The organism is Flavobacterium sp. Sr18 (assembly GCF_011064265.1).
Classification (GTDB): Bacteria; Bacteroidota; Bacteroidia; order Flavobacteriales; family Flavobacteriaceae; genus Flavobacterium; species Flavobacterium petrolei.
The window spans coordinates 1,153,428-1,211,098 of record NZ_CP049329.1 but is presented as its reverse complement, the minus strand read 5'-3'; the positions used below and the strand labels follow the sequence as shown (position 1 = coordinate 1,211,098).

Annotated in this window: 49 protein-coding genes (2 of these 49 cut by a window edge); 19 read left to right on the top strand and 30 right to left on the bottom strand. The window is 33.8% G+C overall.

Translation table 11 applies throughout. The features are described 5' to 3' along the window. The 7 genes from G7A72_RS05390 to G7A72_RS05360 form a co-directional block, all read right to left on the bottom strand. Nucleotides 1–1,527, bottom strand: the 5' portion of a protein-coding gene (locus G7A72_RS05390; protein WP_165151729.1) for a PepSY domain-containing protein. 672 nt of this gene lie to the left of the window's left edge; only the first 1,527 of its 2,199 coding nucleotides appear in the window; the start codon lies at nucleotides 1,525–1,527; its stop codon lies off the left edge, out of view. A 91-nt stretch (nucleotides 1,528–1,618) separates the two neighbouring features. Then, on the bottom strand, nucleotides 1,619–2,101 hold the full coding sequence (locus G7A72_RS05385; protein ID WP_165151728.1) for a DUF2271 domain-containing protein: 483 nt from the start codon (nucleotides 2,099–2,101) through the stop codon (nucleotides 1,619–1,621). Nucleotides 2,102–2,188: 87 nt separating this feature from the next. Next, nucleotides 2,189–3,685, bottom strand: a complete 1,497-nt coding sequence (locus G7A72_RS05380) for an ankyrin repeat domain-containing protein (RefSeq protein WP_165151727.1) — start codon at nucleotides 3,683–3,685, stop codon at nucleotides 2,189–2,191. A gap of 265 nt (nucleotides 3,686–3,950) precedes the next feature. After that, entirely contained in the window at nucleotides 3,951–5,093 is a 1,143-nt protein-coding gene (locus tag G7A72_RS05375) for a PepSY domain-containing protein (RefSeq protein ID WP_165151726.1), read from the bottom strand. Nucleotides 5,094–5,152: 59 nt separating this feature from the next. Then, nucleotides 5,153–7,525, bottom strand: a complete 2,373-nt coding sequence (locus tag G7A72_RS05370) for a TonB-dependent receptor (RefSeq protein ID WP_165151725.1) — start codon at nucleotides 7,523–7,525, stop codon at nucleotides 5,153–5,155. 197 nt (nucleotides 7,526–7,722) lie between these two features. Beyond that, on the bottom strand, nucleotides 7,723–8,202 hold the full coding sequence (locus tag G7A72_RS05365; RefSeq protein WP_165151724.1) for a DUF6265 family protein: 480 nt from the start codon (nucleotides 8,200–8,202) through the stop codon (nucleotides 7,723–7,725). A 327-nt stretch (nucleotides 8,203–8,529) separates the two neighbouring features. Beyond that, nucleotides 8,530–10,821, bottom strand: a complete 2,292-nt coding sequence (locus tag G7A72_RS05360) for a DNA topoisomerase 3 (RefSeq protein ID WP_165151723.1) — start codon at nucleotides 10,819–10,821, stop codon at nucleotides 8,530–8,532. Nucleotides 10,822–11,416: 595 nt separating this feature from the next. On the opposite strand from G7A72_RS05360, the gene G7A72_RS05355 reads away from it, so the two are divergent. After that, a complete protein-coding gene (locus G7A72_RS05355) occupies nucleotides 11,417–12,853 on the top strand; it encodes a glycosyltransferase family 2 protein (protein WP_165151722.1) in 1,437 nt (478 codons plus the stop codon). A gap of 418 nt (nucleotides 12,854–13,271) precedes the next feature. On the opposite strand, the gene G7A72_RS05350 is transcribed toward G7A72_RS05355, so the two are convergent. From G7A72_RS05350 to G7A72_RS05335, 4 genes are all read right to left on the bottom strand, one after another. Beyond that, nucleotides 13,272–13,724 carry a carboxypeptidase-like regulatory domain-containing protein gene (locus G7A72_RS05350; RefSeq protein WP_165151721.1) on the bottom strand — a complete coding sequence of 151 codons (453 nt, stop codon included), beginning with the start codon at nucleotides 13,722–13,724 and terminating at the stop codon, nucleotides 13,272–13,274. A 277-nt stretch (nucleotides 13,725–14,001) separates the two neighbouring features. Then, nucleotides 14,002–15,084: an L-dopachrome tautomerase-related protein gene (locus tag G7A72_RS05345; RefSeq protein ID WP_165151720.1), complete on the bottom strand. Its 1,083-nt coding sequence runs from the start codon at nucleotides 15,082–15,084 to the stop codon at nucleotides 14,002–14,004. Nucleotides 15,085–15,537: 453 nt separating this feature from the next. Further along, nucleotides 15,538–16,095, bottom strand: a complete 558-nt coding sequence (locus tag G7A72_RS05340; protein ID WP_241258580.1) for a hypothetical protein — start codon at nucleotides 16,093–16,095, stop codon at nucleotides 15,538–15,540. A gap of 128 nt (nucleotides 16,096–16,223) precedes the next feature. Then, a complete protein-coding gene (locus G7A72_RS05335; protein ID WP_165151719.1) occupies nucleotides 16,224–16,547 on the bottom strand; it encodes a hypothetical protein in 324 nt (107 codons plus the stop codon). 258 nt (nucleotides 16,548–16,805) lie between these two features. On the opposite strand from G7A72_RS05335, the gene G7A72_RS16675 reads away from it, so the two are divergent. Beyond that, nucleotides 16,806–16,934, top strand: a complete 129-nt coding sequence (locus G7A72_RS16675; protein ID WP_256371165.1) for a hypothetical protein — start codon at nucleotides 16,806–16,808, stop codon at nucleotides 16,932–16,934. A gap of 566 nt (nucleotides 16,935–17,500) precedes the next feature. Here the strand turns inward: G7A72_RS16675 and G7A72_RS05330 are convergent. From G7A72_RS05330 to G7A72_RS05320, 3 genes are all read right to left on the bottom strand, one after another. Next, a complete protein-coding gene (locus G7A72_RS05330; protein WP_165151718.1) occupies nucleotides 17,501–18,040 on the bottom strand; it encodes a hypothetical protein in 540 nt (179 codons plus the stop codon). Nucleotides 18,041–18,119: 79 nt separating this feature from the next. Then, nucleotides 18,120–18,884 (bottom strand): hypothetical protein, encoded by a 765-nt coding sequence (locus G7A72_RS05325; protein WP_165151717.1) that lies wholly within the window; start codon nucleotides 18,882–18,884, stop codon nucleotides 18,120–18,122. A gap of 447 nt (nucleotides 18,885–19,331) precedes the next feature. Further along, nucleotides 19,332–19,673, bottom strand: coding sequence for a hypothetical protein (locus tag G7A72_RS05320; protein ID WP_121364682.1), 342 nt, complete (start codon nucleotides 19,671–19,673; stop codon nucleotides 19,332–19,334). Between the two features lie 578 nt (nucleotides 19,674–20,251). Between G7A72_RS05320 and prfA the strand changes: the two genes are divergently transcribed. Then, complete coding sequence (gene prfA, locus G7A72_RS05315) at nucleotides 20,252–21,328, top strand: peptide chain release factor 1 (protein ID WP_113665376.1); 1,077 nt, start codon at nucleotides 20,252–20,254, stop codon at nucleotides 21,326–21,328. A gap of 79 nt (nucleotides 21,329–21,407) precedes the next feature. On the opposite strand, the gene G7A72_RS05310 is transcribed toward prfA, so the two are convergent. The 8 genes from G7A72_RS05310 to G7A72_RS05275 form a co-directional block, all read right to left on the bottom strand. Next, nucleotides 21,408–21,752, bottom strand: a complete 345-nt coding sequence (locus G7A72_RS05310) for a hypothetical protein (RefSeq protein WP_165151716.1) — start codon at nucleotides 21,750–21,752, stop codon at nucleotides 21,408–21,410. 13 nt (nucleotides 21,753–21,765) lie between these two features. Next, on the bottom strand, nucleotides 21,766–22,302 hold the full coding sequence (locus G7A72_RS05305) for a hypothetical protein (RefSeq protein ID WP_113665378.1): 537 nt from the start codon (nucleotides 22,300–22,302) through the stop codon (nucleotides 21,766–21,768). Nucleotides 22,303–22,386: 84 nt separating this feature from the next. Continuing rightward, nucleotides 22,387–22,683: a YtxH domain-containing protein gene (locus G7A72_RS05300; protein WP_165151715.1), complete on the bottom strand. Its 297-nt coding sequence runs from the start codon at nucleotides 22,681–22,683 to the stop codon at nucleotides 22,387–22,389. 28 nt (nucleotides 22,684–22,711) lie between these two features. After that, a complete protein-coding gene (locus G7A72_RS05295) occupies nucleotides 22,712–22,855 on the bottom strand; it encodes a lmo0937 family membrane protein (RefSeq protein WP_113665380.1) in 144 nt (47 codons plus the stop codon). A 25-nt stretch (nucleotides 22,856–22,880) separates the two neighbouring features. Further along, entirely contained in the window at nucleotides 22,881–23,519 is a 639-nt protein-coding gene (locus G7A72_RS05290) for a porin family protein (RefSeq protein ID WP_165151714.1), read from the bottom strand. A gap of 349 nt (nucleotides 23,520–23,868) precedes the next feature. Beyond that, nucleotides 23,869–25,659, bottom strand: a complete 1,791-nt coding sequence (locus tag G7A72_RS05285) for a CHASE3 domain-containing protein (protein ID WP_165151713.1) — start codon at nucleotides 25,657–25,659, stop codon at nucleotides 23,869–23,871. A gap of 1 nt (nucleotide 25,660) precedes the next feature. Next, nucleotides 25,661–26,107, bottom strand: coding sequence for a response regulator (locus tag G7A72_RS05280; protein WP_165151712.1), 447 nt, complete (start codon nucleotides 26,105–26,107; stop codon nucleotides 25,661–25,663). Between the two features lie 11 nt (nucleotides 26,108–26,118). After that, a complete protein-coding gene (locus G7A72_RS05275) occupies nucleotides 26,119–26,682 on the bottom strand; it encodes an AraC family transcriptional regulator (RefSeq protein WP_113665384.1) in 564 nt (187 codons plus the stop codon). A 476-nt stretch (nucleotides 26,683–27,158) separates the two neighbouring features. Between G7A72_RS05275 and pyrF the strand changes: the two genes are divergently transcribed. Continuing rightward, a complete protein-coding gene (pyrF, locus tag G7A72_RS05270; protein WP_165151711.1) occupies nucleotides 27,159–27,998 on the top strand; it encodes an orotidine-5'-phosphate decarboxylase in 840 nt (279 codons plus the stop codon). Between the two features lie 918 nt (nucleotides 27,999–28,916). After that, nucleotides 28,917–29,717 (top strand): ABC transporter substrate-binding protein, encoded by an 801-nt coding sequence (locus G7A72_RS05265; RefSeq protein ID WP_165151710.1) that lies wholly within the window; start codon nucleotides 28,917–28,919, stop codon nucleotides 29,715–29,717. Here G7A72_RS05265 and G7A72_RS05260 read toward each other — a convergent pair. Beyond that, complete coding sequence (locus G7A72_RS05260) at nucleotides 29,712–29,861, bottom strand: hypothetical protein (RefSeq protein WP_165151709.1); 150 nt, start codon at nucleotides 29,859–29,861, stop codon at nucleotides 29,712–29,714. The two genes, G7A72_RS05265 and G7A72_RS05260, sit on opposite strands and share 6 nt — an antisense overlap. 107 nt (nucleotides 29,862–29,968) lie before the next feature. Between G7A72_RS05260 and G7A72_RS05255 the strand changes: the two genes are divergently transcribed. Further along, nucleotides 29,969–30,754, top strand: coding sequence for an alpha/beta fold hydrolase (locus tag G7A72_RS05255; protein ID WP_121364975.1), 786 nt, complete (start codon nucleotides 29,969–29,971; stop codon nucleotides 30,752–30,754). A gap of 256 nt (nucleotides 30,755–31,010) precedes the next feature. On the opposite strand, the gene purU is transcribed toward G7A72_RS05255, so the two are convergent. Together purU and G7A72_RS05245 are read right to left on the bottom strand one after the other, a co-directional pair. Beyond that, nucleotides 31,011–31,865 (bottom strand): formyltetrahydrofolate deformylase, encoded by an 855-nt coding sequence (purU, locus tag G7A72_RS05250; RefSeq protein WP_165151708.1) that lies wholly within the window; start codon nucleotides 31,863–31,865, stop codon nucleotides 31,011–31,013. 125 nt (nucleotides 31,866–31,990) lie between these two features. Then, nucleotides 31,991–32,698, bottom strand: a complete 708-nt coding sequence (locus G7A72_RS05245) for a DUF4197 domain-containing protein (protein WP_165151707.1) — start codon at nucleotides 32,696–32,698, stop codon at nucleotides 31,991–31,993. Nucleotides 32,699–33,009: 311 nt separating this feature from the next. Between G7A72_RS05245 and G7A72_RS05240 the strand changes: the two genes are divergently transcribed. Both G7A72_RS05240 and G7A72_RS05235 read left to right on the top strand, forming a co-directional pair. Further along, nucleotides 33,010–36,462: a methylmalonyl-CoA mutase family protein gene (locus G7A72_RS05240; protein ID WP_165151706.1), complete on the top strand. Its 3,453-nt coding sequence runs from the start codon at nucleotides 33,010–33,012 to the stop codon at nucleotides 36,460–36,462. A 192-nt stretch (nucleotides 36,463–36,654) separates the two neighbouring features. Further along, entirely contained in the window at nucleotides 36,655–37,521 is an 867-nt protein-coding gene (locus G7A72_RS05235; RefSeq protein WP_165151705.1) for an alpha/beta hydrolase family protein, read from the top strand. Nucleotides 37,522–37,585: 64 nt separating this feature from the next. Here the strand turns inward: G7A72_RS05235 and G7A72_RS05230 are convergent, their stop codons facing one another. After that, entirely contained in the window at nucleotides 37,586–38,158 is a 573-nt protein-coding gene (locus G7A72_RS05230) for a DUF1543 domain-containing protein (protein WP_165151704.1), read from the bottom strand. Between the two features lie 86 nt (nucleotides 38,159–38,244). Between G7A72_RS05230 and G7A72_RS05225 the strand changes: the two genes are divergently transcribed. Next, entirely contained in the window at nucleotides 38,245–38,736 is a 492-nt protein-coding gene (locus G7A72_RS05225) for a hypothetical protein (RefSeq protein ID WP_113665391.1), read from the top strand. Between the two features lie 70 nt (nucleotides 38,737–38,806). Here the strand turns inward: G7A72_RS05225 and G7A72_RS05220 are convergent, their stop codons facing one another. Beyond that, complete coding sequence (locus G7A72_RS05220) at nucleotides 38,807–39,754, bottom strand: TerC family protein (protein WP_113665392.1); 948 nt, start codon at nucleotides 39,752–39,754, stop codon at nucleotides 38,807–38,809. A gap of 292 nt (nucleotides 39,755–40,046) precedes the next feature. Here G7A72_RS05220 and G7A72_RS05215 point away from each other — a divergent pair, with 292 nt between their 5' ends. The 9 genes from G7A72_RS05215 to G7A72_RS05175 all read left to right on the top strand — a co-directional run bounded on the left by G7A72_RS05215 (nucleotide 40,047) and on the right by G7A72_RS05175 (nucleotide 50,383). Then, nucleotides 40,047–42,236, top strand: coding sequence for a glutamine synthetase III (locus G7A72_RS05215; RefSeq protein WP_113633507.1), 2,190 nt, complete (start codon nucleotides 40,047–40,049; stop codon nucleotides 42,234–42,236). A gap of 648 nt (nucleotides 42,237–42,884) precedes the next feature. Then, the gene (locus G7A72_RS05210) at nucleotides 42,885–43,541 is read left to right on the top strand and encodes a hypothetical protein (protein ID WP_165151703.1); all 657 of its coding nucleotides are present in this window, start codon (nucleotides 42,885–42,887) and stop codon (nucleotides 43,539–43,541) included. Between the two features lie 183 nt (nucleotides 43,542–43,724). After that, entirely contained in the window at nucleotides 43,725–44,243 is a 519-nt protein-coding gene (locus tag G7A72_RS05205; protein WP_165151702.1) for a hypothetical protein, read from the top strand. A 3-nt stretch (nucleotides 44,244–44,246) separates the two neighbouring features. Next, nucleotides 44,247–44,978, top strand: coding sequence for a curli production assembly/transport protein CsgE (locus G7A72_RS16585; RefSeq protein WP_241258579.1), 732 nt, complete (start codon nucleotides 44,247–44,249; stop codon nucleotides 44,976–44,978). A gap of 111 nt (nucleotides 44,979–45,089) precedes the next feature. Next, complete coding sequence (locus tag G7A72_RS05195; protein WP_165151701.1) at nucleotides 45,090–45,500, top strand: curli production assembly/transport component CsgF; 411 nt, start codon at nucleotides 45,090–45,092, stop codon at nucleotides 45,498–45,500. A gap of 125 nt (nucleotides 45,501–45,625) precedes the next feature. Further along, the gene (locus G7A72_RS05190; protein WP_165151700.1) at nucleotides 45,626–47,002 is read left to right on the top strand and encodes a CsgG/HfaB family protein; all 1,377 of its coding nucleotides are present in this window, start codon (nucleotides 45,626–45,628) and stop codon (nucleotides 47,000–47,002) included. Between the two features lie 69 nt (nucleotides 47,003–47,071). Continuing rightward, a complete protein-coding gene (locus G7A72_RS05185) occupies nucleotides 47,072–48,553 on the top strand; it encodes a carboxypeptidase regulatory-like domain-containing protein (RefSeq protein WP_165151699.1) in 1,482 nt (493 codons plus the stop codon). A gap of 230 nt (nucleotides 48,554–48,783) precedes the next feature. Continuing rightward, nucleotides 48,784–49,962, top strand: coding sequence for an AIR synthase related protein (locus G7A72_RS05180; protein WP_165151698.1), 1,179 nt, complete (start codon nucleotides 48,784–48,786; stop codon nucleotides 49,960–49,962). 61 nt (nucleotides 49,963–50,023) lie between these two features. Then, nucleotides 50,024–50,383, top strand: coding sequence for a hypothetical protein (locus G7A72_RS05175; RefSeq protein ID WP_165151697.1), 360 nt, complete (start codon nucleotides 50,024–50,026; stop codon nucleotides 50,381–50,383). A 191-nt stretch (nucleotides 50,384–50,574) separates the two neighbouring features. Here G7A72_RS05175 and G7A72_RS05170 read toward each other — a convergent pair whose 3' ends face one another. Next, complete coding sequence (locus G7A72_RS05170) at nucleotides 50,575–53,403, bottom strand: pitrilysin family protein (protein ID WP_165151696.1); 2,829 nt, start codon at nucleotides 53,401–53,403, stop codon at nucleotides 50,575–50,577. A 245-nt stretch (nucleotides 53,404–53,648) separates the two neighbouring features. On the opposite strand from G7A72_RS05170, the gene G7A72_RS05165 reads away from it, so the two are divergent. Next, nucleotides 53,649–54,245 (top strand): GNAT family N-acetyltransferase, encoded by a 597-nt coding sequence (locus G7A72_RS05165; RefSeq protein ID WP_206531536.1) that lies wholly within the window; start codon nucleotides 53,649–53,651, stop codon nucleotides 54,243–54,245. Nucleotides 54,246–54,279: 34 nt separating this feature from the next. On the opposite strand, the gene G7A72_RS05160 is transcribed toward G7A72_RS05165, so the two are convergent. Together G7A72_RS05160 and G7A72_RS05155 are read right to left on the bottom strand one after the other, a co-directional pair. Further along, entirely contained in the window at nucleotides 54,280–56,433 is a 2,154-nt protein-coding gene (locus G7A72_RS05160) for a PAS domain S-box protein (protein WP_165151694.1), read from the bottom strand. A 958-nt stretch (nucleotides 56,434–57,391) separates the two neighbouring features. Further along, nucleotides 57,392–57,671, bottom strand: the 3' portion of a protein-coding gene (locus tag G7A72_RS05155; protein ID WP_241258578.1) for a hypothetical protein. Its footprint extends 119 nt past the window's final position; only the last 280 of its 399 coding nucleotides appear in the window; its start codon lies beyond the right edge, outside the window; it ends in the stop codon at nucleotides 57,392–57,394.

The window sequence follows — 57,671 nt, the reverse complement described above, 5'->3', positions numbered from 1 at the left end:
AGAAATAAGTGTTTTATTAAGCACTGTCATTTTTTCCAAATCTTTCGGAACTTCATTATAAAGTGATGGAGTGGCTGAAAGTGAAATTCCAGTTTTGGCACTCCATAATTTCACCCAACCTACAAATTCTTCGGCTGATTTGTCGTTTACGGTTTGTAATTCTAAAAAGTGTTCCGCCCAATTTTGTTTTGCCAATACTGCATCAATCTCACGGGCATAAGCGCAAAAATCGGGATACGCTTGAGAACCAAATCCTACCACCGAAATATTTATTTTTTGCTTTTGTTCCGTTTTGTTGATAAGCGAAATAAATTTGCTTGCATTAGATGGCGAATCGCCTAATCCGTGGGTTGAAGTAAATACGATAAGATGTTTTGCTTTTGGATAAACCGAATAATTATTCATTTCAGCAAGGAAAACTTTTTCTCCGTGGGCAAGTAATTGTTTTTGAATCGCATTGGCAAATAGTAGCGTGCTTCCATTTTCGGAACCCACCAGTAAAATGAATGTGCTTTCTTGAGATTTGTACTTATTTTTAATGCGACTCGCTCTTCGTTTTAACGTCATGGCAAAACCCGAGTAGATAAAAAACAGAATATTCAAACTCGCGATTCCTAAAATTATCGCCCATAAAATACTTGCTCTCCCGGTATGCAAATCAAGACTCAAATTCGATGCTAAAGTCTGCAGCGGAAAAGGAGTTTCACTTACAATCGTTCCGGAAATTTGGTTGACTTCGATTTCTCGGTCTTTTAATGTAATGATATAATATTCCTCAGGATCATCTGAAAATGGGAATTCAATTTTTTGAACATCAGCCAGAAGCGTGTTTTTAAAAACAGAAATAGTAGTCTCGTTTTTTGAAACAGGTGCAGTTGCAACCATTTCGGTTTTTTCTTCGGAATCTGTTTTTTCAACGAAAAAATTAAACTTTTCCAAGGTCAAATACGTTCCCGAAAGTGCAATAATCAGAATCGGAATCAGCGATAATCTTCCTAAAAAAATATGATAATATTGAGCGAAATTTTCTTTTACAATTTTAGAAAACAAACTGCGAAGACTTCTTTGGCGGTTGAGTATCAAAGCAAAACCCGAAATGGAAATCAATACCAACAAAAAGGAAATAAAGCCCACAATAAAACGCCCGGTTTCTTTAAGGAATAAAGAACGATGGAGTGCAGTGGTCCATTGGATAAACTCACTTTTTTTGATGGGTGTTCCTAGTATTTTTCCAGTTCTTGCGTCAATATAGGCATTGATATCTTTGTCTTCCTGGTCGATACCTTGCAGCGTTACAAATTGATTGTGGTTTACACTCAATTCTGTTATTTCAGGATATGTTTTTTTTAATACAGGTAAGGTTTCGCTAAGGGTTATTTTTTCAAAATTTTCTACTTTGTAGGGCTGTGTCTTCTCTTGTATTGCATCGACTGCAAGGATGACACCAGTTACGGATGCCAATACTAAAAATGCTGCAGAAAACAGTGCCAAAGCCAAGTGAGAGTAACGCCAAAAAGAAAGAGTCATTTGTAATAAATTTTAACATATCAGCCATATAAGTTTTACGTTTTTGTAAAAGCTTATATGACTTATATGGTTTAATGTAAAAGCCGTTTTTTTAGATTTTGTTCAATCTTACGTAGCGAATATAGTTTTTACCTTCTGTTTTTGCCGCTATTCCTTCAGTTGTGAGTGGAATTTCTAAATCAGTGGTGTAATATTTATGATCTTCTACTGCAGTTTCAAAGCGCAATTTAAATCCTTTGTTGATTTTAGCATCTTCAATTTCTATTGTGGTGATGCTGCGATCGCCACCAGTAACGGAAGCTCCCGTTTTGGCACTGATATTTTCCGGTTTTTTAGAATAGAATTTATGCCATTCTTTAAGTGTTTTGTACCATTTTTTATCGTCACCCATTACATACAGTGTTTTTACATATTCGCCTTTAACGTTTACAAGTGAAACTACGATATAAGCGCCTTCCCCCATGTAATTTGACATTTGGAGCATGCATTTGTATTTACTGGTTTGTGCTGTCGCTTGAAAGGACAAAAGGAATAGGAACGCAACTGTTAGGCTTATTTTTAGGATTGATTTCATATGAGATAATATTTTGTTTTTTAAGAAATATGGTAGCGCCATTGTTTATTATTGTTTGTGATTTTGTATCACGGCGATTTCATACTGTTATTTTAAAAATTCTAGAGCTATTTTATTAGTTGTCAACGACTCGTTTTCTTTAGCTAAAGCATACGCGCTTTCATCAAAATCAGTGGTAATTTCTTTTTTGGCACCCATAGAAATAAGGTATTTCAAGATACCATCGTCTTTTGAAATCATAGCTGCTTTGTGCAAAGCGGTTAAGCCATCTTTGTTTTTGGCATTGATATCGATTTGTAAAGCGGCGATTTTTTTCAATAAAGCCAAATCGTTTTTAATTACAGCAAAATGATACAATGTATTTCCGTCTTTTTGAGGAGTAGCCAAGTTTAGACCTTTATCCTGAAGTAATTTTATTTTGGTTTCGAAAGGATCTTGAGCCGTTGCCTCCTGTCCGCGACCTGATGGTCTGTAGGATTGAATCAAGTAATATCCTAAATTGTTTCCGTCTTTGTCCAATACTTTTACATCAGCTCCTGTGTTTAAAAGTACTGTTAGAGCCTCAGGAGTTCCTGTTTTTACAGCCATTGTCAATGCCGATTCTCCTTTTAGATTTTGAACATTGTTGTTTTTTACTATTGGTAATAATAGTTCCAATGCCGCAATATCTCTAGCTGAGGCTGCAGCCATTAATGCCGTATTTCCCTCGTTATTGGCTTTATTAGCATCTACGCCTTTGGACAAAAAGTAAGTAATGATTTCAGATTGGTTGGCTTTGCTTGCTAATGAATGAAGCACCGTTTCACCTGATTTGCTTGTAGCAGTTGGTTTGATTTTTAAATCTTCAACTAAATATTTGTAGGTTTCAAGAGAAGTAACATCTCTACGGGAACCTTGTGCTGCAAAAAGCAATGCATTGTCAGTATATTTTACTCCTTTTTCTAATATGGATTTCAATAATGACAAGTTTCCTGATTTCGCAGCATAATCAAAAGCAGTATTTCCATCACTATCAGTATCCTTAATTGACATTCCTTTGGAGGTGAAATAGGTAGTAAGCGCCAGGTTTTTGTCGGATGCAATTGCCATTAATAATAGGTTAACACCATCTTTATACTTTTTCTTTGGATCAGTTCCAGCTTTAAAAAAAGCCTCATACAAAGCGGTATTGCTTTGACCTCCAACTGCCGCAAAAGTTAGCGGAGTTTCTCCTTTGCTGTCTTCTAGATTAAGGTCTGAGCCTTTGCTGATAAGGTATTCTACAATTGCTACATTTCCTTTATTGGCGGCCCAGTGTAAATAGATACGATTGTCGTGTGTCAATTTGCCGACTTCATTCCCTGGTTGTTCCAGTAAGAATTGTATGGTTGCTGCTGGCGCATCATTATTAATCGCCATAACAATGACATCAAAAGCATTTGAAGTGGAGGCTGACGGACTGTTTCCCTGCGCTATTTCAGCTTTTACCGCATTTACATCTGGACTTGTTTTCCAAAAAGATTGCTCCAAAAGCGTGTTTTTTTGCTGCGCATTCACAAATAAAGTGGCGACTAAGGCAAAAGAGATGAAAAGATTCTTTTTCATAATGTTTTTATAAGGGTTCTTAGTTATTGTAAAGAAAATTATTTTAAGTTATTTAGAATAAATAAAAATAACACAAATGTAAAAATAAATAGTATAATTCCAATTATTAAAGACTCAATTATCAGGAAATATTTAATGTATTATGTTGTTTATATTTCAATCTTTCTTTCGATAATTTGAAAAAAGGTATCTTTTAGTTCCCACTACTTTAGATATCAAATTTATGAAAAGGTTTAAAGAAGGAACTTGAAATTATTTAATTGGATTAATTCAAAACCCCTGTTTTCTTTTTTCTGTTTCGTCCCCACCAAATGTAGCATCCGGATATTGGCAGACTTGCAATGAGTAAACTACAAAGAAAGGCGAATATTTTTCCGGGTAATCCCAATATCGCTCCGGTATGAATATCATAATTCATTTTCATCAGGTTATCAGCAATTTTATCGGTTTTTTTTCTTCCCCAAATATGAGAAACAGACATCTCTTTCAAGCTGTATTGATCAAAATACCGATAGTCAATTTTCCAATACGTTCCTTTATCGCTATTTGCATTTGCCGCTATTGTGGACATATTTGTTTCTGGCGGGTGAATTTCAATGGATTTGGCCAATGGATATTCTCTTTGCATTTGAAGCCAAACCGCATCCAATGGTTTTACCATCGTGGTGGAAACTTTTTGATTTATTTTCGAAAGCGGTTCTTCATAGAGCAATGATTTTTCACCACCGGACATGGTATAGTAGGAATACGCAAACCATTGAAATCCCCAAACTAATCCCGTTATGGCAAAAATAATCCCGATAATGAGCACATAAAAACCAGTGATGTTATGTAAATCGTAATTTTTTCTTTTCCATTTGGTGCCTTTTTTCCATTTGAACGAAAAGCGTTGTTTTGCTGCATTTTTATTTTTTGGATACCAAAGAATAAATCCGGACACTAACAATACCAGAAAAATTAAAGTAGCCACGGAAACTACGACTTGACCAATTTCATGAGGCAGCCATAAGTTGAAATGTCCGTCGAGTATAAAAGCAAAGAATCCTTCCTCGTGGTTTACTGTTTTTAAAACTTTTCCTGTATATGGATTTATAAAAACGGTATAATAATAGGAGGGTTCATATTGATAAAATTCAGCTTCTACAGCATTATTTTTTTCGTTGTATTTTATCGCGTGAAGCAGTTTATTTGGAAGTTCTTTTTTAGCAATTCCAACTAATTTTGATGGAGGCAAAAAGTTCAGATTCTGTTCTTTTACAAAACGGTATTCTTCAGTGATGTTTTGTATTTCTTCTTGAAAAGCATACAAACAACCCGTAATGGCGATTATAAAAACTATAATGCCCGATGATAAACCCAACCATAGGTGTATTTTTCCTATCAGTTTTTTGAAATTATTATTTTTCATAAAAAAGGATTAAACTCCTCAACAAAATGAGGAGTTTAGTGAAACAAAACTAACTAACTCTAAAATTTATATCCAACAGATAAGCGCATGTTGGTTCCGGCTTCTGTTTGCCAGTAATACATATCGCTATAGCTATAATATCCTCCAGAATACAAGTATTTATTCAAGATATTATTGACAACAAGATTAACTGATACTTTGTTTTTTTGGTAAGAAACACCTCCATCCAATCGGAAATAGTCAGGTAACATTCCTATATTATTAGGTGAAATAAACCAAGGCGCTCTCTTTACTTGATATTGGTATCCTAATGAAAACCCAACTCCGTTTAGCGTTCCTCTGTCTACTTTATAATTTAACCAAGCATTTTGAATGTGTTTGGTTGTGCCTGCAACTTGAGTTCCCACAAGAGATTCATCTGTATCTTTGGTTGTTTTTCCTTCTGTAAAAGCATAATTTACAATAAGATCAAGGTTTTTGAAAATTTCTCCTCTAAGGTCAACCTCAAATCCTTTTGTTTTTTGTTGCCCGCTTTCTCTACTGAATTGATATGTAGCATTAGAATGTTCGGGATCTAATGTTAGTACATTGTTTTTGGTGATTTGATAAACAGAAACAACTGAATTCCATTTTCCGTTCAACCAGTCTCTTTTCAAACCTAGTTCTATATTTCCGCCCGTTTGGGGATTAAAAGATTTGCCTTGCCAGTCCGTACCGTAGTTCTCATTGAAAGATTGGTCATTTACAAAATAAGCAGCTGTGTTTTTATCAATAGAATAACTCAATCCTACTCTTGGTGTAAATTTGTTATTTTTTGTAGCTCCCGAGTAATAGTCATAGGTTTTAAGCTGGGTATATCTTCCTGCTAATGTCACTCTCAGTTTGTTATCAAAGAAGCCTATTTCGTCTTGAATATATAGTGCTTTGTAACTGTTTTGGTATTTAACTCCTCTATCTTCCAGACTTTTGCTTCTGTCAAAAGTAGGAGAAGCAGCTAGCGTTCCGTGTACCGGATTGTATATGTCTAAATCGGGCATTGTAAAGGATTGTGACCAGTCATGAAAAAATGTTTTATCACTTAAATCCAATCCGGATAATATTTTGTGAGTTATGGATCCTGTTTTAGCTTCACCATTTACAAAAGCTTGTCCAACATATATTTTTCCTAAAATGTCCCAATTGCCACCAGCACGTTTCAGAATCGCATCATTAGTAGGGTCAAAGCCACTTGGCCATAAAGACATTCCTTCTTGTTGGTAATTAAGATAAGATGTTTGAGCTGTTAATTTCCAATTATCACTTATTTTATGATCTAAAATGGCAAGAATATTTCTTTCTGTCATTTTTGTAGGATCTAAATTTGATTCTGAAGTAGTAAAGTTTCTAGGCAAATCAGCGTATCCTCTTTTAGAATAGGCATAGTTACTCCCAATAGCATTTACTTTAGAAAATTGTTGTGTGTATTCCACTGTGATAGCGGTTTTATCAGTTACTAAATACTTTAAAACAGGTGCAAAAGTATAGCGGTCATTGAAGTCAAAATCACGGTAACTTTGTTTCTTTTCGCCCATTACATTGATACGATACAATAATTTCCCGTTTTTGCTCAACTTTCCGTCAAAATCTAATGTTCCTCTATACATATCAAAACTGCCCAGCGTTAGGCTCGCTTCTCCTTTAGTACGTCCGCTTGGTTTTTTGGTAACTACATTATAAAAACCGCTTGGGTTACCATTTGCGAGCATAAATCCTGCCGGACCTTTTACAAATTCGATACGTTCTACCATACTCATATCCTCCGTAAGTGGTCCCCAAGTTGAACTTACATTCATTCCGTTTCTAAAAGCGGCCACTTGACTGCCTCTCATAGTAATATTGGCATAATTATCCCAATGTTCCACTCTTGTCGCGCCACTCACATTACGAGTTACTCCTTCTAGCATGTCAAAAATTTGTTGGTCTTGAATAAGTTTTCCCGTTATGACCTGAATATTTTGAGGAATTTCAATAATTGGTGATTGTAATCGTAAAGTAGATGAAACACGATTAGTTTTGAAAGCACTTTTGTTACTTAAAACTACCACTTGGTTGAGTTCATTATTCGATAAAGTAAGTCGTAATGCTACAACAGTAATTTCTCCAGTGGTAACTTTCACTTCTTGTTCCAAGTCATTGTACCCAACTAAAGTAACTTTTAGGATATGAACTCCTTCGGGCATGTTTTTTAGTGTAAAAATTCCATTGTTATCCGCAATAGTGTTTTTGTTTGCTCCTTTTATAGAAACCGAAACACCTTCGGCAGGTTGATTATCGCTTGTCAAAATGGAACCTTTTATGCTACCGGAGTTTTGGGCAAATGCAGTGGTTACAGAAAGTAGCAATAAACAGGTAAGAAGAATAAATTGAGGGATTCGTTGTTTCAAATATTTCATGATTAAAAATTAAATTAGTTTAAATTTATTTAGAATGAATAAGAATAAAGCAAAAGTAAATTTTAATTTTTATTTAACAAGTATTATTTAGACTAATTAAAAATAATTTTTTAATCCGATGATTTACAATATTTTGAGCATAAAAAAACCTTGCTGTTTCGAGCAAGGTTGTGATTGGATTATAAAATGTTACATTTTTATTTGATTTTTTTCATCGAAAACTGTTCGGAACTTGGTTTCCCTTGTTGGATTCCCAAAATTTTTGCCACTAAACTGTCAGGAGTAATTTGGGTATAACTTATTTTTTGTGGATAATCGTGTTTTGGATTTTCAAAAACCATTTGCTTTTCTGTTGCAGTTGTCAATTTGAAAGCAACCGGTTTGTCATTATTTTGTCCTTTTACAGTTGCAGTATAGGTTAACATTTCCCCTTTTTGTTGCAAAGTGATGGATTCAAAATGCAATGTGTCTTTCTCCTTTACGAAATAAGATCGCGCTTGAAAAGTGCTGTCGTTTACTTTTTTCCAATATTCGGTTAGAGTACCATCAACGGCTTTGTTTTCCCAATCTCCCAAAAGCCAATTGGCAGCCTTGATTTTTTCTTTTTCATTAGCATCAGAATCTTTACAAGAAACCAAAGCAAGCAAAAGCAGTATAAAGGTCGTTTTTTGAAACATAAGCTTAGATTTATGGGTTATTTATATGGAGCTAAATTATGAAAAAATAGAATAGTGTTCTTTTTTTAGTTTTTAAATTTTCAAAAAAGACTAGAGTTTTGAATACTTTTCAAACAAATAATTAAAATGCAACCGTAAAAAAAACTTAACCATGTAAGCTATTTAAGGACTTATAAGCAATTGTTTTGCAGCTAACCTCAATAATCTTATATGACTTATATGTTTTAAATCTCAAAAATTTATTAGGTATTTCAGTTAAGAAAGGGGTATTAATCTTTCTTTTAAAAGCAAACTTAAATGTTCTTATATGACTTATATGGTGAAAAATTAAACACTGGCTTTCAAAATAGTATAAACCAATTCCTTCGTAGGCTTTTGATCTTTTAGTTTCAATCTTACCGTATCAAAAGTCACTTTAAAATCACAGCCTGATTTATACTGACTGCAACCATAAGCCGTTTTTCCTTTTATCACCGTTCCTTTCTGGCATTTCGGACAGGTTAATTCATCCGGAATAGCTTTCGCCAAAGTTTTCTTGGGTTCTAATTTGAGTTGGAAATTTTCGTCAAAGCGAAGTAAACCTTCCACAATTCCGGCATCCGATTTAAAATCTTTTAAGTTTACGGTAGATCCTTTTTGAAGCAATCGCAAGTATTGATTTTCGGATATTTTTTTCTCTGCAAAAGTGTAAGGCAATAAAAATGCGCAACCCGCTTTATAATCAGAACACCCAAACGAAGATTTTCCTTTGATAAGTGTTCCTTTTTTACATTTCGGACAGGCTTCCGCCAAAATTCCGGCTGCTTTCTTTTTCTCGACTTTTACCACTTCTTTTTGAACACTTCCTGCATGCGAAATATTGGCGCGTCTCGTTTCGCTTCGGACTTCGTACACCAAAGTTTCGACCATGTTTTTCATATTCTTGATGAAAGAACCCGCGGTAAACGTTCCTTTTTCAATATCTTTCAGTTGCTTTTCCCAAGAACCTGTCAGTTCAGCCGACTTCACCAAATCATTTTGAATGGTGTCAATCAGTTGAATTCCCGTTGGTGTTGGCAAAACCTGTTTTTTGTTTCTTATAATGTATTGGCGTCTAAAAAGCGTTTCTATAATATTGGCCCGCGTAGATGGACGACCAATACCGTTTTCTTTCATCAATTCCCGTAAATCTTCATCATCCACTTGTTTTCCGGCAGTTTCCATGGCACGTAATAAGGTAGCTTCGGTAAATTGATTAGGTGGTTTAGTTTCTTTTTCTAAAAACGAAGGTTGGTGAGGACCTTTTTCGCCCACAACAAAACTCGGTAAGATATCGGTTTCTTTTTCTTTGGCGTTTGGATCTTCAAAAACAACTCGAAATCCTTTTTTCAAGATTTCTTTTCCCGTGGTTTTAAATAAAACTTCGGCAGCTTTCCCGACTACGGTAGTGTTGGCAACCAAACAATCGTCATAAAACACGGCAATAAATCGCTTTGTAATAATATCATACACTTGCTGCTGATTGTATTGCAAATTACTTTGAATCCCTGTTGGAATAATCGCGTGGTGATCCGTTACTTTTTTATCGTTGAAAACTTTGGGTGATTTTTTTATCTTTTTTTCCAAAAGCGGTTGCGTCAACGCAGCATAATTAGTCAGGTTTTTCAGAATCCCCGGTACTTTTGGATACACATCATTTGGTAAAAACGTGGTGTCGACTCTCGGGTACGTAACTACTTTTTGTTCGTACAAAGTCTGTACAATTTTAAGTGTTTCGTCTGCCGTAAAGCCAAATTTCGTGTTGCAATATACCTGTAAACCTGTTAAATCGAATAGTTTTGGTGCAAACTCATTACCATTCTTTTTTTCGACAGAAACAATTTCGAACTCACTTTCTTTGACTTTATTAGCGAGAATTTCTCCATCTTCCTTTTTCAAAAAACGCCCTTCCTCATAGCTAAAAAGCGTTTCTCGATACAAGGTTTGCAATTCCCAATACGGTTGCGGTTTGAAATTCTCAATTTCTTTGAATCGTTCCACAACCATTGCCAAAGTTGGCGTTTGTACCCTTCCGATAGACAAAACTTGCTTGTATCCTCCATGTTTTACGGTGTACAAACGCGTGGCATTCATACCCAGTAACCAGTCGCCAATGGCTCTGGAAAATCCGGCATAATATAAATTATCGTAGTTGGCGGATGGTTTCAAGTTCTGGAAACCCTCTTTAATGGCCTCGGTCGTCAGGGATGAAATCCACAAGCGTTTTACCTCGCCTTTGTACTTTGCTTCGTTCATGACCCAGCGCTGAATGAGTTCTCCTTCTTGCCCGGCATCCCCGCAGTTGATGACCAAATCGGCTTTATCAAACAAACTTTTTATGATTCTGAATTGCTTTTGGATCCCCGAATTTTCCACCACCTTGGTTTCAAATTTCTCGGGAAGCATCGGTAAGTTGTTGAGGTCCCAACTTTTCCAGTGCGGTTTATAATCGTTCGGTTCTTTTAAGGTACATAAATGCCCAAAAGTATACGTTACTTGATAACCATTGCCTTCAAAATATCCGTCGTGCTTGGTATTGGCTCCTAAAACGGATGCGATTTCGCGCGCTACACTTGGTTTCTCGGCAATACAGACCTTCATTTTCTCCTTCTAGTTTAAGGGCGCAAATTAGGAATTTAGAAATTGGTATTAAAAAGAAATCGGTAGGAGTTATGAACGGCTTGGGGGTACTATTTTTTAGGAGCAGAACGAATAGTTTTTTCAATCACGTACCGTCCTGCTGTCCGCTGTATCCACGCGAAAAAGCGTGGGATGCCGCTTCCATCAGGGCTAAAAGATTTCGTTCTATTTTCATAATAACGAAAGAAAATATAAAATAGTGGAAACAGATTTTTATTCTACAGGCCGAAATCAGCGTTCCGCATCTGCTCATTTTTATGGATTTGTCTCCGTTTGTATTCAATAACGTGAAGCTTATGATAACGGGTTTCAAGTGGGTAAATGTTGTGTAGATACACCTCAATTGGGTAATAATTACCCAATTGTATTTTGACGTGTTTTTAGTAATGTATTGATTTTTATGATTTTATGATTTTGGAACAAGTATTGTAAAATCGAACTGTATAATTTCCACTGTCCATTTTATGTGAGTATTTATTTTGTATCCACAGTAAATAAACAAAAAAAATGAAAAGTGAGATTTAAATGAAACAACCTACAATTTTAATAGTCAATTATGAAAAATGAAACCAGTATTTTAAAACAAGTTTATTCTCCAAATCCTGATTTGAGTTCCATTTTTCGAATTAATTTCAGGTCATTCAAAATTAATTTTAAGAAAAACAGCAGTCCAACAGCGGTTTTAGTGCTGTTTGGAACATTTGTACTACTTATAACAGGAGCGTTATTGGTTTATAATTTGCAATCTGATTTTGAATCCTTACATAATGACAGAGTCAATTCGTTCTGGGGATTGTCATTTTTGATTCTGACCATTACGTTATTTGTATTTTATGCGAGTGTCTTTTTATTTAACCTGTATCTCTATTTAATTTATAAACCTATTGAATCCGTAGCAGATGAGTTATTACCCACTTGTACGGTAATTGTTCCTGCTTATAATGAAGGAAAATTGGTTTGGAATACGTTGATTAGCTTAGCAGAAAGCGATTACCCCAAACATAAATTGCAGTTATTGGCCATAGATGATGGTAGTAAAGATGATACTTGGTATTGGATGCAAGAGGCAAAATTGAGATTAGGGGATCGTTTGTCTATTTATCAGCAACCTAAAAACCAAGGGAAGCGTCATGCGTTGGATCGTGGCTTTAAGATGGGTACCGGAGAAATTTTTGTAACAGTAGATAGTGATTCGATTGTCAAAGTGGATACGTTGCGAAATCTGGTAACTCCGTTTATTACCAACGAAGATTGTGGTGCTGTAGCTGGAAATGTTCAGGTTTTGAACAATCAAAAAGCTATTTTACCTAAAATGTTAAATGTGAGTTTCGTAATGAGTTTTGAATTCATGCGTTCAGCAGAAAGTAGTTTAGGTTCTGTTTTATGTACTCCGGGAGCAGCAGCAGCGTATCGTAAATCGGCTGTCCTTGAGTGTCTTCCGGAATGGATTAACCAAACTTTTATGGGAAAACCTTCGGATATTGGCGAAGATCGTGCAATAACGAATATGATATTGAAACAAGGATTTAAGGTGCTATTCCAGAAGAATGCTTTGGTTTTAACTAACGTACCGGAAGAATATACCGGTTTGTATAAAATGTTCATCAGATGGGGTAGAAGCAACGTCCGCGAAAATATTATGATGGCAAAATATGTTTTCAAGAATTTTAGAAATGGAGCAAAATTTGGAACCAGGCTTTTGTTTTTAAACCAGTCGCTAAAGATAATTATGGCCATTCCTTTCCTGCTACTTATGGTGTTTCTGATCCTCACGCATCCTATTTTAGTGATTAGTTCTACGCTTTTAGGAATATTAATTTTTTCCAGCTTTCCGGTCTTATTTTATGCAAGGCGCTATTCAGTTCTAGAATCCTTTTGGGCGTATACGTACAGTATTTTTTATACTTTTAGTCTGTTTTGGATTTTGCCTTATGCTATTTTTACCGCTAATAAAAGCGGATGGTTGACACGAGGTTTGTCGCAGCAAGAATAATGGCTAATTTGTAATTGACACAAAAAAGACTTGAAATATTTTAAAATATATCAAGTCTTTTTTTTTTGGTTAATTTTTTTTCAGAATAAGGGATTAGGTTGTTTATTATGGTTTTGGGTGTGCTGTTTTTTAGGAGCAGAACGAACGGGTTTTCAATCACGAACCGTCCTGCTGTCCGCTGTATTCCCGATTAATAAAATCTACGGCTGAAAAAGCCTTGTTTTTCTATATCGGGAGATGCCGCTATCATCAGGGCTAAAAGATTTCGTTTTATTTTCATAATAACAAAAGAAAGAAACACTAGTGTTAGAGCAGGTCATTGCCAGGAACGAAGCAATCCCATCCAGTTTGTCTATTGTTCATGCTCATGGGCATAAAATGCTACGGCAACACTTTAAAAAATCTTATAATCAAGTACTTATTTGGATTTCATTTCTTTTGCGCCTCCCTCACAGTTAATCAGAGGTCTGTCGTCTTCTGTTAAATAAAAATCAATAGTAATTTCTTTTTTATTTTTTAGATCAATAAAATTAGTTTGAATTGTTTTGTAGCCAATTGAAATTACTTCAATAAAATAATTATTATAAGTTGAATTTTCAGTCTTTACAGCATATTCTCCTTTTGAGGAAACTTGAGTTTTAAGACAAGATGTTAGCAATGTTGTATTATTAAGCGGTTTGCCTGTCTTGACATCGTACACTTTACCCGAAATGATTAATTCATTAGAATTTGGTATCGACTTTTCCTTGCTGTTGATAATTCTATATCCTCCTGCATTATAAGTGGGAATCAGATCCTTTTTCAAGGAAGAACAACTAACCAAAACCAATAGACAGGTAAGTATTACTGATAGAGAGATGTGTTTTTTCATGGTTTTAAATCCTGTAATTATTTCTAACTTGAAATTAGTTGCAGTTGAAAGCTAAGTTACTATGCGTAATTACATTTTAAAAACATCCAACCTTTGCGCAACTGTAGCTGTGGATTTGCAAGTTGTGAAAGTAGTGAAACGTATTCGCTTAATAAAAAAATGGATCCGATTTTTCGGACCCATTTTTTTATCATTTATTGAAACTAAAAACGAATGTTTGATAGCAGTAAACTTTATATCCGTTGCAAATACTGGATTTGTCAAAGAATTTTTTTTACTACTCAGCTAATTTGATTTTGTTTAAAGTAAAAGTCAAATTTGAAATATCAGCAGTAACTTCATTTATTCTTGAGTTTGTAAAATACAAGTAGTTGTTATAAATACTAAATGTATCTGCCCATTTTATCTTGTCACCTTCTACCAAAGTTTGAATACTGCCATCTGGTTTTCGATACTGGATTTTATTATTTTCTAAATCGGCAAAATATAAATTACCGTTTTGGTCAAATAGCATTCCGTCTGGTGCGGCAGTTTTTGCCTCAAATCGAACGCTTTCTTCCCTGCTTTTTTCATCTTCAGAGTCAAGCATATTTGTTGCAATTGAATAGAGGCTGTATCCTGTAAGAGCATGAAAATATAGTCGGTCGTTTGCAGTGTCCAGGGCTATTCCATCTGAATGAATAGTATTTTTCCATTTTTTATCTCCAAATGTCAAAAAGCCTTGTTCGGCAGATGTTGATTTGTGGTTGTCTAAAACTCTTCTGGAACGACCGGATTTAATGTCTAGGATGACAATACCAGAGTTTCCTGAGTCAGTAAGATAGATTTTTTGAGTTTTTTTATCTACCCTAAGATCGTTGATATAAGAATTAGGGTGGTAGCTGTTTTTATCTAGAATATAGGTTTTAACTAATTTATCAGTAGCTAAATCAAAAACAAAAATACGAGGTGCATCCAGTACATTTTCAAATAATTGACTTCTGGTGTCTAAAACATACAATTGGTTTTCAAAGGCAACTACTGATTGTACTCCAATAAATTTATTGGCTACAACTGGCTGTCCAATCTCCCAAGAATTCCAGTTTTCATCGGGATAGCTTTTTTGAACGGTAGTATTTGTTATTTCCACGACGGAATCATCAACTCCTTTTCTCCATCTCGGAAAGTTTACAAAAATACGCCCGGCATCAGTAACTGTGACTCCGGTAACTTGTTGCCCTTTGAAGGCAGCAACTGCTATCACTTGATTCGCTGTGCTGTCAACTTGTTGGTTTTTAACTTCGGCCGCTTTCTTGCTAGTTGTTTCTTTGCACGAAACAAAGAATGTAACTATTGAAAATATAAAAAGGATCTTTTTCATTTTAATTGGTTTTATCTGTGGGCGAATGGATTAAGTCATTTCGAGGAACGACGCAATCCCATTCCTATTATTTGTTGCTCGTTGTGTACACAGTTTGCAAAACTACGGTAACTCTTGTGAATATCCGAGTGATCCGGTTTATTTCCTAGCGACTTGTTTGAGTAATTGCGAGGAACGAAGCAATCCCATCTAGTTTGTCTATTATTTATTCGCTTCTCGTTGTGGGCACATTTTGCTGTATGTCGTTCTAACTTTAGCAAATTTTATTTCCCTGTGTTTATTGATTATTGGATGGCTACGAAGTCAGAGACTTCGCAGAGCAATCCCGATTATATTTTGTTGATACGACTTATTCATACTTCGTAGAGCTGGTAAAGTTATCGCGTTGCAAACGCTATGATTGTGCTCAAAATTTAAATTCATCCTACTTAGAAGAATAGTTTGTCCCTTTTATTATTGCCATCTTTTTACCTCTTCTCGAAATAGAAGTAAAGCTAATCCGGAAGTAAATACCATACAGCTGATTAACATTAGAAAACCATTATTCCAAATGAAGTAGGAAAGTCCAACAAAAGGACCGCCTATTACTACCATAAGAGTGCTTATTGGATTTGTTTTGATGAAGTTTAGCGCATGAGCAGCCAAACCTATAAAAAGTAAAGACGGACCAACAATAATAAATGGGTATAAGATTAATGGTGTATTACTTATTTGTTCTCTTAATTTTTCGCTGCCAATAGCATCATTACCAAAACTCCACATAATAAAATCAATTGTGCAAAGTCCAATATGAGCAATAATTCCCAGAGTTGTAATTACAGAAGCTCCGGTGTTAATCTTGTTCTTGGGAAATACATTATTAAAAGAAAATAGTAACACAGCTCCAATTAAATTAAACCAATGTGCCAGATCAATATATTTTTGAGTGTTCAATGAAATAAGAGCAAAGAATACATAACTCGTAACGAAAAAAACGAGTCCTATTGCGCATAACGTTTTTGGTTTAATCATAATTTATTTAATGTGAATTATTGTTTTGCTTACTTAATTCTTACTACGAAGTCGGGAGACTTCGCAGAGCAATCCCGATTATATTTTGTTGATACGACTTATTCATACTTCGCAGAGCTGGCATGAGATTAATTATTACCAAACAATTTCTTTGCTTCTTTCCAACGTACCAAATCCTCGTTTTGTGTGCGACGAGATTCAATTTTGGAGGAGAATTTTCCGGACTGTTTCATCGCTGCCAGATGGGTGCCATTGTGATAAAAAGCGTCAATGTCATTTTCATTTTCCCATAACGTCATGGTGTACCAAACTCTCCCGTTCCAACTGCCGGCTACTTTGTGTTTTTTACAGTTGGCTTGTTGCAGCTCTGCTATGATTTGCCCATTGAACTTAAAAAAAGGAATCAGTTTCAGGTATGAATTTAACTCGATTTTAGTGATGGAAACTATCATTAGCTTTTATTTGTTAATGATAGGCTTATTTCATTGCGAGGAACGAAGCAATCCTATCCAGTTTGTCTATTATTTTATTTGCTTTTCGTTGTGGGAACAGTTTGCAAAACTGCGCTAACGATTATGGATATCCGAGCAATCGGGCTTTTAATTGTTATTCTTTATTTATTTGACGATGCAATTTGCACAAACTTTGATGCAATATATAATATTCCAGGTCGGACGAATATATATAGTATTGCACTCACTAATGTTAATATGGATCCGATACCAGTTGGAAGTACAGCACCAAATGTAAATGTCATGCCAATAACGAAACCTAGAAGACATTCTGCCCGAAAAATTGGAAAGTACAGGGCTAATGGCAATAGTCCCAATATCATGTAACCCGATAAATCAGAATGGCCAAAAGTAAAAAAGACAGATAGCAGCACCCCGAATAATAAAGAACCAGTGAATCTGTAAAGTGTATGTTTTTGATAATTTGACGTTTCAGACCTTCCATTGTTATGACGAACAATTCTCTTTTGGATTCGGTACAAAAGAAACCAAGTTAAAAAAGGAAGTAGCAGTCCACCCCACCAATTAGAGATTTCCGGTAAGTCTTTATCGTTCAAAATATGGTGACTTGGCACACCTCCATGATAATAATTCCAGGCTAAAAGTGTCCATATGGCAATTGTTACAATTCCTGTGAAATATATACGGATCTTAAAAAACATTTTCTCGACCATAAAAGCTGATTATGATTGTCTACTTATTTGATTCATATATTAGGATTTCTTAGCCTGACGTTCTCGCGACACAAGCAATTTGAGACTAAATTAAGTCCTATTTTCGGATTTGCCACCCGAGCTATAGCGAACAGGCGAAGCAAATCATCCCAAATATAAAACCATTTTTCCATTAAGCCAAATACCTAAATCCGTTGTAGTAATTTTTGGTAATTGGCTCTACAATTTAATTGTTATATAGTATTCTGTTATTCTTAGTAGTACAAAACAAATGAAAGCAATAACTAATTTGATTATAAATTTATTTTTTGGTTGTTGAGGTGTATTGAAATTCATTAATGCCTTTATGCTTTGAATAACTTTATCTTTATTTAACCATAAAATCATTAGAATTAATACTTGGTATAGAATAGCAGCTTTCAAAGCTCCAAGATGCACTTCGAAATATATGTCTTGTAAAATCACATTTACAAGTATAGTAGATGTAAACAAACAACCAATAATTCTAGTTCTTTTTATCAAAATTAATGTTCCTCCAATTATTTCAAAAAGTCCTAATGTTAATGCATATGATTTGGAGTAACCATAAAAAGCCCACATCAATTCCATTCCAGTCATTTCTGAAACAGTTTTGTGAATTTCAGAAGCTCCATCAAATTGTACTATTTTACCTCCACCATAAAAAAACATTGCAAATACTACAATCCAACTAATTGCATTTTCAAAAATTTCTATTTTATCTTTTCTGTCTAATTTCATTCTTCGTGTTTCTCTTTTAGCTTGTTACCCAAAGTCTAGCGCGAGCTTATTGTTCGTACTAATTACAAGGGTTAGTTATTTAATTAAACCGAAAGTCTTCAAAATGAATAATTGGCATAACATCACTCATTGTAGAAATACAAATTCCATCAATTTCTTGGTTTTTCATTTCAGCTTTATTTTTATAATTAAAATAAATAAAGTACGTGAAATATAAATACTTTATTGGTCTGAAATCTGCATAACGAGCAGTAATTGCTGTATACATCCAACTTGCATAATTTTGACTTTTAAAATTTTCTGAATTTTTAATTATATTTTCTGTAATCGTTGCTTCTCCAAAAATTTTGTCGTCTTCTTCAAATGAATAACGACATTTGACAGGATATTTTTTGTCAGGTTTACAAACTAAAGAAATAGATATAATATTCTCGTCTTCTAATTCTGTCGTAAAGAGAATTACTGCATTTGAAAATTTGTATTTATAAACCCAAAATTCAAATTTCTTGTTTTCATTCCACTCTTGTTCAATATCGTCCTTTATTTTCACTAATGGTTGACCTAAATCTTCAATTATTTTACCAATTGTTACTTCGCCAGGAATGTAGTTGTATAAAAAGTCTTGATGAATATTTTTCCGTTCCCCTAAACCAATAACGTTTCCTGATATCTTTTCTTTAATTTTTGAAAAATAAGTGACTAAGGAAGTTATTATAGCAACTACAGAAAGAATTACTGCAATTAATGGTTCAATTTCCTTTGTATTGGAATACCATATTGATGCTAAAATTAAAACAATGAATTCCGATGCTATTGTCAAGTAATTTTTTAAAAAATTTACCATTCTGAAGTTTTAGTTTTTTATAATTACATATTTCTGATAATAACAGAGTTATGACATCTAAATTGGGTCGCTTTATATAACAAAATTCAGTGTATATTTAATTTTCAAATATATAAATTTCTTCCGAAAATACTGATAAAAATTATTAAGTTTAAATGGCTACTCCAAACCAACATCTTTTTTTTAGTAATGTTAAGGAAATTTGCTATTATATTAGACGTTTAAATATTCAAAGACATTGTCGAAAATGTGGAGAAAATTACAATCAAGTTGATGATATTCTCGAACCTAAAAGAGTTTTCGACTACTTATAAACAGAATTACCTAACGCTTGTGTATATCCGAACAATTGGGGTGTTTTAAAATTAAAGTTTGAGTGTTGCAAACGCATCTAAATAGTTGCAGATTAAAATTGGCACTCGCTGCAAACAAGTGCCAGTAAGGACTTTAGTTTTTTGGATTATAATTATTGTAGGTTTTATTGTCTGGTGTAGTTTTTAAGTGTGGTGCAACATAAGTACCATTGCTCTTTTGGTAACCTTGCTGGATTTTGTATTTTCCACCATTATCATAGTTTCTCTCTGTTGTTTTTGGTGCAGAATAGCTTGAAGTTGAATAGTTTGAACTACTACTTGTCGGTGTTGAATAACTTGATGTCGAATACGAGTTACCATAAGTTTCTTTATTAGCTTTGTATCTCATATCTGGTGTGCCATCTTTTTTTGTTTGAGCGCTTACATTAACGACACAAACTAAGGCAAATGCCAATGTAAAAAGTACTTTTTTCATTTTTTTTAAATTTAATTTTTATTGCCTACTCTACACAGTTTTCGGCTTACCTGTTTAATTATTTTTATACTCGTCTGCGTTTGACATTACATCAACTGAGTAATTCTTTGCTTTTCAAGCTTAATCTTTTTTATCTTCGAGGCCGTCTAAAATATTTCCATGATTTTCATAATTATATCCATCGTTAGCAGAAGAAGTCCAATTATCCAGAATTACAACTCTGAAATTATTCAGTTTAGTTTTTATAACTTAATATAGAAAATTCTGACTAAATAGCTTTTGGTTTTATATTTTACTCAAAACTAACTCCTTTTGATTCAGTAATGTTACGGAAAACCGTAAACGCAATTATTTTAACACAAACGCCCTAGCCCTGATAGTAGCGGCATCCTTTTTCTGGTCTCCTCTCGTCTTTTGCGATGAGACGAAGCCAGAAAAAGATATAGCGAATAGCAGGAAATAGCTCCTGATTGTCACACAATTCTATCCTCATTGTTCGCAATGACAATCTCAATTGGGAACCTTGCAAACTGAATACTTTTTTCGTAATTTTGCAGTCTAAATAAAGGACTAAGAAAATGTTAGATAGACTTCAAATAGTAAAACAACGTTTCGATGAGATTTCGGATTTGATTATTCAGCCGGATGTGATCTCGGATCAGAAGCGTTATGTACAATTGAATCAAGAGTACAAAAGTTTAAAAGCTTTGGCTGAAAAGCGCGATGAATACGTTATTTTGATGGCAAACATCGATGAAGCAAATGAAATAATTGCTGATAACAGCGATGCAGATATGACCGAAATGGCCAAAATGCAACTCGACGAAGCCAAGGGAAGATTGCCGGAACTAGAGGATGAAATCAAGTTTATGTTGATTCCGAAAGACGAGGAAGATGCCAAGAACGTGATGGTCGAGATTCGCGCCGGAACCGGTGGAGATGAAGCCAGTATTTTTGCTGGAGATTTGTTCCGTATGTACACCAAATATTGTGAAAACAGAGGTTGGAGAACTTCTGTGGTAGATATGAATGAAGGTACTTCGGGTGGTTTCAAAGAGGTAATTTTTGAAGTTACGGGCGAAGATGTTTACGGAACTTTGAAGTTTGAAGCGGGAGTTCACCGTGTGCAACGTGTACCGCAAACGGAAACGCAAGGACGTGTTCACACATCGGCAGCGACAGTAATGGTGCTTCCGGAAGCGGAGGAATTTGATGTACAAATTGATATGAATGATGTGCGTGTGGATTTCTTTTGTTCGTCAGGACCTGGTGGACAATCTGTAAATACTACGAAATCGGCGGTTCGTTTGACCCACATTCCTACCGGATTGGTAGCACAATGTCAGGATCAGAAATCGCAACATAAAAATAAAGACAAAGCTTTTGGTGTTTTGCGTTCCCGTTTGTACGAACAAGAATTAGCTAAAAAGCAAGCCGAAGATGCAACAAAACGTACCTCACAAGTAAGTTCTGGTGACCGTTCAGCAAAAATCCGTACCTATAATTATGCTCAAGGTCGTGTTACTGATCATAGGGTTGGAATGGATGTTTTTGATATGGACGGTGTAATGAATGGTAAAATTCAAAAATTGATTGATGAGCTTCAATTGGTAAATAACATGGAAAAACTGAAAGAAGCCAGCGAAGCTTTCTAAGAAACCAGAATGCTACAAAACCAAAAACCAGCGAAAAGAAATTTTCCGCTGGTTTTTTTGCATTCATAACTAACCAATATTATTTTTCTGAAAGGTTTGCGCCTTTTAAAATTCCTTTTTGTTGCTGAATAGAATTCCTGAACGCTTCATATTTGGCGGTTGCCGAATCAATTTTGGCATCAAAGGCCGCTGTATCTTCTAAGTCGTCAATTGTGCTATTGAGTTCCGTGGATTGTTTCTCGAAATATTTTTCAATAGTATACCAATTGGCCGCTGCATCAGCAGTAGTTTTTTGGGTAACTGAATCAATAAAGCGAATGTATCTGTTTGTAACTAGTTCGGCTTTCTTTTCCTTTTCACTTTGACACGAGGTAAAAGTGATTGTCAGGAAAAAAAAACCGAATAGTACTAGTGCATTTTTCATTTTGGGTTTTTTCTTATAATTTGAAACCGTATGCTAATCGAAGCGATATTTGTCCTAAACCATCTTTAGCTACGTCGTTTTTAACAACTGGAAAGTCATTAAAGTGTTCGTATCGCAAACTGATGTCAATTTTATCCGTAGCATATCCAATGGATGGGCTCAATAACAAAGAGGTATCATTGTATCCGTTTGTAACTGCAAATGCAGCACCAACTTCTCCCATTAAATACAATTGGTCTTTAAGGACAAAAGCTTTGAAACCGGCTTTTGCAGGAATGTAACCCAAGTCATTGTTGTCACCTGACACAAACATATTGCTGAATCCTGTGGTTAGGGTCAACGAATATTTTTGGGATAAATCATACTGAAGTCTTGCATCGGCACCCAAACTGAAATCGTAAGGATTGTCAAGAGGAAGTCCTCCATTGATTCCAACTCCAAGACGAAATCCCTGATCGTAATTTTGTACTTCCTGCGCACTTGTCGTCGCTATTCCTAATACGATAGCTAACGTTGTGAAAACTGTTTTGATATTGAATGTGTTTTTCATAATAATTTACTTTAATGAATAAATTTTTGAGCTTAATTTTTGAATTATACCTTTTATACATTTCCGCTGAACGGAAGTTGTGTCTTAAAGCGTTGGCTTATTGATGTTTTTCAAGTTGTCTGCATTTGCAATTTCTGCCTTAATGACCTCTTTTGTATTTCCTAACAATTGTTCGGATTCGTTTTTGAGATCATTTATTGTTTGCGAAATCACATTGGATAATTTACCCGATGAATCTTTAAGCGACTCTGCTAAGTCCGTGCTTTTATCCACGATTTTTTTTCTGGTTTCACAACCTTTTGCCGGAGCAAATAGTATTCCTAATACCGCTCCTACTGCTAATCCTCCAAGTATTCCTAATGCTATATTGTTATTTTTCATGGCTTTATTTTTTTAAAATTTAAATTATTTATCCTCTTATTACTCGCAGTAAAATGGCTATTACTGCTATGATCAATAAAATATGAATCATGCTGCCCACGCTGTAAACGAAGAATCCTAACGCCCAAAGGATTACGAGCACCACTGCAACTGCGTATAATAGATTTGACATGATGTTATTAAATTACTGTTTAGTATTAAAATTTTATCGCTGCGTATATACTCAAAACGCTGTTTTTAGAATCTGGGAACGTATAGGTTTGTCCAAGAACTGTTCTTTCTTTTCCAACAGTGCTTAGTCCATAATTGTATCGAGCACCTATTCCAAAACTGTCAAAATCAAATCCAACTCCTGCAGCTACACCGAAATCAAATTTATTTAAGTCGTCTTCATTAACATTTTCTTCAAAGTTGTACGATCCATTTGTGGATTCGTTGGTGATTTTTGAGTCTACCAGAAATGCTGCGTAAGGTCCAAATTGAACATTGAAATTCTTTGTAAGATTTGCTTTCAACAACACAGGAACTTCAATGTAGTTCAGTCTGAATTTTCCTGTTCCATTCGCAAATGCGTTGTCGTATTGCAGTTCCGCTCCTTTTGTAGTGTAACTAACTTCTGGTTGCAATGATAGGCTTGAAGTTAAAGGAAGTTGTGCGAATAAACCAATATTGAAACCGGCTAAAACATTTTCGTCATCAACATCTTCTGTATATAAATTGGACATGTTCAAACCTCCTTTTATTCCCAATGATGCTCCACTTTCTTGTGCTTGAATTGCATTTGCAGCTCCTAATGTTACTAAAACAACGGCTAAGATTCTCTTTAAATTTTTCATCTTTGTATATTTTTAATTGTTTGTTTCTGTTTTACAAAGATGCGATGGCGATTGTAATTGCATGTTACATCAATTTCGAATATTGTTACAGAATTTAAATGTGGCTTTATAGAATTTGGTTTTTATCAAGCAATACCGGCAATAGCAATTAGTTTTAGATGGAGTTCAGTGGTGTTTAGAAGATGATGGATGATATTTTGAAAACAAATATCTAATGTGTTGATTATTTAGTTTTTATATAAAAAAAATACTTTTACAAAACCAAAATAGGTATGTAAAAGTATTTGATAATAGGTTTCCTTAAAAATTTAAGGAGAACGTAGTATTTTCAGAAGAAGGGAATGGTTTTTTATTCAGCAGGAATATAAATAGTAAATGTGGCTCCTTCATTAAGTTCAGCATTCGCTACGATAAATCCCTTGTGGTTTTCTACTATTTTTTTACAGATTGCTAAACCAATTCCTGTTCCTGCGTATTCATTTTTGTTGTGCAGTCGGTTAAAAAGAATAAAAATCTTTTTAGCATATTCTTGTTCAAAGCCTATACCGTTGTCCTCGATAGTAATTTTGTAATATTTAGCATTGTTATTGTTGTTAGGAAGAAAATTATCTTCCTGCGCACTGATTAGCGTAGAATTTATTTTAATAACTGGCGCGACATCTTGTTTGCTATATTTTAATGAGTTGCTGATAAGATTAATGAATAACTGTTGTATTTGGAAAGGAATTACACGCAGGGTAGGTAGGGTGTTGCTTTCTATGATTCCATTTTTCTCCTCAATGACTTGAGCTAATTCTTGTTTTGCATTATCTAATAAGGAATTCAAATTAGCCTCTTCAAAAACTTTTTCAGCTTTATTAGTTCGGGAGAATTGTAATAAATCTTCAATAAGAACGCGCATTCTTTTTGCTGAAGATTGAATGCTGGAAACGTATTGCTGACCGGATTTAGATAAATTATCATAATCTTTACTCACTAGTCTGGAAAGAAAAGTTTCTATTTTTCTTAGCGGTTCCTGTAAGTCATGACTGGCAATATAATTGAATGCGGTAAGTTCTTTATTGTTGCTTTCGAGTTCTCTATTACGTTCCTCAATAAAATTTTGAGCATACATCTCTTCGGTTACATCGCTGGTAGTTCCGATGTGTGTTTTCTCACCAGAAGCAACGGTTACAACCCTACCCAAAGCTCTAAAATATCTGACTTCACCATCTTTTCGTATAATTCTATAGGTAAAAGGCGGCAATATAGAGTCGGTAGGAATAATATTTGCATTATCAATTACGTGTTGTAGATCATCAGGATGCACAAATTTATAAAACTCTTCCACACTTGCTGTGAAGGACTGCGGCTCGCATCCTAATAATCGGTATTCGTTATCAGAGAAAGTGTATTCATGAGTCTCAAGATTGTATTGCCAACTTCCAAAACCTCCTACAATTTCTGCCAGTTTACTGGCTTCAATCGCAACAGAAAGAGTATTTATAGTGCTTTTTAGGATGATTAAATCCCGGTTCATTTTGATAAAAGCAATTGTGATTAAAATAAGCGTAACTATTAGCGTTAAATAGATGAGTAAAGGCGTATAATTCATTGTAGATTCATACTCTTTTTGTCTGTTATTCAGTAGGTTTTTTTGGGCAATCATCATGTCTTCTATCTTCAATCTAATAGAATCCATAGCCTGTTTACCTATTAAAAGATTAGAAACTAATTGTTTCTCATCATAATTTTTCTGCTCTGTGAGGTATAAGGTTTTTGAGAGGTAATTTTGCCTTTTATTAATGAAAAACAATAACTTTTTTAGATTTGCCTGCTGTGTTCTGCTATTCTTAGTAAGTTTAGATACTTCGTTAAAAGATTTCTTAACTAAATTTTTTGATTTTAGGTAGGGTTCCAGAAACTTTTTGTCCCGAGTCAGGATATAACCTCTTTGACCAGTTTCAGCATCTTTTATGAATGAAATCAAGCGTTCAAGTTCAGTATTCACTTCATGACTATTACTTACATAATTGGACGATTTTTTTAAAACCGTAATATGTTTGAAAGTAATACCGCCAATAAAAAATATTACTGCAACAGAAATAATAAAAATTATTTTTAAAAAAAGCGGTGATTTGTGAAGTTGCAAATAATTCATTTTACATTCTCATTAAAAAATTATCTTTATTCAGGCCAGAGGTATGGTATTGCCAATTGATGGTCACTACTTCTGAAAGGATTTTTTTTAAATTATCGAAATCATTTGGTTTCTTAATGTAGATATTGGCACCGTTTATAAACGTTTCTTCAATATGCTCTTCAGATGATGAAGTAGAATAGATGGCTATTGCAATGTCATTCAGTTTTTCGTTCTTTTTAATTTCCAAGAGACATTCAACTCCATTCTTTTTTGGCATGTTTAAATCCAGAAACAAAACGTTTGGCAAAACAGAATCTTCATGATTAAGATAATCCATTAACTCAACACCATCGTTGAAGGTACTCACTTTGGTGTTTATTTTTAATTCTTCAAATGCATCCGTAAAAAACAATCTGTCATCTTCGTCATCGTCTGCAAGGCAAATATTTATAAAATCAGTAGTCATATACTATTGGTTTAATTGTTGTTTTTATTGGATAATTCTCTTCGTTTCGAAATAATGCGCTGGAAAGCAGAAGGCGTCATTCCAGTGGTATGCTTAAATTGCGTGCTTAAATGTGCTACACTAGAATAATTCAACTGGATAGAAATTTCAGTCAAATTAAGTGGCGTGTTGATCATCAATTGTTTCGCTAATTCTATTTTTTGAATAATGATAAAATTTTCAATAGAAGTATAGGTTACTTCAGAAAAAACATTGGACAAATAGGCATAACTAAGATTTAATTTATCCGCAATATACACGGAGCTTTTTATGTTTAACGGCTTATCACTGTTGACCATTTCAACGATAGCGTCTTTTATTTTTTGAACCAAAACACTTTTCTGGTTTTCAACTATTTCTATGCCATATTCTTTAAAAACAGCAGTGATTTCAGCTACTTTTTCAGAGGGTATTTTTTCTAAAAAATTAAATTCACCAAAACCGATAATATTAAATTTATATCCTAATTCGGATAGCTTTTCTTGAACAATTTTTTTTGTCAGTTGAGCATAGTCAAACTTCAAATATACTTTCATAAATATTTTTGTTTAAGGGTAAAGATATAAAAAGGTTGCTTTCAAATTCATCTTGCGTTTCAGAGAAAATTGAATTTAAAAACCGAAAAGGGTTATAAGTAAAATTTTGTGTCATTTTTTTTGTAACTAAATTTTATATTTTTGTTGATTATTAATGTTTTACATGATCATTTTCTTGTTTTTAAGCTATGATAACAAAATTTAAAAACATTCAACAATAGTTAATTTTGTGTTTTTTTTAACAGCAGTGAAATTTAAAAGCAATCAATTGATACTGATTTTTGTCAGTAAAAATTCTCTGGAGTATATGCGTTTTGTATTTAATAACGGGGGTTTTAAATATTTTTTATTTCCTCTTCATAAATTCCATTGCAACGGATTATACCTGCAATGTTCTAAAGAATTCAAATATTGTTTTAGGATTATAAGTGATATTGATTCTATGTTCGTAATTTTGCGCCACAACTACAGAAAAAATGACAACACAAAAATTAATTCAACAAATACAACTCAAAAAATCCTTCCTATGTGTAGGTTTAGATGTTGATTTGAACAAAATTCCAAAGCATTTATTAGAATTGGAAGATCCTATTTTCGAATTCAATAAAGCAATTATTGATGCCACACATGACCTAACGGTCTCCTATAAACCCAATACCGCTTTTTATGAAGCGTACGGTATAAAAGGGTGGATGTCACTTCAAAAAACTATTAACTATATCAACGAAAAATATCCTGATATCTTCACTATAGCTGATGCAAAACGCGGTGATATTGGAAATACATCATCAATGTATGCGAAAGCTTTCTTTGAAGATTTAAATTTTGACAGTGTTACCGTTGCGCCTTATATGGGCAAAGATTCGGTAGAGCCTTTTCTGGCTTTCGAAAATAAGCATACGATTATGTTGGCTTTGACTTCTAATGAAGGTGCATTCGACTTTCAGACGTTGAATGTTTCCGACGCTTCGGGAGGAAAAGAATTGTACAAACAGGTGTTAGAAACGTCTAAAACATGGAAAAACAGTGAAAACCTGATGTATGTTGTAGGCGCTACCAAAGCGGAATACTTCACTGAAATCCGTAAAATTGTTCCAGATAGTTTCTTACTTGTTCCCGGAGTTGGTGCGCAAGGCGGAAGTCTTGCTGAAGTTTGTAAATACGGAATGAACTCCAATGTTGGGTTACTGATCAATTCCTCAAGAGCAATTATTTATGCTTCAAATGAAACTGATTTTGCTGAAAAGGCTAGAGGAGAAACGTTGAAAATGCAACAGGAAATGGAAGAGATAATGAGTTTAAAGTTTAAAGTTTAAAGTTTCAGGTTGCCCAACTTTGAACATTAAACCTTTAAGTTTTTGTCAGCACGAAATGTTACTAATATTCCATAATTCTCAGAACCATTAAGACATTAAGTTTCATTAAGAAATACTTTAAAGCCTAATTTCTTAATTGCAAAAAAAGCATAATATAGTATTTAACCATGTGAGGAATATTACGACATACAAGATAACCCATTTGAAGATTTCACAACTTAAATGAACTTACATGGCTTATATGGTTTAAATTTTATTTTGGAGCTAACTTGTATTTATAGACAGTATGTAAAAAAAAACTGAACTTTTCTTAATTTCTTAATGGCAAAAAAGTATAATATAGTAGTTAACCATGTAAGGAATATTAGCACATATAAGATAACCCATTTCAAGATTTCGCAACTTAAATGAACTTACAAGGCTTAGTGGTTTAAATTTTATTTTGGAGCTAACTTGTATTTATTGACAGTATGTAAAAAAAACTTAACTTTTCTTAATTTCTTAATGGCAAAAAAGCATAATATAGTAGTTAACCATGCAAGAAATATTAGGAAATATAAGATACCCGATTTGAAGATTTCGCAACTTAAATGAACTTACGTGACTTATATGGTTTAAATTTTATTTTGGAGCTGGCTTTTAATTATAAATACTATTTAAAGCTTAATTTTCTTAATTTCTTAATGGCAAAAAAGCATAATATAGTAGTTAACCATGTGAGGAATATTAGGACATACAAGATAACCCATTTGAAGATTTCGCAGTTTAAATGAACTTACATGGCTTATATGTTTTAAATTTTATTTTGGAGCTGGCTTTTAATTATAAATACTATTTAAAACTTAATTTTTCTTAATTTCTTAATGGTTAAAATGCTGCTAATTTATGTTTTAATAATATGAACTTTAAACTATAAACTTGAAACAAAAAAATCTAATCGATCAAATAGGAACAATTCATTCATTTGAAACGTCTCCAAAACGTATTATTTCATTAGTTCCCTCTCAAACCGAATTACTTTATGATTTAGGTTTGGAAGACCGAATCATAGGAATTACAAAATTCTGTGTGCATCCGTATCATTTTAAATCAACCAAGAAAATTGTTGGCGGCACCAAAAAAGTGCATTACGAGAAAATAAGATTGCTGCAACCGGATATTATCATTTGTAACAAAGAAGAAAACACAAAGGAAATTGTGGATGAATTGCGTAAAATCTGTGCAGTTTGGGTGACAAATATCATCACGATTGAAGATAATTTCCAAATGATAACCGACTTTGGTCAGCTCTTTAATTGCAGAACCGAAGCCCAGAAATGGGACGACAAATTGGCTTTTGCCTTGAGCGATTTTAAAATCTTCATCAAGGATAAACCGGAGCAAAAAGTGGCCTATTTTATTTGGAAAAACCCTTTTATGGTTGCGGGTTCTGATAATTTCATTAATGAATTACTGAAACTAAACCATTTTAAGAATATTTACCAAACTTCGGGGCGTTATCCTGAAATCGAGCTCAAAAAAATTCGTCTGGAAGGTGATCCTGATGTGGTCTTCCTATCATCAGAACCCTATCCTTTCAAGGAAGAAGATGCTTTTGAGATAGGTCGTTTTACGCATCATGCAAAAACGGTTTTTGTAGATGGTGAAATGTTTTCCTGGTACGGAAGCCGATTGCTAAAAGCGTTTGATTATTTTAAAAAAATGCATCAAAAATTATAATTCGCATTCCTCTAAAATTAATTCTTCCGGAGTTTCGGTGGTATTTATAGGGTTTTTTTCGAGGTCGAAATTAAATTTCGCAAGTATTTGGTATTCTTTTTTAAGCTTTTCTATTTCACTTTTCTCTTTCAATAATCCAATCATCGGTGTAATTTTTTTGCAAATTTACGGCATACAATTATAAAAAACGCACTATTTTTTGTTAAGATTGGGATTTAAAATTAAAGTCCTATTTTTACAAAAAAAAATACGTGATCAATTATACCATATACGAAAATAAAAACAGTGATCAGTGGGTAACTTTTGTTCATGGTGCCGGAGGAAGTTCGTCTATCTGGTTTAAGCAAATTCGCGATTTCAAGAAACAATATAATGTATTGTTATTGGATTTGCGGGGTCACGGGGAATCAAAACCCACTTTGAAGACGGCTTTCAAACAGAAATATACTTTTTCGGCTTTGGCCAATGATATTCTGGAAGTCTTAGATTTTCTTAAAATAAAAAAATCACATTTCGTTGGTATTTCATTGGGTACTATTCTCATTAGACAATTGGCCGAAATGTATCCGGAACGCGTGCAAAGCATGATTCTGGGTGGTGCAATACTGAAAATGAATTTCCGTTCTCAAGTATTGATGCGATTGGGAAATATGTTTAAATATGTATTGCCTTATCTCGTTTTATACAAGTTTTTTGCCTTTGTCATCATGCCTAAAAAAAGTCACAAGCAATCTCGCGTTCTTTTTATAAACGAAGCCAAGAAGTTATACCAAAAAGAATTTATAAAGTGGTTTAAACTCACAGCTGAAATAAATCCCGTGCTTAAATGGTTCCGTCAGGTCGAATTGAATATTCCTACGCTTTATGTAATGGGTGAAGAAGATTATATGTTTTTACCATCAGTTAGGAAAGTGGTGGAGAATCATTATAAATCGTCGAAACTCTTCGTAATAGAAAAATGTGGACATGTAGTAAATGTAGAGCAACCCAATGCTTTCAATGATGCGGTTCTGTCTTTTATAAATACAGCTAAATAAAAAAATGCCTGCACTATGAATGCAGGCAATTCTTTAACTAACCAAAACCAAAATAATAAATAACCAGTTTATTACTCTGCAAAGATCACACTTAAGGAAACGTTTTGCTGTTAAGATTTTGTTATTACTTTGTTGCACATAAGTTAAGATTTTTTATACTTTTTATTCTTTACAATTAATTATAGTTTCGGAAGAATTTATTGGTGTATGGGTGACAATATACAGTGCAGAAACTAGTTCGAAAAAGGATTGTTTTTTATAAAAATACCACCGTTTTATTGTCATAAACCATTGTTTTTCTTTCGGCATGCAATTTTATGGCTCTGGCCAAAACCATGCGTTCCAGATCACGTCCTTTCATAATAAAATCTTCTATCGAATGACTGTGTGAAACTCTCGCAATATCCTGCTCGATAATCGGACCTTCATCCAATCCTTCGGTCACATAATGACTGGTGGCACCAATGATTTTTACACCGCGTTTAAAAGCCGAATGATACGGTTTTGCTCCAGGAAACGCAGGCAGAAAAGAGTGATGAATATTGATAATTTGATTTTTATATTGTGCAATCAAATTAGGAGTGATAATTTGCATATAACGCGCCAAAACAATAAAGTCAATATTGTATTCTTTCAATAAATCTAATTGCTTTTGTTCGCCTTCCGCTTTAATATCTTTCGTGAAAGGAACATAATGAAACGGAATAGAAAAACGTTCTGCCACACACTTCAAATCTTCATGGTTGCTGATGATCAAAGGAATTTCTAAAGGCAATTCACCAGCGCTGTAACGTCCTAAAATATCATATAAACAATGGTCGTATTTAGAAACAAACAAAGCCATTCTTGGTTTTTCGTTTTGGGTATACATTTCCCAAGACATGTTGAACGGCGAAGCTAACTTGGCTTGAAAATCAGTTTTAATTGCTTCAATATTCCAATTTTTGGCACTGAATTCACATTCCAAACGCATGAAAAATACATTTTCATCGGCATCGACATGTTGATCTAAATAAATAATATTGCCATCAATGGACGAAATATAATTAGTAACGGAGGCAATAATTGCTTTTTGATCTTCGCAATGGATTAGGATTGTAATTTTCTGCATTAGCGTTCTGTTTTCAGCTTTGTTCTTAGTAATGAATAGTATTTTTCAAAACTAAACGTATTTGTTTTTATAAAAAAGTTGAATTTGGCTGTTTAATGTTTGAAAAAAAACAGCCCAATTTCAATCTATTTGTTATCCTGCATCGCAAAAACTTTCTGCAACAAAATAGAAGTTCTGGAACTCAAATTCGTTCTGATGTTTTTCTCTTCAACGGCAACCATTTTGAAAACGCCATTCAGCGCTTGATTCGTAACATAATCTGTCAAATCAGGATTTACTTTATTTACTAGAGGAATGCTGTTGTATTTTGTAATAATATTGGTCCAAACTTTATCGGCACCAACTTTAGTAAACGAATTTTTAATCACTGGATTAAATTTTCCGTATAAAGCCGTCGAAGTACTGTTTTGTAAATAATTCGTCGCCGAACTTTCATTGCCCATCAATATCGTTTTAGCATCCATAAATGTCATGTTTCTAACAGCGTCAACAAATATTGGCGTCGCTTCCTTTACCGCGTCTTCAGCAGCACGATTCAATACTTTTAATCCTTCATCAGCCAAAGAACTCAATCCAATTCTTCTCAAACCGGCGTCTACTTTTCTTAATTCTTCCGGCAATAAAATTTTCACGGCTTCATTTCTGTAAAAACCATCGGTGGCAGTCAGTTTGGTCACTTGTTTTGAAATCCCATTATTCAATGCTTCCTTTAATCCGCCGGCAATATCAACACCGCCAATTCCTTGCGTTTGCGGAAATTGATTCATAACTTGTTGCATTTCGGCACAACTGGAAAGTGAAATTGCTACTGCTAAAACTAAAATTTTCTTCATCGTAAATTGTTTATTTATTAATTCGCCTTCCGGCATTTGTAAAAATACTACTTATTCAAAAACAAAGCCAACTATTCTTTAGGAGCACAAAGTTTAGTAGTATTAATCACGATTTGTCCCGCTTTCCGCTGTATTCCCGATAAATAAAAACTACGGCTAAAAAAAAGCCTTCTTTTTCTAAATCGGGAGATGTCGCTGCAATCGGGGCTAAATAACAAAATTCTTCCTTATTTATTAACAACGAGCAGCAACATCAAATAATTTTTAAAATAAAATTGTAAATTGCACACTTAAATTATCATATTCATAAAATGGAACCCGTAAAACCGTATATCCCTGTTAATAAAGTAAGAATTGTAACCGCAGCAGCCCTTTTTGATGGTCACGATGCCGCAATCAATATCATGCGTAGAATTATTCAATCTACTGGTGTTGAGGTGATTCATCTAGGTCACGACCGCAGCGTAGAAGAAGTAGTTAATACCGCGATTCAAGAAGATGCGAATGCAATTGCGATAACTTCCTATCAAGGAGGACATAACGAATATTTTAAATACATGTATGACTTGCTTCAGGAAAAAGGAGCGGGTCAAATCAAAATATTTGGCGGTGGCGGTGGTGTAATTCTACCTTCAGAAATTGCCGAATTACAAGCCTACGGAATTACCAGAATTTATGCTCCGGATGATGGCCGTGCGATGGGATTACAAGGAATGATAAACGATTTGGTACAAAAAGCGGATTATCCTGTTGGCGATAAACTGACGGATGAAATTAATCATTTAGAAGAAAAAAATCCAAAAGCAATTGCCAGAATTATTTCATCAGCAGAAAACTTTCCTGATGTTGCTGCTAAAACTTTGGAAACCATCCAAAAAAAGAATAAGGGTTGTAAAACTCCAGTTCTTGGAATAACAGGAACCGGTGGATCTGGAAAATCATCTTTGGTGGATGAATTGGTACGTCGTTTTCTAATTGATTTCCCGGAAAAAACAATCGGATTAATATCTGTTGATCCATCCAAACGTAAAACAGGTGGAGCACTTTTAGGAGATAGAATCCGAATGAATGCTATCAATAATCCTCGTGTTTACATGCGTTCATTGGCTACACGCCAATCGAATTTGGCTTTGTCAAAATATGTTGCCGATGCAATTCAAGTAATTAAAGCGGCAAATTATGATATCATCATCTTGGAGACTTCTGGAATCGGGCAATCCGATACAGAGATTATGGATCATTCCGATGTTTCTTTATATGTAATGACACCAGAATTTGGTGCTGCAACCCAATTGGAAAAAATCGATATGCTTGATTTTGCTGATTTGGTAGCGATAAACAAATTCGACAAACGCGGTTCTCTGGATGCATTGAGAGACGTTAAAAAACAATACCAACGAAACCATAATCTTTGGGATGTAAATTTAGATACACTTCCGGTTTTTGGGACAATTGCTTCGCAGTTCAACGATCCAGGAATGAATACGCTGTACAAAGCGATTATGGATAAAGTCCATGAAAAAACGAATTCTGATTTGAAATCAACGTTCCAAATCATTCGTGAAATGAGCGAGAAGATTTTCGTTATTCCGCCACATAGAACCCGTTATTTATCTGAAATTGCCGAAAGTAACCGTAAATATGATGTTACTGCGGTAAGCCAAGAACAAGTGGCACAGAAATTATATGGAATTTTCAAAACAATTGAAACGGTAGCTAAAAAAACTCCTGAGTTAAACAAAGCAGGAATCAATGATGATTCTGTTTTGCCAACAGCTATAGAATTGGAGAAATCGGGTGCTGCCGAGGATAAAATATTTTTGAATCTTTTACTGAATCAGTTTGAAAAAGTAAAAATGGATTTGGATCCGTACAATTGGGAAATCATTTTGACTTGGGACGAAAAAGTAAACAAGTACAAAAATCCAGTTTATACGTTCAAAGTTCGTGACAGAGAAATCAAAATGGCTACGCATACAGAGTCGCTTTCACATTCTCAAATTCCGAAAATTGCATTACCAAAGTATAAAGCTTGGGGTGATATTTTACGTTGGTGTTTGCAGGAAAATGTTCCTGGAGAATTTCCTTTCACCGCAGGTTTGTATCCTTTCAAGCGTGAAGGAGAAGATCCTTCTCGAATGTTTGCTGGAGAAGGTGGACCGGAAAGAACCAACAAACGTTTTCATTATGTGAGTGCGGGATTGCCTGCTAAAAGATTATCAACTGCTTTCGACAGTGTAACTTTATACGGAAATGATCCACATGTACGTCCTGATATTTATGGGAAAATAGGGAATGCCGGAGTTTCTATATGTTGCTTGGATGATGCTAAAAAACTATATTCTGGTTTCGATTTGGTTCATGCGATGACTTCGGTGAGTATGACTATTAATGGACCAGCACCCATGTTATTAGGCTTTTTTATGAATGCGGCTATTGACCAACAATGTGAGTTTTATATCAAAGAAAATGGTCTTGAAAAAGAAATTGAAGCAAAAATTAACAAAATATACGCGGCTAAAGGAGTCGAAAGACCACATTACCAAGGAGATTTACCGGAAGGGAATAGCGGTTTAGGTTTGATGCTTTTAGGCGTTACAGGAGATCAGGTTCTGCCTTTAGAAGTGTATGACGAAATCAAAGCAAGAACATTGTCTCAAGTTCGTGGAACGGTTCAGGCTGATATTTTAAAAGAAGATCAGGCACAAAATACTTGTATTTTCTCTACTGAATTTGCGTTGCGATTGATGGGTGACGTACAGGAATATTTCATTACTAAGAATGTTAGAAACTTTTATTCGGTTTCTATCTCAGGATATCACATTGCCGAAGCAGGAGCGAATCCGATCACGCAATTGGCATTTACACTTTCTAATGGTTTCACGTATGTGGAATATTATTTGAGTCGTGGAATGAACATCAATGATTTTGGACCTAACTTATCGTTCTTCTTTTCAAATGGAGTAGATCCTGAATATGCAGTTATTGGTCGTGTAGCGCGTAAAATTTGGGCGAAAGCCATGAAAAACAAGTATGGTGCTAATGAACGTGCTCAAATGTTGAAATACCATATTCAAACATCGGGTCGTTCTTTGCACGCACAGGAAATAGATTTCAATGATATTCGTACGACTTTACAAGCTTTGTATGCGATTTATGACAACTGTAATTCCTTACATACTAACGCGTATGACGAAGCAATTACAACACCAACAGAAGAATCAGTGCGTCGTGCCATGGCGATTCAGTTGATTATCAATAAAGAATTAGGTCTGGCCAAAAATGAAAACCCAATTCAAGGTGCTTTCATTATAGAAGAACTAACGGATTTAGTGGAAGCAGCAGTTTTATTGGAATTCGACAGAATTACCGAACGTGGCGGAGTGCTTGGTGCTATGGAAACGATGTACCAACGCTCTAAAATTCAGGAAGAAAGTTTGTATTATGAAACGTTGAAACATACAGGTGAATTCCCAATTATTGGTGTGAATACGTTCTTGAGTTCCAAAGGTTCTCCAACGGTAATTCCAGCGGAAGTTATTCGTGCTACGGAAGAAGAAAAACAATACCAAATTGATATGTTGAACCATTTGCATCAATCGAATCAGGATTTGGTAAATGAGCATTTAAATACGCTTCAGGAAGCTGCCATTAAAAACGAAAACTTATTTGAACATTTAATGGAAGCGACTAAGGTTTGTTCTTTGGGACAAATTACTTCGGCTTTATTTGAAGTAGGCGGTCAGTATAGAAGAAATATGTAAACAGAGAACCACTTTTTGCATAGCAAAAACAGTGTGAATCGCTGATCCCGATTTCGGGCGGGATTTGATTACAATATTTATAAAAGGCCTTTCAGCGATGAGAGGCTTTTTTTTGTTTAGTAATTATTGTGGCTTTATTTTATTTATTCTAAAGTATTATATTTACTTTTCAATCATCTAAAAAACGTTCCAATGAAAAAATTTCAAATTGTATTCTTATTTTTCCTTTTTGGGCATGTAGCTGTTTCTTATGCGGCAAAAGCCGATACGTTGCAAATTCCTAGTTTGGCAATGAATAAAACATATAAAGCTGCGGTAGTTTTACCAAGTTCTTATGCTAAAAGCAAAGCTAATTATCCAGTGCTTTATTTGTTGCATGGCGCTTATGGCCATTTTAATGATTGGTTATCTAAAACTCCGGATAAGAATTTATTACACAATTTAGCCGACCAATATAATATCATAATTGTAATGCCGGAAGGTGAAACATTTAGTTTTTATCTGGATAGTCCTGTTAATAAAGGAAGTCAGTTTGAAACTTATATCACGAAAGAAGTAATTGAAAAAGTAGATAATACCTATCGAACCATAAATGACAGAAAAGGGCGTGTAATTACTGGGCTTTCCATGGGAGGCCACGGAGCTTTGTATCTTTCGACAAGACATCCGGAACTTTTTTGCGCTGCAGGAAGTATGAGTGGAGCTGTAGATATGGGAAGCATAATTAATCCAGAATCAAAGGAACGAGTAACTAAATTAATGGAGCCTGTTTTTGGAATTGAAGGAGCGCCTCAGGAAGTATATGCTGCTAATGCGGTTTTGAATATGGTAGACAAAATAAAAAGCAACAAGCTGGAATTGATTATAGATTGCGGAGTAGATGATTTTTTGATTGAATCTAATAGAGAATTACACCGAAGACTTGTTTATAGTAAAGTTGCTCACGATTACACAGAACGTCCAGGAGCGCATACTTGGGAATATTGGGAAAATGCGTTGCCTTCCCATGTTTTATTTTTTAGCAAAATCTTAAAAAATGATACTCTAGTGGTGAAATAGATTTATATTCTTTAAAAATTTCAAAAGGCCTTTCATAGATAATAATGAAAGGCCTTTTTATTGTTTACTCTTTGATTTTTTTCAGTTTCAAATAACCTATATGCAGTGGATTTTGCTCTAATTGTATTTCTGACTTTGTGATTTTTAACGAATATAAAGCTTTGAATTGTACTGGCAGCATATCTGCAACATTGTAAATATCATCTACATCAATTCCGTATTGATCGTCAATATGCGAAGGTGCTTCTTTGAAACCACAATGTTTGTAAAATGCAGTTTTTTTTGATTTTTTTGATGCTAATGCTAAACTAGTAGCAACTGTAATCATTTTATAATGGTATTCTTCAAATTCATTTTCTTTATACCCTCCTAAATTGATGAAAAATAATTGTTCTGGGGGAACTTGTGCTTCAGTATTTTTTGGAACAATTTCAATAGCGAAGTCATCAACGACAGAAACTTCTCGCCAAACATCAATATGAATTTTACCTTTGGCTTCTGGCCAAAAAAGATTGATATGAGGAATCAATTCTTTCAAGGAATTCCCAATTCCAAAAAAAATATCATGCTGTTCTGTAAACCGTCCTTCTGGCACACAGCCTAGCATTATCATGTATAATTTAAGTTTCTTTTCCATAATTCAAAAGTACATTATTCTTCACAATAAAGTTTGGCACAATTCATGAATAGAGTCTTTTATATAAATTATAAAAACGAAATCGAATGAAAAAAATTACCTTATTTTTAGTTTTCATCGGGATGATGGCACTACAAAGTTGTGAAGTAACAGAAGTATATGATGATGCCCCAAGAAATGAAGTGTTTGAAGTTACGACTTCATTCAATTCCAATAATAATTATAGTAGATTGGTCGTATTTGATCCGCCAATTTATTCCTCGGATTCTGTTTTAGTATATCATTTATACGATACTGTAAATGGTCAGGATGTTTGGAAGTTAATGCCTCAAACGTATTATTTTAATGATGGAGGTGCACTAGATTTTAATTTTGATTATTCTAGATTTGATGTGAATATCTATCTTTCGGCAAATTTTAATCTTAACACATTGCCAGCAAGTTGGACTCAAGATCAAACCTTTAGAATTGTAGTAATACCGGATGGTTTTGCTAAAACAATTAATAAAAATAATATTGACTCGGTTATGTCTGCATTGAAAGTTGATATGAGTGGCGTTAAGAAAATCAATTTGTAAGGAGAGATTTTAATAATAAAAAAAAGGAAATCGAGAGATTTCCTTTTTTTATTGCTTGTACTTTTTAGTTTTAAACCATTTCTTTACTACTCTTTCTAAGCGATGCCACAATTCCCGCGATAAGGGAAAGGGCTATAAAAGCCAATGAAACCCATTCAGGCAATTTAAGATAATCATGGAGCAGCATTTTGACACCTACAAAAGTCAAGATGGCAATAAGACTATACTCCAAATGAGCAAATTTGTCTAACATGTGAGCCAGAAAGAAATACATAGAACGCAATCCTAAAATAGCAAATATATTGGAGCTAAAAACTAAAAACGGATCGCTTGTTATGGCTAAAATCGCAGGAACACTATCAATCGCAAAAACGACATCCATAACTTCAATCACGATTAGCGCTACAAATAGGGGAGTAGCAGCTGTAATGTGTCTTCTTTTTACAAAGAAATGCTCTCCATCGATGTGATTAGAAATTGGCATGACTTTTTTCAGTGCTTTATAAATGAATGATTTTTTTGGTTCAAATTTTTCATCTTCTCCACTAAATAGCATTTTCATGGCGGTGTAAATTAGAAAACCTCCAAAAATATACGTCATCCATGAAAATTTGTTAATCAGTAAAACGCCAAAATAGATCATTAGACCTCTAAATAAAATTGCTCCTAAGATTCCCCAAAATAGCACTCGATGTTGGTATTTTTGTGGAATTTTAAAGGCAGAAAAAATAATAGCGATAACAAATATGTTATCAATACTAAGGGATAATTCTATCAAATAGCCCGTGATGAACTTTATTGATGCGGCAGCAGGTTTCAAAGAATCTGGATTGGCAATATAATCCGTAGTGTAAAGCCAATAGATTACTCCGGAGAATATAAAAGATAATGTAACCCATATTGCGGTCCATTTCCCTGCTTCTTTGGAACTTATAATGTGTGGTGTTTTATTAAAAACTCCCAAATCAAGGGCTAAAAAAATCAAAACTGCGGTTAAAAAAGAAATCCAGACAATCATAAATTTAAGGTATTTATATTTTGCGTAAAGATACTTTTTGATTATTAAACTTAACTAGAAATTTTAAGGAAAAGTTTTGACTTTTTACTCTTTTGGATTTTTTATGAATCTGTTACTTTCGAAAATAACGACCTTAAAATTACTAAGTTGTGATTTTAAGCGTGTATTTTTAATAATTTGATAAATTTCGGTCTATAACCCATAAAAATCCGAGGCAAAATTTTATAAAAGTAATAATTAAATTATATTTGCATCAAAATAATAGGGGTCTAATTAATTAAAAACAATTTTTATGTCAACATTACGTTTTCAAGCTTTGAGAGAAGCATCGACCAGAAAGCCAGTTAAATTTGAAGAATCTGATAGAAAATCTACTATTTTTGGTTCAAATGTCTTTAATGACAAAGCAATGAAGCAATTTTTGACTTCTGATGCTTTTAAAGGAGTGCGCGATGCAGTACAGCATGGAACTAAAATAGACAGAAAATTAGCTGATTATATCGCCATGGGTATGAAAGAGTGGGCTTTGTCTAAAGGAGTGACTCACTATACGCACTGGTTTCAACCACTTACAGGGACAACTGCTGAAAAACATGATGCCTTTTTTGAAACATCTTATGACGGTAGCGATCCTGTAGAAAAATTTGGTGGTGCTCAATTAGTACAACAAGAACCGGATGCTTCTAGTTTTCCAAATGGTGGAATTAGAAACACATTCGAAGCAAGAGGATATACCGCTTGGGATCCAACATCTCCAGCATTTATTTTTGGAACTACTTTATGTATTCCAACTGTTTTTATTTCGTACACCGGAGAGGCTTTAGATTATAAGACACCTTTGTTGCGTGCTCTTATGGTTATGGATGATGCAGCTACCGAAGTATGTAAATATTTTGATAAAAATGTAAAAAAAGTTACCGCAACTTTAGGTTGGGAACAAGAATATTTCTTAGTAGACAGAGCGTTAGCAAATTCTCGTCCTGACCTTATTATGACAGGAAGAACTTTATTAGGACATACTTCTGCAAAAGGGCAACAATTAGATGACCATTATTTTGGTTCTATTCCAACACGTGCATTGACTTACATGAGAGATTTGGAGCAAGAATGTATGTTGTTAGGCATCCCTGTAAAAACACGTCACAATGAAGTAGCACCAAATCAATTTGAATTGGCTCCTATTTTTGAAGAAACAAACTTGGCTGTGGATCACAACTGTTTGTTGATGGATGTAATGCAAAAAGTAGCCGAACGTCACGAATTGAAAGTGTTGTTCCATGAAAAACCTTTCAAAGGAGTGAATGGTTCAGGGAAGCACAATAACTGGTCGTTAGCTACAGATACTGGTGTAAACTTGTTGAGTCCAAGCAAAACACCAATGAGTAATTTACAGTTTTTGACTTTCTTTATCAATACCATCAAAGCGGTAAATGATAATGAGTCATTATTAAGAGCAGCAATAGCTTCTGCAAGTAATGACCATAGATTAGGAGCAAACGAAGCACCACCGGCAATTATCTCCGTATTCATTGGTGGACAATTGACTAAAGTTTTAGCAGAATTAGAAGGTGTCACTACTGGTAAATTATCTCCTGAAGAAAAAACCGATTTAAAACTAAATGTAGTAGGGAAAATTCCAGATGTTCTCTTAGACAATACAGACAGAAACAGAACTTCCCCATTTGCCTTTACAGGAAATAAATTTGAGTTCAGAGCGGTAGGTTCTACAGCAAACTGTTCTAATGCAATGACTACGTTGAATGCAATTGTTGCAAAACAATTAAGAGACTTTAAAGTTGAGGTTGATGCGTTAATTGATTCTAAAGACATGAAGAAAGATGATGCAATCTTCAATGTTTTAAGAGAGTACATCAAACAATCTAAAAAAATCCTTTTTGAAGGAGACGGATATAGCGAGGAATGGGAAGCGGAAGCTGCAAAAAGAGGCTTAAGTAATTTCAAAACTACACCGGAAGCATTAAAAGCCAGAATTTCTAAGCAGTCATTAGATTTGTTTTCGGAATTAAACATTATGAATCACGTTGAAGTTGAAGCGCGATACGAAATTGAATTAGAAGAGTACACTAAAAAAATTCAAATAGAAGGTAGAGTTTTAGGTGATATTTCTAAAAATCACGTTATTCCTACAGCAATTCGTTACCAAAATACTTTGATTGCCAATGTTAAAGGTTTAAAGGATATTTTTGGGGATGATTTTGAAACAATAGCTAAAGAGCAAATTGTTTTGATTAAAGAAATTTCAGGACATATTGAAGGCATTAACTCAAAAGTTGAGGAGATGACAAACGAAAGAAAGATAGCAAATAATTTGACTGATGCGCAAGAAATGGCAGAAGCATATTGTAATAAAGTAAAACCATACTTTGAAATTATCAGAAATCATTGTGATAAATTAGAGTTATTAGTTGATAATGAAATCTGGACTTTAACTAAATATAGAGAATTGTTATTTACTAAGTAGTAAGTACAATTTCTAAAATTTTTAAAAGCCTTTCCGTTTTGGAAGGGCTTTTTTTTGTCAAAAACTCTTATAGAGGATAATAGGACGATAGGGTTGTTAATAGATTGTATTCCTGTTTTAGTTTATCTTAGGTAATTTAATAGATGCAGTTAAAATATCCTTGTATCTTTTACTGTGGTTACTAATTTAGTTTTAATTATGCATATTAAGCGCAGAGTACTACAATATGGATAGTGTATGTAAAATTGTATTATTTTCCTTTTTCTTCATTATAATTTGTTTTTTTTGTTGTGAAGTTCTTTTTAATTGTATGGATGAGGTAAGGTATTTTTGCAAATCTAGTTTATGTAGTCTCTTTCTTGTTTATGAATTTTATGAAAAACGTAGTTCGTCGATACAGAATTACGTTTCATCGAAAAATATTTTAATTAGATGAAAAACAGGTATTTATACGTGTTTTCTTTTAATTATGTTTTTTATCTTTGATATGTAGTAATGAAATAAGCAAATAATTAAAAATGTATTTCTTATTAATTATTACTTAAAAAAGCAGATCCCAAATCACTTTTTTGAACCTATATATTAATTTGTATTAACAACCAATTAAATATATTTATTATGAAAAAAGTAATTTTAAGCATCTCCGCGATGCTTGTGGCCTCAGTTAGTTTTGCACAAGGAAATGTTAGTGCAGTAAATCAGTTTGGTATTGCAAATGCTGCTGTTATTACACAGTCTGGTTTAGAAAATGATTCAGATGTTTTGCAATTAGGATTTGCAAATTTGGCTGTCGTTGATCAAGACGGTAGACATAATGAAGCTGACATCAACCAAGGGGGAGCTTTAAACTATGCAAATGTTGACCAAAAAGGACGTCGTAATGATGCTTACATAGGTCAATTAGGAATTGCTAATGCTGCTTACATCACTCAAGATGGTAGAAGAAACGATGCTGTTATAGGACAAGCTGGTTTCCTTAATTATGCTAGAACAACGCAAATAGGTAGAGACAACTCTTCAACTACTTTGCAGTTTGATGTAGCGAATTCTTCTAACACTATGCAAGAAGGACATGATAATAACTCTCTGGTGTTTCAAGTTGGTATAGGAAATAGTGCCAATGTTGATCAATATGGAGAATATAACATGGCAGTAACTAATCAATTTGGTACGGATAATACTTCTTACATCAATCAATTTGGGACAGCAAACTATGCTTGGACTATTCAAACTGGGGATAGCCATTTAAGTACAGTAAACCAATGGGGAGCTGGAAATATGAGTTTAGTTATGCAATCTAACTAATTACTTTCTAAAAGGTGGAATTGGTTAACAATTCCACCTTTTTTTTTAAAGAACTATTTGTTATCATAAATAGTAAGCATAGATTTTAATAAACAATATTCAAAGCTTTTTTCTTACTGCAAATGATTAAATAGGAATAGTTGAAACTATTTTAAGGAAATTTAGGTTTAAAATTCATAACTCATGAAACCAAAATTTGATATTTTTTTATTTCTATCCATGTTTTTTACGATAAGCTTCGTAGAAGCACAAGAACTAAATTACCCTGTAAATTCTTTATACTTAGTGAGTAAGGATTTAATATACGTTGGAAATAATGAAATTGGCCAAGTTCAACAGTCATCAAATATTCAGTTGCTATCGAATAATAACTTAATACATATTTCTCAAATAGGTTTTAATAATTATTCAGATATAAGTATACATAATGAAAATTCTAAAATTTTAATTGGTCAATATGGATCAAATAATTATGTATCTGTTGACAAGAATGCTTATGATTTAACTCAATCAGTAACCCAGTACGGAAACAATAATTATGTGAGTGATTTTTCATTATATACTTCGGGTTCAATAAATATGACGATAAATCAGGAAGGAAATAATTTGACACTATTTAACAATGGGTCTAATTCAATATCCAAAGATTTGAAAATTACTCAATCAGGAAATTCGGGAGCAATTTATATTTTTAATCATTAAATTATGAAAAGATTTTTAATTAAAATTGTGGCTTTGTTCTTCTATTTTAATATTCAATTTTTGGCAGCTCAAGTTGTTTATAAAGAAGTTAAAGCCAAGATTGATGTTGAAGAGATTGAAAATACTTTGTCAGTTCTTGGAACTGTTGAGAATTTAAAGTCCGAATTTAAAAATATTTCATTTAAGCTTTCTGTTTTTAGAAAAAACAAATCTAATTCCAATAGATCAAGTAATGCTCAAGATGGCAGAGTTACCTTAGAGCCTCTAAATAAAATTACACTTTCTAAAACTCAGATTAATAAAAGTACTGAAGATCAAATTATTATATTGTTGTTGATTTATGATGAAGATAATAAAATAATAGGAAAAGATCGGGTTGTTTTTGGGGAAGAAGATTCAAATTTAGGGATTCTTAAGCCTAAAGATGGATTAGAGATGATAGGTATTGTATCTAATGACACGAAAACTAAATTAGGGAATGATTTCTACGATCTTTTTTATAATGCGTATTCAAAATTAAAATTGAATTCCAGCAAGATTATCTCCGTTCAAGAAGAATTGACCTTTGGTAGGACTACTAAGATTTCAATAAATGTAGATAGTGAAGTCATTGAAGAATTTATTGCAAAACCTGATGAAGATTTTTTGAAATATATGGCGGAAACAGCTGCTGCTAAAGTTTTTAAATATTTTAAGAATATTGAAAAACAAAATAAATTTATTACTCAGTATTGATTGTTTATGTAGGAGACTATTAAAATTTTATAGTGACTTATAATAGAGAATTAATTTTCAGGTTGCTTTTTGTTCGTTTCTCAATAATGTTTTATTTAAATCAATTTCAATATGAGAACATTACTTTTAATGGCATTACTTTTTGGAGTTTTTATGAACTCAAATGCACAAGATTTAGTTTATAAACCAAAGAATCCTGCGTTTGGCGGAGACACATTTAATTATCAATGGCTACTAAGTTCAGCTGATACGCAAAATGATTTTAAAGAAGATTCCAGAACAGGATTTGAACAGAAATCGGAGTTGGAACGGTTCAAAGAAAATCTCAATAATCAGTTATTAAATAAAATTTCTAACTCATTATTTGAAAACCAGTTTGGGGATAAAGGTATTGCTGAAGGATCCTATGTTTTTGGGAGTTTAGCGGTAGATATCTACCCATCAAACCTCGGTTTAGTTGTTGATATACTTGATACAGACACGGGAGAGCAAACACAGATATTTATTCCTGGCAATAATTGATATTTTTTAGATTGGATTAAACTACTTTTTATAATTAGAGGATTAGCTCCATGCTCTAATCATTCTTCACTAAGAAACTTGTAGAATATTTTTTCTTCCCAAATAAGTTAACATAAGATATAATCATGAATAAAAAACCTACTGTCATTCTTCTGCTTGTATTTTTGTTTTCTAGTTGTGCAGCTTATTTCAATCAACCTGTAGGCGTCGAAAAAGCGATTTATGGTGAGAACACTCCTGCTACTTCTTCATTATTAAAATTACCTAAACCAAAAGAGCCTGTTGTTGTTGGCGTTTATAAATTTAAAGATCAAACGGGTCAGTATAAAGCCATAGAGCAAGGGAGTACATTTAGCACAGCAGTTACACAAGGAGCTACATCAATATTGATCAAGGCTTTGGGGGATTCAAAATGGTTTGTACCTATAGAAAGAGAAAATCTAGGAAATCTATTAAATGAACGAAATATAATAAGGTCTACACGGCAAGAATATGCAGCAAGTTCAAATACTAATGAATCACAATTGACCCCTCTTTTGTTTGCTGGAGTTTTATTGGAAGGAGGTATAATTTCCTATGATTCTAATATTATAACGGGTGGGTTTGGCGCCAGATATTTTGGAACTGGCGGTTCTACTCGATACAGACAAGACAGAATTTCAATTTATCTGAGATTAGTTTCTACATCAAATGGTAAAATTTTAAATACTGTTTATGTTTCCAAAACAATTTTATCTCAAAGCGTAGATGCTAATTTATTCAAATATGTAAACATCAAACGGTTACTTGAAGTAGAAACTGGTTTTACCAGAAATGAGCCAATTCAGCTTGCTGTTACTGAAGCAATTGAAAAAGCCGTAGAAGGACTAATTGTTGATGGAATTAAAGATAATCTTTGGGAAGTAGACGCCACAAATATTCAAGTCAAAAACTTTTTAGATTCTTATACCAAAGAAAAAGATGAAGCTGATTTGGCCTTGCTTTACGGTAGAAATCGAAATGAAAAACGTGGTAGATTTGGAGTGGAATTAGTCGGAGGAGCAACCTACATGGCAGGAGATTATCCAAATCCGATAGCCAAACCGATGGTAAGAGGAGCTCTCAAATTTTCTTTGACTCCAAATTTTAATATTAGTGCCTCTACCAATGTATTTTTACTTGGAAATAAAAACAAATTGGATGTAGGGTATGCTTCATTAGATCTAAATTTAGAATATTTAGCACTTCCATACGATGTTTTGACACCTTACTTTTTTGTAGGAACGGGAACAACTTTCAATTCAGATTATAAAAATTCTAGCACTAAAATCCAATATGGGGCGGGTTTAGAATACTTAATAACCAATAATTTTGGATTCAAATTATATGGGGAGCATAATTTAAATTTTTCTGATAATATAGACTATATAGTGAGTGGTAAAAGAGATGATTATTATTGGCGTTTTGGAGCTGGAATAACCTATTATTTTCCACATAAATCAAAAATTAAAACAAAAAAATAATAGGATTGAAATCAAGATTTTTACTGTTATTGATTGACCAGTTGTCTAATAAAATAATACAATCTAAAGATGAAAAAAATAGGAATAAAAATAGTTATATGTTTTATTTTCTTGGTTTCTTGCAGTGAAGAACTAATTGATGATAGCGGTATGGGGAAAGTTAAAGGCAGAGTTGTTGATGCAGAAACTTTTGAACCAATAGAAAACGCAAGAATATCGACGAGTCCCACTACGAATACATTTTTCACGGATAAAGATGGTTATTTTGTTTTTGATGAAGTCTTGGTAGGGAAATATTCTTTTCAAGCACAAAAAGAAGGATATATTACCAAATTTGAACCCGCTACTGTGGTGAAAAATACAACAATACAAATAATATTCGAATTGGATGTTTCTACAGCAAATAATAAGCCTCCAGAAATTCCTTTATTAACGGCACCTGTAGATAATGCGAAAAGTCAAAGTTTAAAACTGAATTTAACTTGGACCGCTACCGACAAAGAGTCTGATCCGTTAACGTATACCGTAACTCTTAAAAATGGTACTACTGATGTTATAACTATCTATAAAGATATAAAAACTACTACGTTTGAAATATCAGGTTTGAGTTATAGTACAAAGTATTATTGGCAAGTTTCCTCTTCAGATGGTATAAATAGTCCGTCAAATAGTGTAACAAATACTTTCACTACTTTGGCATTTCCAAATCCTAGGTTTTTGTACATCAAAAAAGTAAACAGTAATAATGTTATTTACACCGCTGACGAAGCTGGAAATGAGTTGCAATTATCTTCTTCTGAGGTGAATAGTTTTAGACCCAGAAAAAATTTGCAAATAAATAAAATTGCCTATATTAGTTCCGACGGGTCTCAAAATCAAATTTATACAATGGATCCAGATGGTTCAAATGTTTTTAAAGTTACGAATTCCATTCCAATAGCCGGATTTAATATGGAACACATTAATTACTGCTGGAGTACCAATGGAAGTCAGTTGATTTATCCGAATTTTGACAAACTTTACCGAATTGATGCAAATGGAGGAGGATTGATAGAATTATTTAAAACACCAAATGGTAAGTTTATATCTGAATGTGACTGGAGTCAGGATGGAACTCAAATCGTATTGAAAGTAAATGATTTATCTGGATATAATGCAGAGATCTATGTTATAGATAACGCGGGAGCTGTTCTTTATGAAGTGCTTTCTGGATTAAATGGCGCAGTTAGTGGATTAAATATTTCTGTAGATAATCAAAAAATTGTTTATACGAGGGACATTTCAGGATATCAAAGTTCAAATTACAGAAGACTAGATTCTCGAATTTTTATCTACAATCGTATCACTAACACTTCAACCGAATTAGATACCAAGAAGCCAGATGGTTACAATGACTTGGATGTCAAATTTTCTCCTAATGAAGCAGACGTAATTTTTACAAATACGTCTAATGATGGAATTTCTATAAAAAATATTCAAAAAGCCAGTATCACTGACGTTGATTCCCGTACCACTTTATTTACCGGCGGTTCCATGCCTGAGTGGAAGTAATACTTCATCTTTTTTGTGAAAATGTCTATCTGTTTCGGATAGACATTTTTTTTGACATGCATTTTAAGATATTCCTCTCTTAGATACTAAACGTAAGGTGTACATAAATTTTCTTTGCAGGACAGATTTATCACGAAACACTTCTTATGACTCGATAGGCAAAACCCAAAAAAATAATTACCTTTGCCACACAACTACCTGCCATAAAGCAGGCTTCACAACTATACTACATGAGTTCAGATACTTCAAAAAGATATGCGCTACGCGGTGTTTCGGCATCCAAAGAAGATGTTCATAATGCCATAAAAAACATTGATAAAGGATTGTTTCCACAAGCTTTTTGCAAAATTGTCCCGGATTATTTAACCCAAGATGATGACTATTGTTTGATTATGCATGCTGATGGAGCCGGAACTAAATCCTCTTTGGCATATATGTATTGGAGAGAAACTGGTGATATTTCCGTTTGGAAAGGCATTGCGCAAGATGCATTAATCATGAATATTGACGATTTATTATGCGTTGGAGCAACGGATAATATTTTGCTTTCGTCGACTATTGGAAGAAATAAAAATTTGATCACCGCCGAAGTAATTTCAGCGATTATCAACGGAACTGAAGAACTGATTAAAGAACTGGATTCTTTTGGGGTAACCATACATTCTACAGGTGGTGAAACGGCAGATGTAGGTGATATTGTTCGAACAATTATTGTAGATTCAACAGTTACAGCTCGAATGAAACGTTCTAAAGTTATTGATAATGCCAATATCAAAGCAGGTGATGTAATTGTAGGTTTGGCTTCTTTTGGTCAGGCGACTTACGAGAAAAGCTATAATGGCGGAATGGGAAGTAACGGATTAACATCGGCGCGCCATGATGTTTTCGGGAAGTATTTGGCGACCAAATATCCGGAGAGTTTTGATGCTGCAGTTCCTGAGGAATTAATCTATTCCGGACAAGTAAAATTGACAGACGCCGTTGAAAATTCACCAATCGATGCCGGTCAATTAGTGCTTTCGCCAACCAGAACCTATGCGCCAATCATCAAGAAAATTTTAGACCAATATTCTTCCAATGAAATTCACGGGATGGTGCATTGCAGTGGAGGAGCGCAAACTAAAATTTTACATTTTGTAGAAAATTTACACATTATAAAAGACAATTTATTTCCAGTTCCGCCCTTGTTTCAATTAATTCAGGAGCAATCTAAAACGGATTGGAAAGAAATGTACCAAGTGTTTAATTGCGGTCACCGTATGGAAATTTATGTTCCGGAAGCAGTTGCACAAGATATTATCGCGATTTCAAAATCATTCAACGTTGATGCAAAAATCGTAGGTAGAGTAGAAGCTGCTACTGCAAAAAAACTGACTATTGCCAGTGAATATGGAACTTTTGAATATTAAAAAACTTCAATTGAAGTTCATTTTCAATCTTTCAATTCTTTAATCTTTTAATTTTTTATCTATGTACGAATTGGTTTTTTGGAAATATCTTGAGGGAATTTATCTCAACCATCACTTAGTTTATGAAACTATTACAGAAGAGCAAGCTGAAATTGAAGGTCTTGAAGAACTGCCTGTTCCAGTTATCTTAAATAGAATTGCTTCGGTATTTTCAAAATGGGAAAAAGTAGACGAGAAAAGTTGGAAAAATAACAATGGTGTAGGCGCTTTTCATATCAGGACGACGCCTCAAAGTATTAAAATTGATTGTTATGGTACTGAAGGAAAAACAATGGATTCTTTAGTAAATATAATGGAAGAGTTCAAATGCCCGCTATATGATCCACAAGTTCCGGAACGTCATGACGAAATGAATGAATAAAATTTTCAGGAGCTTATCCAGCACTCCGTTACAATACTCCCTTAAAAAAATATTTTTCTAAATCCTGAAAGTAGCTTCCGTTGGTCGCTCTTTCAGGACAAGAAAAATTATCTTTTTTGCAGTCGGGATTTTCACTTCGATCTGGGCTATATCAATCAGTGATGTATAACCCAAATTAGTTTAAAATCAACTTATTTTACTGTTGGTTTATTCAGAAGAATTGGTTCTCCAAAACCAATTTGTTCTAGTTTTTTCAATTGCGTTTCAGCATCACCTATCACTAAATAGATCATTTTATCAGCATTCAAATACTTTTCTGAAAGCTTTTTTATAGCGTCAATACTACTGTTTTTCACAGTGTTTTCCTGTTGCTTTGCGTAATCATCAGCGTAATTGTAGTTGCTGATATCGTAGAGCATTTCCAGTTTAGAAGACAAAGTTTCAAATGCTCTGGCATTACTTTTAATTAAATATCCTTTCGTCACTTCAAGATCATTCTCGTTGAAGTTTTTTCCATATTGCGAAAGAATTTCTTTGATTACCCTAACGGATTCAAACGTTACATTCGAACGAACTCCACTTGCAATAGTAAAAGGACCTTTGTTTACAGAACCATCAAATGACGAATTGATTCCGTAAGTATATCCTTTTCCTTCGCGTAATTCTTGCGTCAATTGTGAAGCAAAACTACCACCGCCTAAACGGTAATTCATGATTTGAACAGAATAGAAATCCTCATCAGTTGCGGCAAGAGCAGGATATCCAATTCGGATTACCGATTGTTTTGCACCGGGAACATCATAAAAATAAATTTTTGAGGAAGCTATAGTATTTGTAGTTAATGCTTTAGGAACCATAATTTTTTTAGCCTCCCAATTTTTATTTAAATCTGCTAATGAATTTGTTACGTCTGCTTTTGAAATAGCACCCACAATTTGAAAATTAGTAACTGATGGAGTAGTGTTTTTAGTATAGTAATTTTTCAAATCGGCAATTGTAATGCTATTTACCGAATTTTCAGTACCAATGCGGTTATTCGCTAAAATAGATTCTTTGCCATAGATTAATTTTTTGAATTCATTTCTGGCAATACTATTTGGATCTGCTTTCTGCTGTGTGATTTGGCTTAACGTACTTTGTTTAATCAAATCAAATTCGGTACTATCCCAGCGTGGTTGTAAAATTATTTCCTGAACTAATGCCATAGTTGCAGCGTAATTTTTGGCTAAAGTATTGCCTGAAATAAATAAAGATTCATCAGTTGCATAAGCTCTTATAGTTGCTCCCAAACTTTCAATCGCATTTTCAAGTTGCTCCGGAGTTTTGTTTTTAGTTCCTTTTGTCATCAGTTCCGCCAGCATATTCGAAACTCCTATTTTATTTGCTTCTTCAAGTAACATTCCGCCTTTTATTTGCAATTGAAATTGAACAAGCGGCACTTCGTGGTTTTCAATTCCTAACACGTTTAGACCGGATAACAACTTGCTTTTCCAAACTGTTGGTAATATTACATCAGGACTTTCTCCATAAGCGGGCTCAACGCTTCGGTCAAATTTAGAAGGTGTTTTTTCATACGTAGCAGCAATGCTGGCATCAAAGGAATCTTCTTTGCCTTCAATGATTTTTTCCTCTACAACCTCGGCTACTATTGAACCAGCCAGAATTAAATTGGCCTCTCCTTTTGGAACAAAACTGGTGGCTACAAAATATTTTCCTTTGATGTATTTTTGATATACACGCATTACGTCTTCGGTAGTTACAGCAAGAATATTTTTGACATCTTGATTGATATAATCCGGAGTTCCCGCGAAAATTTCATATTGCGCCAGTTGAAACCCTTTTCCTAATACACTAGATAAATTGGTGTAAAAAGCAGTTTCTTGTCCCGCTATAATTCGATTTAAATCTTGTTGAGAAATTCCTTCAGCTTCAAAGTTTTTAAAAGCTTCGTTTACGCCATTCATTACGTCATTCAAATTTGTTTTTTCAAAAGCGGTTACGCTCAACATATATTGACCCGCTATTTCTGAATTGTATTGAAAAACATCGGTGGCATCAGTTACTTTTTTGTCTTCTACCAAGGTTTTATATAGAGGTGCTTTTTTACCTTTGGAAAGATAGCTTGCCAAAACTTCTAACGCATAACTGTCAGGATGGTATTCGTAAACTGACGGCCATGTTAGCGTAAGTTGAGGCAACTTAGCAAAATTATCTTCGTAATATAATTTTTTAGTTTCGGTCAATATCACAGACTGCTTTACCATTTTTGGAATCGCTTCTCCACGTCTGATGTCTCCAAAATATTTTTCGACCCAAGCTTTGGTTTGTTTTACATTAAAATCTCCGGCAATAGTCAGCGTAACATTGTTTGGTACATACCAGCGGTTATAGAAACTTTTTACATCTTCAAGCGTAGCATTTTGCAAATCTTCTAAAGAACCAATAACGTCCCAGTTATAAGGATGCGTTGCCGGATATAAATTTTTTGATATTACTGAAAAATTATGACCATACGGTCTGTTATCATAACTCTGTCTTTTTTCATTTTTAACAACCTGTTTTTCTTTGGCTAAAACCGGTTCTGTGACCGTGTTGATGAAATAGCCTAGTTTATCAGCTTCGGCCCAAATCATTTTTTCTAATGCATCTTTAGGAACGGTCTGAAAATAATTAGTGCGATCTCTGCTAGTAGAACCATTGGCACCAGCTCCGCCAATACGAGCACTCATTTTATCAAGCCCTCCTTTTCCTAAATTTTCCGATTCCAAGAAAAGTAAATGTTCAAACAAATGCGCAAATCCTGTACGGCCTTCTTTTTCTCTGGCGGATCCTACATGACTCGTCAAAGCAACTGCAACTACAGGGTCTGATCGGTCAATATGCAAAATAACTTGTAATCCATTTTCAAGTGTGAATTTTTCAAATTCTACTTTGAATTCTTTTGATTTTTGATTTTGGGAGTTGGAGGAAAAAGTACTAAAAAGTAGTAAAAAGAACGCTAATAACTGGATTGGTTTCATTTTTTAAATTTAGGTTCAACGATATTTTAACAGTAAAAGAAATTTTTGCTTTAGACACTAAAAGTAAGAAAAAATAAAATAGTAAAACAGTAGAAAGAACGCAATTGAATTTTGGTTTGTGGCTATTGTCCAATGAGCAAGGTATTTGGTAAATTTTAATCTGAGCGTAAAATAGTTTTCAGAACTAATCTAATATCGTTTATATTTGGTCGTCTTAAGTTTACAACACTAAAATGAATAGCAATATGGATTTTAACTTTTCACATCCCCTAGTTTTGGAGGACCAAACCGTTTTATTGCGTTCCTTACAAGAATCAGATTTCGAAAATCTATTGAAAATTTCCATTAATGAACCGGAGACTTGGCAATATTCATTGGTACGTGCCAATGGCAGAGAAAATCTGGAAAAATACATTCAGATTGCTCTAAAAGCCAGAGAGATGAATGCCGAATTTCCCTTTATAGTTTTCGATAAAAAATCTGGAAAATATGCCGGAAGTACTCGTTTTTATGATATCAATCTTCAGTTTAAAACGTTGCAATTGGGCTATACTTGGTATGGAAAATCATTTCGGGGAACAGGACTGAACAAGCATTGTAAATATTTACTTTTGCAATATGCATTTGAAACGCTAGGAATGGAGCGGGTTGAATTTCGAGCTGACAATAATAACGAGCGAAGTATTGCAGCCATGAAAAGCATAGGTTGCAAAGTGGAAGGTATATTACGCAATCACATGCCAACTTTAGGAAGTGACGCTCGGAGGGATAGTATTATTTTAAGTATTTTAAAAAATGAATGGTTTGATGAAGTGAAAGAGAATCTAAAAAGGAGATTATAGCATAAACAATCCTTGCCAAATGTAGCTTTCAAGTTTAAAGCATTGTATCAGTATTTCCTTTTCGGAAACCTATTAATTGTCGGTATTTTGATTCAGATTCTTTCAAATCTTCCTCCATTTGTTTGTATTTGCTGATGTCTTTTATGGTTACAACAGCTGCAACTACTGTGTTGTTTTGATCTACTAACGGGCGGCCGCTAATTAATACTCTTTTCTTTTCCTGCGCTACGGGATTCCAAAGAATGATTTCGACATCAGTTGTGACTTCTCCGCTTAGAGCACGTTCCATGGGTAAATTTTGGGAAGGAAAAATGGTTTTTTCATCCGGAAAATACAGTTCAAAGTGATTGCTTAAATTAGTTGAAATTTTGTCGTCTTCTTCGATTCCAAAAATCTCGTTGGCCATGTTGTTGGCCATAATTATCTTTTTATCGGCATTAGCCACAATAATACCTTCGCTGATATTTTCGACTATTAACCGTAATTTCTCCTCATTTTCATAAAGATTCTCTATGGCTGTTTGTTGCTCGTTTTCTAACTCCACTAGCTCTGTAACATTTCGGGCAACGGAATAAAATACCCCGTTTTTAACATCAATATTACTATTCCAATCCAGCCATTTAAACGAGCCGTCTTTGCATAGAAACCGTGTTCTGAAATTGACAACGGATTCTCCTTTTAAATGTCTTTGCAATATTTCGCCAGCAGTTTGTTTGTCATCAGGGTGAATTAAATCTATGAATTTAATGCGGTCCATATCATATTGATTGTAACCAAGCGTTTTTGTAAAAGCGGGATTTATTTTAATAAAATGTTCCTCTTTAGCCACTGTTAAAATATCGAAAGCCATATCAAAAAACATATTTGCTATTTTTAACGATTCTTCATTTGCAATCAATTCAGATACATCGCGTGCAACCGCGTAAATAATTCCGGTATGAATATCGATTGTGCTGGTCCAGTCAAACCATTTATAGGAGCCGTCTTTCAAGCGTTCCCGAACTCTATGAGTAACCACAGAATCGCTGATTCTTAATTTTTTGACACCATCCATAAAGATTGACGCGTCATCAGGATGTATGAAACTTAAAAACGGTTTGTTTATTATTTCTTGCGAATCATATCCTAAAATTCGGGTAAATGCAGGATTTACTTTTACAAAATTCTCGTCTTTAATCACGACAAACATATCAAATGACATGTAAAAAAAGGTATTGGCTACATTTAGAGCGTTTTCGATTTCTTTTTTGTCTGTGATATCACTGGCTACGGCATATAGTAATCCACTTTTCACCTCAGGGAATACGGACCAAACGAGCCATTTGATAGATCCGTCTTTACAAATATATCGGTTTTCGAATTTAATAGACGCAGCTCCGGTCTGTAATTTTTGTACTTCTTTTTTAGTGATTTCTATATCATCTGGATGCGTAAATTCCAAGAAATTTTTGCGCAAGAGTTCTTCTTCTGAATATCCTAATGTTTTACTGACAGCTGGATTTACTTTCACAAATCTTTCCATCGATGAGATAATCATCATATCTACTGACATGGTAAAGAATTTTTCAGCGGCCGTGAAGGACTCTTCCAGTTTTTTTCTTTCGGAAATATCAGTAAAAATTCCACCTATGGCGTAAATCCTATTAAAAGAGTCGTGCAAAGGGAACTTCACGGCAATGTAGGTATGTTTCCCGTCAGTTTTTTCTATAACTTCCTCTGTTTTTAATTCTTTCAAAGCCTTCACAACTTCAAAATCGGTATTGCGATAAGCATCTGCTATGTTTGGAGGTAGAAAGTCATGATCGGTTTTGCCTATAATTTCCTGATTTGTAATTTTAAATAGAGATTCAAATTCCTTATTTATCAGCAAATATTCTCCATTTATTTTTTTTATGAAAATTGGACTCGAAGTATTGTCAATAATAGATTGTAGTAATTGTTTGTTTTCCAGAAGTAATTCTTGAGATCGATTTTTAGCTCGAAGTTGGGACCGAATAATAAAATAAACAACGGTCAGCAAAATAAGGGACAGGAAAATCAATGAAATTTCAATCCAATTCAATGAATTATCTAACTCTGGATTTCTATTCTTATTGATTCTTAAAATAAAAACCCCAGCTATCGCAAAAACGACAAACAGGTTGAGGATAAATCCAATGATTATTTTTTTTTCTAATGAAATTTTCATATTTGTGCAGTATAAAAATTAAAAGAAGTCTGTTCGATATTCAGAATTAATTATTTTGGCTTAAGTGCATGAAAGTTAGTTAATTAAATTGAATTGACAAGTGCTTCAATAATAATTTTGCCAAGTATCCTATAAGGTTTTGGAAGGGAGTTGCTGTTTATAGGGAAGATGTTGACACTGCCTTGAATAGGTATGATGGCTTGTTGTTTTAAATCAAATTATTTTCGATTTCTGTTGTGTCAGAAATCTATATTCTTGTCTCTTTTTCAAAAATATTTCTGATTTCTTTAACGCTGCAGGTGCATAACCACTAATTCATAGTTTTTAAAAATTTTCAACAATGAAAAAATAAAATAAAACCCATATTCCTATAAAAAACAATCCAAGATATACATTATTTAAATTTTTCTTTAAGTCTTTTTTAATTATTAGATGGTACAAAATCCAACCTATAAAGGCAATTACCAAGCCTATTACCATTCCAACTCTTGACATAATTTATTATATTATAAAATGATTAATTCCTATTGTCGATTTTCGCTAACCTTTGTTCGTCTAAAGACCTCTAAACAAACTGTATTTTTCTAATCACAAAGTTAATATATGTAATTTAAAATATAATGAAAATTATTTAAGGGAAGAAAGTTAAGTTTTGGTAATGAATGAAATAGAGTGAAAAAGAACATAAATCGTTCCAAAAAAGAGCATGTATAATCCTCTTGAAATTTCGAGCTAAGAATCCAACGGAACTCTAATTGTTTGTGGTAGTTTTTTATTTTATTTAGAATTCGCATATTTCGCTTTTGTTTGGGGATTCTTGATCCGACCTTAATAACTACTGATTTACATAAGAAATGCAATTCTGTGTTAAATGGTTATCTTAAAACACTAAACAATATATAATTTTTGCATTTTAATGCTTGTTAGGATTAATAGAACAGGCTGTTGGCAACTGGCTTTAATATTTAATTGTTAAGTAGTATTCTGTTATTCTCAGTATTATAAAACCAATGAAAGCAAGAACTAATTTAATCATCAATTTATATTTTGACTGTTGAGATTTTTTGATATTTAACAAAGACTTTATACTTTGGGCAAGGAGGTCTTTGTTTAACCATAGAATCAGTAGGATGAAAAATTGATAAAGAATCGCTGCTTTTAGAGCACCAAGATGCACTTCGAAATATACATCTTGTAATATCACATTTATAAGTATTGTTGACGTGAATAAACAACCA

Coding starts and splice junctions, on each gene's coding strand:
- G7A72_RS05165 (WP_206531536.1), top strand. CDS start 53,649: ATGGATTTTAACTTTTCACATCCCCTAGTTTTGGAGGACCAAACCGTT.
- G7A72_RS05230 (WP_165151704.1), bottom strand. CDS start 38,158: ATGGAAAAGAAACTTAAATTATACATGATAATGCTAGGCTGTGTGCCA.
- G7A72_RS05295 (WP_113665380.1), bottom strand. CDS start 22,855: ATGTCAAATCTATTATACGCAGTTGCAGTGGTGCTCGTAATCCTTTGG.
- G7A72_RS05320 (WP_121364682.1), bottom strand. CDS start 19,673: ATGAAAAAAGTACTTTTTACATTGGCATTTGCCTTAGTTTGTGTCGTT.
- G7A72_RS05380 (WP_165151727.1), bottom strand. CDS start 3,685: ATGAAAAAGAATCTTTTCATCTCTTTTGCCTTAGTCGCCACTTTATTT.
- G7A72_RS05195 (WP_165151701.1), top strand. CDS start 45,090: ATGAGAACATTACTTTTAATGGCATTACTTTTTGGAGTTTTTATGAAC.
- G7A72_RS05210 (WP_165151703.1), top strand. CDS start 42,885: ATGCTTGTGGCCTCAGTTAGTTTTGCACAAGGAAATGTTAGTGCAGTA.
- G7A72_RS05205 (WP_165151702.1), top strand. CDS start 43,725: ATGAAACCAAAATTTGATATTTTTTTATTTCTATCCATGTTTTTTACG.
- G7A72_RS05290 (WP_165151714.1), bottom strand. CDS start 23,519: ATGAAAAATTTAAAGAGAATCTTAGCCGTTGTTTTAGTAACATTAGGA.
- G7A72_RS05360 (WP_165151723.1), bottom strand. CDS start 10,821: ATGAAGGTCTGTATTGCCGAGAAACCAAGTGTAGCGCGCGAAATCGCA.
- G7A72_RS05365 (WP_165151724.1), bottom strand. CDS start 8,202: ATGTTTCAAAAAACGACCTTTATACTGCTTTTGCTTGCTTTGGTTTCT.
- G7A72_RS05375 (WP_165151726.1), bottom strand. CDS start 5,093: ATGAAAAATAATAATTTCAAAAAACTGATAGGAAAAATACACCTATGG.
- G7A72_RS05240 (WP_165151706.1), top strand. CDS start 33,010: ATGGAACCCGTAAAACCGTATATCCCTGTTAATAAAGTAAGAATTGTA.
- G7A72_RS05275 (WP_113665384.1), bottom strand. CDS start 26,682: ATGAAAGTATATTTGAAGTTTGACTATGCTCAACTGACAAAAAAAATT.
- G7A72_RS16585 (WP_241258579.1), top strand. CDS start 44,247: ATGAAAAGATTTTTAATTAAAATTGTGGCTTTGTTCTTCTATTTTAAT.
- G7A72_RS05325 (WP_165151717.1), bottom strand. CDS start 18,884: ATGGTAAATTTTTTAAAAAATTACTTGACAATAGCATCGGAATTCATT.
- G7A72_RS05245 (WP_165151707.1), bottom strand. CDS start 32,698: ATGAAGAAAATTTTAGTTTTAGCAGTAGCAATTTCACTTTCCAGTTGT.
- G7A72_RS05280 (WP_165151712.1), bottom strand. CDS start 26,107: ATGACTACTGATTTTATAAATATTTGCCTTGCAGACGATGACGAAGAT.
- G7A72_RS05160 (WP_165151694.1), bottom strand. CDS start 56,433: ATGAAAATTTCATTAGAAAAAAAAATAATCATTGGATTTATCCTCAAC.
- G7A72_RS16675 (WP_256371165.1), top strand. CDS start 16,806: ATGGATCCGATACCAGTTGGAAGTACAGCACCAAATGTAAATGTCATG.
- purU (WP_165151708.1), bottom strand. CDS start 31,865: ATGCAGAAAATTACAATCCTAATCCATTGCGAAGATCAAAAAGCAATT.
- prfA (WP_113665376.1), top strand. CDS start 20,252: ATGTTAGATAGACTTCAAATAGTAAAACAACGTTTCGATGAGATTTCG.
- G7A72_RS05180 (WP_165151698.1), top strand. CDS start 48,784: ATGAGTTCAGATACTTCAAAAAGATATGCGCTACGCGGTGTTTCGGCA.
- G7A72_RS05310 (WP_165151716.1), bottom strand. CDS start 21,752: ATGAAAAATGCACTAGTACTATTCGGTTTTTTTTTCCTGACAATCACT.
- pyrF (WP_165151711.1), top strand. CDS start 27,159: ATGACAACACAAAAATTAATTCAACAAATACAACTCAAAAAATCCTTC.
- G7A72_RS05235 (WP_165151705.1), top strand. CDS start 36,655: ATGAAAAAATTTCAAATTGTATTCTTATTTTTCCTTTTTGGGCATGTA.
- G7A72_RS05340 (WP_241258580.1), bottom strand. CDS start 16,095: ATGATTAAACCAAAAACGTTATGCGCAATAGGACTCGTTTTTTTCGTT.
- G7A72_RS05260 (WP_165151709.1), bottom strand. CDS start 29,861: ATGATTGGATTATTGAAAGAGAAAAGTGAAATAGAAAAGCTTAAAAAA.
- G7A72_RS05175 (WP_165151697.1), top strand. CDS start 50,024: ATGTACGAATTGGTTTTTTGGAAATATCTTGAGGGAATTTATCTCAAC.
- G7A72_RS05215 (WP_113633507.1), top strand. CDS start 40,047: ATGTCAACATTACGTTTTCAAGCTTTGAGAGAAGCATCGACCAGAAAG.
- G7A72_RS05190 (WP_165151700.1), top strand. CDS start 45,626: ATGAATAAAAAACCTACTGTCATTCTTCTGCTTGTATTTTTGTTTTCT.
- G7A72_RS05170 (WP_165151696.1), bottom strand. CDS start 53,403: ATGAAACCAATCCAGTTATTAGCGTTCTTTTTACTACTTTTTAGTACT.
- G7A72_RS05350 (WP_165151721.1), bottom strand. CDS start 13,724: ATGAAAAAACACATCTCTCTATCAGTAATACTTACCTGTCTATTGGTT.
- G7A72_RS05285 (WP_165151713.1), bottom strand. CDS start 25,659: ATGAATTATTTGCAACTTCACAAATCACCGCTTTTTTTAAAAATAATT.
- G7A72_RS05345 (WP_165151720.1), bottom strand. CDS start 15,084: ATGAAAAAGATCCTTTTTATATTTTCAATAGTTACATTCTTTGTTTCG.
- G7A72_RS05185 (WP_165151699.1), top strand. CDS start 47,072: ATGAAAAAAATAGGAATAAAAATAGTTATATGTTTTATTTTCTTGGTT.
- G7A72_RS05385 (WP_165151728.1), bottom strand. CDS start 2,101: ATGAAATCAATCCTAAAAATAAGCCTAACAGTTGCGTTCCTATTCCTT.
- G7A72_RS05225 (WP_113665391.1), top strand. CDS start 38,245: ATGAAAAAAATTACCTTATTTTTAGTTTTCATCGGGATGATGGCACTA.
- G7A72_RS05220 (WP_113665392.1), bottom strand. CDS start 39,754: ATGATTGTCTGGATTTCTTTTTTAACCGCAGTTTTGATTTTTTTAGCC.
- G7A72_RS05300 (WP_165151715.1), bottom strand. CDS start 22,683: ATGAAAAATAACAATATAGCATTAGGAATACTTGGAGGATTAGCAGTA.
- G7A72_RS05305 (WP_113665378.1), bottom strand. CDS start 22,302: ATGAAAAACACATTCAATATCAAAACAGTTTTCACAACGTTAGCTATC.
- G7A72_RS05355 (WP_165151722.1), top strand. CDS start 11,417: ATGAAAAATGAAACCAGTATTTTAAAACAAGTTTATTCTCCAAATCCT.
- G7A72_RS05335 (WP_165151719.1), bottom strand. CDS start 16,547: ATGATAGTTTCCATCACTAAAATCGAGTTAAATTCATACCTGAAACTG.
- G7A72_RS05370 (WP_165151725.1), bottom strand. CDS start 7,525: ATGAAATATTTGAAACAACGAATCCCTCAATTTATTCTTCTTACCTGT.
- G7A72_RS05330 (WP_165151718.1), bottom strand. CDS start 18,040: ATGAAATTAGACAGAAAAGATAAAATAGAAATTTTTGAAAATGCAATT.